Origin of the sequence: Streptomyces sp. ASQP_92, from assembly GCF_025399895.1 — a bacterium.
GTDB lineage: Bacteria > Actinomycetota > Actinomycetes > Streptomycetales > Streptomycetaceae > Streptomyces.
This window is the reverse complement of record NZ_JAODUA010000011.1, coordinates 171,107-228,777: the sequence shown is the minus strand read 5'-3', so window position 1 is coordinate 228,777 and position 57,671 is coordinate 171,107. Positions and strand designations below refer to the sequence as shown.

The following is a 57,671-nucleotide window of genomic DNA, read 5'->3' as shown; positions in this document are numbered from 1 at the left end:
CATGGAGTAGATCCCTCAGGCGGTCATGCCCACTGGAACTTTTCGGCCAGACAGCGGTGATCCGCTTCCCGAACCGGCCAACGGCTGAGCACAGTCCTCACATAACCCGCCGTACACGGCAGGCGAGTTCAAGAGGAATCTCGTGAACCCATGCGTGACGGTGCTCTTTCGCCCGTCGTCGTGACCGCAGGAGCCTGCCCTTGTGTGCGCGGCTGTCCCGCTTTACCTCGGCACTACAGGAAGTTGCGATGGTCGACAACACCGGCACCGCTGAAATAACCGACACATTGGCGAAGTCCCGCAGCGAAGCGGAAACGCGAGCGAGCAACCGCGCCATCGTGGAGCAGTACATGAACACCCGCGGGCAGGACCGCCTGCGCCGGCACCTTCTGTTCACCGAGGACGGCACCGGCGGTCTCTGGACGACCGAGACCGGAGAGCCGATCGTCATCACGGGCCGGGACCGACTGGGTGACCACGGCCAATGGTCACTCAAGTGCTTCCCCGACTGGGTCTGGACGAACATCGAGATCTTCGACACGCAGGACCCCAACCGGTTCTGGGTGGAATGCGACGGCGAGGGAACGATCCGCTTCGCTGACTACCCCGACGGCCACTACCGCAACCACTTCCTGCACTCCTTCCTGTTCGAGAACGGGAAGATCAAGAGCCAGCGCGAGTTCATGAACCCCTGCCAGCAGTTCAGGGCTCTGGGCATCGCCGTTCCTCAGGTCAAGCGGGCCGACATACCGACCTGAACGCCTTTCGCCGGGCGTCTTCCTATCAATCAATGGAGAAGGTCGTATGGGAAACACCCTCGCCGACATCGAGAGGGCCGGGGCGCGGCACCAGCCCGAATGGGACAATCCGCCCCAGGTCGAGCTCGTCCGAGCGATACTGTCGTCCGTCACACCGCTGGTGACCCCGGCCCAGGTGGAGAAGCTCAGCTCCCACCTGGCCCGCGTCGCCACCGGCGAGATGCAGGTGCTGAAGGCCGGGGACTGTGCGGAGGACCCGGCCGAGTGCACGGCCGCGCACATCCAGGGCAAGGCCGGGCTCATCGATCTGCTCGCCCAGAACCTGGAGACCGCCACCGGCAAGCGGACGCTGCGGGTCGGGCGTATCGCGGGGCAGTTCTCCAAGCCCCGATCCAGCCGGTTCGAAAAGCTCGGTGACGCCGAACTGCCGTCATTTTTCGGGCACATGATCAACGGGCCGGAGCCCACCCAGGAGAGCAGGCGCCCCGATCCCCTGCGCATGCTCACGGGCTACATGGCCGCGAGAGAGATCATGATGCAGCTCGGCTGGGTCGGGCCGGCGCCCCGGCTCGACGCGTCCGCCGTCTGGACCAGCCATGAAGCGCTGCTCCTGGACTACGAGGTATCGATGCTCCGCGAGCTCGACGGCGGTCGGCGCTGGCTCAGCTCCACCCACTGGCCGTGGATCGGCGAGCGGACCCGGCAGATCGACGGCCCGCACGTCGCCCTGCTCGCCCAGGTGATCAACCCGGTCGCCTGCAAGGTCGGCCCGTCCATGACCCCCGGCGAGATCGTCGAGCTGTGCGACCGGCTGGACCCGGAGCGGGAGCCGGGCCGGCTCTCACTCATCGTGCGCATGGGCGCCGACCTCGTCGCCGACAGGCTGCCCCGGCTCGTCGAGGCCGTGCGGTCGGCCGGGCACCCGGTGATCTGGCTCAGCGACCCGATGCACGGGAACACCGATTCCGCGCCCGACGGCACCAAATACCGGCTCGTGGGCAACGTCGCCCGGGAAGTCCGCGGCTTCCGGCGGGTCCTGGACCTGGCGGGGGTTCCGGCCGGGGGGCTCCATCTGGAGGCGACCCCCGACGACGTGACCGAGTGCGTGGTGGACACGGCCGAGCTGGGCTCGGGCCCCGTCACCAGCCTGTGTGACCCGCGACTCAACACCCGCCAGGCCATCGACGTGGTCTCGGCGTGGTCCGGGTATTGAGATTCCTAGAAGGGGAGCCCTGTCATGACGGGAATACCGCCGATCACGCCCTACAGCCTGCCGCCGAGGTATGCGCTGCCCGAAAACGCCGTGCGCTGGACCGTCCACCCGGATCGGGCCGTGCTCCTCATCCACGACATGCAGCGCTACTTCCTCAATCCCTTCGAGGAAGGCATGCGCGGTGAACTGGTGCGCACCATCGCCGATCTCAAGAAGCGCTGCGGTGCGCTGGGTGTGCCGGTGGCCTACACCGCCCAGCCCGGCAGCATGACGGACGAACAGCGCGGGCTCCTGAAGGACTTCTGGGGCCCCGGCATGCGCACCGACGAGACCGAACGCGCGGTCGTGCCCGAACTCGAACCCGACGCGGACGACTGGATGAGCACCAAGTGGCGCTACAGCGCGTTCTTCAAGTCGGAACTGATGCGGCGTATGCGTGCGTTGAAGCGTGACCAGTTGATCGTGTGCGGCGTCTACGCGCACATCGGTGTGCTGTCGACCGCGCTGGACGCGTTCTCCAACGACATCCAGCCCTTCCTGGTCGCCGACGCGCTCGGCGACTTCTCCGAAGTCCACCACCGGCTGACCCTCGAATACGCGGCAAGGTCCTGCGCCATGGTGGTCACCTCCGAGGACGTGCTCGCATGAGTGACCTCCTGCGGCAGGTTCTCGCCCTGGAACTGCCCGCCTTCGCGATCATCCACCGCCCCGAGAGCGGCTCCCCCGGCACGCTGGACGTCCTGAGCGGGCCGGTGACCGAGTACAAGTCCCTCGACGACATCCCGGTGGCCGACGACCGCACCCCGGGTCCCTCGCTCGACACGCTGGTGCTCGTCCCCTACCGGCAACTGGCCGACCGCGGCTTCGCCGCACGGGACGACGCCACGCCCCTGCTCGGGATGAGCCTCACCGCTCGCGACTCGGTGCCGGTCACCGAAGCGCTTGCCCGCTTTCCGCAGGTCCCGACGGAGGTGAGCGACGGACACTTCGACGTGGACGACGCCGCCTACGCGCAGATGGTGCGCCAGATCGTCACCGAGGAGATCGGTACCGGCGAGGGCGCCAACTTCGTGATGAAGCGCTCGTTCGTCGCGGACATCGGCGACTACTCCTTGACCAGCGCCCTGTCGTTCTTCCGGCGTCTGCTGGAGCGCGAGGAGCGGGCCTACTGGACCTTCATCATCCACACCGGCCGCAACACGCTCGTCGGTGCGACACCGGAGCGCCACATCTCGCTCGCCGGCGGCTCGGCCGTGATGAACCCGATCAGCGGCACCTACCGGTATCCGTCCGGTGGTCCCACCTTGCAGGGGGTGATGGAGTTCCTCGCCGACACCAAGGAGACCGACGAGCTCTACATGGTCCTCGACGAGGAACTGAAGATGATGGCCCGGCTCTGCGACGACGGGGGCCGTGTCCACGGGCCGTACCTGAAGGAAATGGCCCGCCTGGCGCACACCGAGTACCTGATCGAGGGCACGACCAGCCGCGATGTGCGGGAGGTCCTGCACGAGACGATGTTCGCCCCGACGGTCACCGGAAGCCCCCTGGAGAGCGCCGCCAGGGTCATCTGGCGCAACGAGCCGAACGGACGCGGCTACTACAGCGGGGTCGCCGCGCTGATCGGACGGGACGCGGGCGGACGGCAGACGCTCGACTCGGCGATCCTGATCCGGACGGCCGACATCGATCCCGGCGGCCGGATGAACATCTCGGTGGGGGCCACTCTGGTGCGCCACTCCGACCCGATGGCCGAGGTCGCCGAGACCCGCATCAAGCTGGCGACCCTGCTCAACGCGCTCAAGTCGGACCAGCACTCCGGCTATGCGGCCAACCCCGAGGTCCTCGCCGCCCTGGATCGCCGCAACGAGCGGATCGCGAGCTTCTGGCTCCGCGACAAGGGCGACCGCCCGCCGGCCGGGGCCCTGCTGGGCGGCGCGAAGGCCCTGGTCGTGGACGCGGAAGACACCTTCACCGCGATGCTCGACCAGCAGCTGCGCTCCCTGGGTCTTTCCGTGGAGGTCCGCCGCTTCGACGAGCCGTACGACGTGTCGGCCTACGACCTCACGGTCTTCGGCCCCGGTCCGGGAGATCCCCGGATGACCTCCCACCCCAAGATCGCCAAGCTGCGGCAGTCCGTCGACACCGCCCTGGCGAGCAACCGGCCGATGCTGGCCGTGTGCCTGAGCCATCAGGTGCTCAGCATGCGGCTCGGCTTCGACCTGCAACGCCGCGAGGTACCCAACCAGGGTGTCCAGCGCGAGATCGACCTGTTCGGCCTGCGCGAACGCGTCGGCTTCTACAACACGTTCGCCGCGCACAGCGCGGTGAGCAAGCGAAACGTCGAGGGGATCGGTGTGGTCGAGGTGAGCCGGGACGAGCAGACCGGCGAGGTGAACGCGCTCCGCGGGCCCGGCTTCGCCTCGGTTCAGTTCCACGCCGAGTCGGTGCTCACCGTCGACGGCCCGCGCATCATCAGCGAGGCGATACAGGGGGTGCTCGGTCGATGAGAGTGGATGTCGTCTGGTGGGACCTGGCCAGGTCCCACCAGACCATCGAATCCCTGGAGCAGGATCTCCGCGACGGCTCCGTCGAGCCGTGGCGCGAGGTCAGGGGACTGCACCTGAAGCTGTGGATCGCCGACCGTGAACGCGGCCGCTGGGGCGCGGTGATGTGGTGGGACTCGGACATTCCGGCCGATCAGCCGCTGCCCCCCAACCGGGCGGCCGAGCTGATCGGGTACGCGCCCGACCACCGCACCAGCTTCGATGTCGCAGCCGTGGCCGAGGGGATCGACTCGCTCGGCCTTGCCTTCTCCGCCGGACCCTCGGTATCGGCACAAACCACGGAGCGCCGATGACGCACCACTACATGGTCGTGGACGCCTTCGCCCGCGAGCCGCTGCTGGGCAATCCCGTCGCCGTCTTCTTCGACAGCGAGGATCTGACCGGCGAGACGATGCAACGCATCGCGAAGGAGATGAACCTCTCCGAGGTCACCTTCGTGCTGCCGGCCCAGCAGGGCGGCGACGCACGCATCAGGATCTTCACCCCGGTGAACGAACTGCCCTTCGCCGGGCACCCGATGCTCGGCACCGCCTTCGCGCTCGGCCGCTCCTGGGAACGCGACAGTCTGCGGCTGGAGACCGCGATGGGGGTCATCCCCTTCGAGCTCGGTACCCGCGACGGCTCCGCGTGGGTGCGGATGGAGCAGCCGGTTCCCACCTCGAAGCCCTACGACCTCGCCCCGGAACTCCTGGCCGCACTCGGGGTCGAGTCGTCGACGGCCCCGGTCGAGATCTACCGCAACGGGCCGCGTCACGTCTTCGTGGGGCTCAGCGACGTTGACGCGCTGTCCGCCCTCCACCCGGACCACCGCGCCCTCTCGCACTTCCCCGACATGGCCGCCAACTGCTTCGCCGAGGCGGACGGTGGCTGGCGGACGCGGATGTTCTCCCCCGCCTACGGCGTGGTCGAGGACGCGGCGACCGGTTCGGCCGCCGGGCCTCTCGCCATCCACCTGGCCCGACACGGGTTCGCCGAGTACGGGCAGGAGATCACCATTACCCAGGGCGTGGAAATGGGACGCGCGTCGGTGATGCGGGCGACCGCCGAAGGCGTCGGCGAGTCGGTCCGCTCGGTCCACGTCGGCGGGCACGCCGCCCTGGTGGCCGAGGGGACGCTCCATGTCTAGGGGCGCGCCCGCGGTGGAGGCGAGTGGATTTGAGTCCCTCAGCGGGAAGGTCGACCTCCCCTTCCCCGAGTACGACAAGCCGCCGGCGGAGCCGCTCCAGCTGGTGCGCGACTGGCTCGCCCAGGCACGGGACAGCGGAGTCCGTGAGCCCACCGCGATGGCGCTGGCCACTGCCGACTCCCGCGGCCGCGCCTCCAACCGGACGATCGCCATCATCGAGGTCACCGACCTCGGTCTGGTGTTCACCAGCCACAGCTGTAGCCAGAAGGGACGCGAAATCGCCGCCACGGGGTGGGCGTCGGGCTTGCTGTACTGGAGGGAGACCGGTCAGCAGATCATCCTCTCCGGCCCCGCCGTGCCGCTGTCCGAAGCCGAGTCGGACGCCCTGTGGTCCGCCCGGGCGATCCCGTTGCACGCCATGTCGACGGTCACCGAACAGAGCGAGCCCCTTGAGGACGTCGAGGCTCTGCGCGCCAGGGCACGCCGCCTGGAACTGACCGGGGCGCCCCAGCCCCGGCCGGAGTTCTTCGTCGGCTACCGACTCCAGCCCGACGTCGTCGAGTTCTGGTCCGCGAGCTCGGACCGGCTGCACCGCAGGCTGCGCTACGACCGCGCCGCGCAGGAGTGGCGCACGAGCCGGCTGCAACCGTAGCCGCCGCTTCCGCCCGCTTCCTCTGCGGCGAACCCTCCTTGCGTCCACCGCCCTTCACCACGTCGGGGCACCGTCGCCGTGCCCCGACACACCCGACTCTTATGCATGAGGGAGAGACAATGCCTCATACCGCAGAACAGATCCTGGACCTTCCCTTCGACGTCCAGCCCGATCCCGACGAATACATACGCGCCGCCATGGAGTGGCACTTCAACCCCGAGACCGGCTGCGCCTTCTGGCTGGAGCGAGCCGCCACTCTCGGCTTCGATCCGCGAGCCGACGTCAAGACGTACGAGGACCTGCGGCTCTTCCCGAACGTGGCCTCGGAGCTGCGGGACGTCCGTGGCGAGGACCTGGTTCCCCGGGGATACCGGAACCCGTCCGACGTGATCGGGTTCTTCGAGAGCGGCGGTACCACCGGCGCCCCGAAGCGGGTCGTCCTGATGCGGGACTGGCGCGACCGCATGGTGAGTTGGAGCAATGCCAACCTCGACCGTCACGGTGTGCCGCGGGGAAAGAACTGGCTGGGCATCATCCCGACCGGGCCGCACGTCGTGGGCACCCTGTTCCGACGGCACGCCGTGACGCATGGCCGCCACGGCTTCACGATCGACCTCGACCCGCGCTGGGTGAAGCGGCTCATCGCCGGCGGCCAGTTCGGCCAGGTCGACGCCTACGCCCAGCACCTCATCGACCAGGCCGCCGACGTCCTGCGCACGCAGGACATCGGCCTGCTCACCATCACCCCGCCGCTGCTTGAACGGCTGTCCAGGGACGAGAAGTTGGCGGCCCTGGTCAACGAGCGGGTGAAGTGCATCAGGTGGGGCGGCACACAGATGGACGCCGACACCCGGCACCTCTTCAAGACCGAGGTGTTCCCCGATGTCGCGCTGTGCGGCGAGTACGGAAGCACGATGATCATCGGGGTCGCGGGCGAGCGCGCCGGGATCTCCGTCGACGACCCGTGCGTCTTCGACTCGTTCTCCCCCTACGTGACCTTCACGGTCGTCGACCCGAAGAGCCTCGAGCCGGTGGCCTACGGAGAGCGGGGCCGGGTGCTGGTCAACCACGTCAGCAAGTCCTTCCTGCTGCCCAGCAACCTGGAGCGCGACCTCGCCACCCGGATTCCGCAGGTGAACGGCCTGGTCGGGGACTCGGTCGCCGACATCGGCACGGTCGCGGTGTTCGACGACGAGAACGTCATCGAAGGGGTCTACTGATGATCGACCTGCCCGCGCTCGGCGCAACGGGCTCCTACCGCTCCCGGAACATCCAGCAGGTCACCGATGTGGCGGGGACCACGCTCGCCGAACTGAGCCTGGTGCCCCCGCTGTTCGTCAACCGCACCATGGCGGCGCTGCGCCGGGGCGGCGGCATGCCCGCCGACGAACGGGCCGACGCGATGACCCGTGCGGCCGAGCTCTTCGCGACCGCGACGATCGACGGCCTGACCGTCGAGGCGTACCAGCACGCGGTCAGCAGAGTCGGCGGCGTCCCGATCTCCTCCGTCGTCACGGCGACCACGACGGTCGCCGAGCGGGTGGCGAAGGCTCATGCGAGCGTCCAGTACGCCCGCCCACGGGGAGCGGTCGACACCTGGCGCGATCCGCTGACGCGGACCGGGCGTTCGGTGTGGACGCGGCGCGGAGACGTGTTCGCCGTGCACGCCGCGGGCAACCACCCCGGCACCCACAGCATCTGGCCGGAGGCGCTGGCGCTGGGCTACCGCGTCGCGATCCGCCCGTCGAGCCGTGATCCCTTCACCCCGCACCGGCTGGTGACGGCGCTGCGGAGCGCGGGATTCGCCGACGATCAGGTGGCGCTCCTGCCCACCGACCACGCCGGTGCCGACGCCATTCTGCGCGGCGCCGACCTGGGGATGGTGTACGGCGGCGAGGAGGTGACCCGTAAGTACGGCGAGGCCACGACGGTGCTGCCGCAGGGTCCGGGCCGGTCGAAGATCCTCATCACGGCCGACGTGGACTGGCGCGACCACCTGGACGTGATCGTCGCGTCCGTGAGCGGTCACGGCGGGACGGGATGCGTGAACACGACGGCGATCTTCGTGGAGGGCGACCCGACTCCGCTCGCCGAGGCCGTCGCGGCACGGCTGTCCGCCGCGATGCCCCTGCCTCCCGAGGACGACAAGGCCGTACTCCCCGTACAGCCGCTCGCCGTCGCCAGGGCGATCGAGACGCACCTGCTGAAGAAGGCCGCGGGCACCCGGGCCTGGCTCGGCGGCGACGGCATCGTGGGCGAACTCGGCGACGGGAGCGCCGCGTTGATGCCCGCCGTCCACCAACTCGACGATCCCCGCGCCCCGCAGGCAGCGGTGGAACTTCCGTTCCCCTGCGTGTGGATCGCGCCCTGGACGCGCGAGGCCGGTACGGACCCGCTGAAGAACACGCTCGTACTCAACGCGATGACCCACGACGACCAGCTCGTCGACCGCCTTCTCGACGAGCCGACCATCAGCAACGTGTACGCGGGAAGCCTGCCCACCTACTGGATGGATCCCTCGGTCCCGCACGACGGCTACCTGGCCGACTTCCTCATGCGGAACAAGGGCGTCATCCGGAACGGGCTCCCCGTGCCGGCCGGCCGACCCTGACAGCGGTTCCGGCGACGCTCACGTCCGACGCTCACATCCGTGCCGTGAGCGCGGGTGCGACGTCGCCCGGGACGGCTCGCCATCGGGATGCGCCCTCCCCCTCCCACGCATCGAAAGGGTCCTACCTTGTCCCACTCCGTCGAACCGTCCGACGTCCTGATCGTCGGCGGCGGGTCGGCAGGCGCCGTGCTCGCCGCGCGCCTGAGCGAGAACCCCGACCGGCGCGTCGTGCTGCTGGAGGCCGGCCCCGACTACGGCCCCACCCGGTTCCCCGAATCTCTGCTCGACGCCAACCGCATCGCCGATCTCGATCACGACTGGGGATACATCTCACGGGGCGGGCACCTGAGCCCCGAGGTCGCGGCCCTGCGCGGCAAAGTGATCGGCGGGAGTTCCGCCGTCAACGCCGGCGCCGCCCTGCGCGCCCGCGCCCGCGACTTCGACCGCTGGGTCGAGAGCGGGCTGGACGACTGGAGCTTCGCCGACGTCCTGCCGTACTTCCGCGACCTGGAGAACACCCCCACCGGCGAGGACGAGTTCCATGGCCGAAGCGGGCCGATGCCCGTCCGTCAACTGGCCGACTCCCAGCTGACCCCCGCGCACCGCGGGTTCATCGACGCCGCGGTCGCCCTGGGCCACAAGCGGATCGCCGACTTCAACGGTGCCGAGCAGCGCGGTGTCGGAGCCTTCGCGGTCAACGTCCTCGACGGAGTCCGGCAGAACACCGCACTGGTCTACCTCACCCCCGAGGTGCGGGCCCGTCCGAACCTCACCGTGCACGGCGGCGTCACCGTCGACCGGGTCCTGTTCCGCGGCACCAGCGCGACGGGCGTGCTCACCGCCGACGGAACCGCGCACCACGCCGACGAGGTGATCCTCTCCGGCGGCACCTACGGAAGCGCGGCGATCCTGCTGCGCTCCGGCATCGGCCCCGCCGGCGAACTGGCGCCGCTCGGCATCGAGCCCCTCGCCGACCTCCCCGTCGGACAACACCTCCAGGACCATCCCTTCTGCCCCGCGGTGTACGCGCTCGCCCCGGGGCAGGCGGAGATGACTCCGGCCCTCGGTGCGCTGCTGTGGACCGCCTCCAGCGAGGCCGCCGACGGTGAACTCGACCTGAACGTCGTCGCCGTGCACCCCAACGGGGCCCCGTTCATGCCGCCCGGCGGTGTCATAGCCCTGTCCACGGCTCTCGTACTCCCCGACGCGCAGGGCACAGTGCGCCTCACCGACCGCGATCCACTGTCCCAGCCGTTGATCGACCACAACTACCTCGGCACCGAACGCGACCGCCGGCGCATGCTCGAAGGCGTACGGATCGCCCGTGATCTGGCCCGCGACCCGGCCCTCGCGCCGTCACTCGCCGGGCTCCTGATGCCACGCGAACTGCCGGACGAGGACGAGCAGTTGACGCGGGTGATCGAGTCCGGCCTCTCCATCTACGGCCACCCCACCTCCACCGCCCCCATGGGTACCGCCGACTCGCCTCGGGCCGTCGTCGACTCGCGCGGAGCCGTGCACGGACTCGACGCCCTGCGCGTCGTGGACGCGTCGATCATTCCGTACGTGCCGTCCAGCGTCACCAACCTCACGACGATCATGCTCGCCGAACGCATCGCCCACCTCGTCTACGCCCACTGATCACTCCAGGCTGCCGAGAGGCCGTCCACTCGCCTTGATTGTTCGTGAACCCCTCGAATTCCTCACGAATAATCAAGGGGATGGGGATTTCAGCGGGGAGTTCACCTGGAGAGCGCGGTGGGGGCGCGGCGACCGCCGCTGTCCGAAAGGTGCGGCGGTACGGCACATTTCACGCAGCGCCAGCCGTGTCATCAAACCTCTGGTGGAGGAAACAAGGCTCACACTACGGATCTACGTGATCTACGTGATCTACGGGAGCCGGGGGTGCGATTCCCCCCGGGCAACCCGCCCTTTCGCACGCTGCCGAAACCCTGAACTCGTCGACCGACGGGAGCTTCGAACCCGCGCCGCGCCGAATTGCTATGCCGGCGGCTGCTGTGCGCTTTGCAGGAAAGGACTACAGGTTTTCAGGGTCCTCTGAACAGGACTTGTTTCGAGCATGCGGATGGAGTCCAACGCGCTGAGACCATGGGCCAGATAGTCATGCAGTTCACTGGGAGTCCTGCACAGGACGAGGGCCACCAGGTTGGTCGGGCCGGTAGTGGAGGCCAGGAAGGCGATTTCCCTGTGTTGCATCAGGGTGCTCGCCACTTCATTCAGGTGCGAGGGGGCGACCGACATCCACAACAGGGCCTGCGTGGTGACGCCGTACACCTCCGCACTGATCTCGACGTCGAAAGTGAGCATGCCACTGGCCTGTAATGCGGCGACTCGACGCGTGATGGTCGACGAGGACTGGCCGGTCTCGGCGGCGAGATCGGTGTAGCTGATGCGGCCGTTGCGCTGCAAGGCGGCCAGCAGGTGCCAGTCCCCCTGCGGCAGGGACGCGCGGAACTTGGGCTCGTCGGCGACGTCAGGCGAGTCGAGCGTTCGGCGCAGCTGTTCCTGCTGCCCGTCGGTGAGAGCGGTGGTGTGACCCTGCCATGCGGTGGGACCGCCCAGATAGGTATGCAGCAGACGGTGCGCCGATACCTCGGCGATGCTGGCGACACGAGGGATCTCGCGGAACAAAAGGGTGTGGTGCGCCGCGGAGTTCATGACGAAGCATATTTCGGTTCCCCCGGACATAAGCCGCACCCAGGCGGTGTCGTCCCGCCGGGCCAGGCTCTGCGCGACATTCTGCGCGGTGTTCGGGCTGGCCGTGAGCCGCAGAATCCACTTCCCGCCCGACGGTTGCCTCGGGTTCACCACCCCGACAACGCGTAGCGACAACTCGCTGCTCAGCCGCCCGTAACGACGGGCGACCGTTTGCGTGGAGACGCCCAGAACCTCGGCGATCCGGCTGAACGGCGCCCGCCCGTCGATACGGAGGGCATGAATAATGCGGTGGTCCAATTCATCGACTGCGGGGACCGTTGGCTCAGAAAAATCGCCCACTGGCCGTCTAGGGGCAGGCAAGGTTTGCGGCACCAGTTTCCCTCGGGTAGCATGGGACAGGACCTCGTCAATGAGACTTGGGTGTCGACGACGGCGTTTAGCATCACCAGAGCTCCGCGAGCTCCGTTTGATGGTGATGGTCAGCCAGTTCTTGTGATCGATTGATCGTTTACGCTCTGCCGGACTTGGCGCGCGGGCATGGAGTCGGCAATCGCGGTTTAAGAAGTGGCCGTTCCGTGACGCCGACAACATGTCGACCTCGGACGCGGGGCGCAACGATCTGATGGCTCGTCAACAGCGGCGCTGGTTCACCAAATACCGCCACCATCCCCTGAATGACACCATTGAGGAAATGTGCCGTCAGGCCCGCACAACACGCCCGCCTGAGACCCCCTCCGCCCTGAACGACATGGCCTTCCAAGCGGTCAAAGCCGATCAATTCGGCGATATCGCATGCAGCCGCTGCCACCACACCAGCCCCCCGACCAGTTTCCTGAACCCCTACGGACCATGAGCATCGCCACGAAGTGGTGACGCCAGGTCAAGTGGGCCTCGCCAGGGTCCTGACTCTTCGCCAGGGCTCGGACGGCGGAATCCACTAGGTTCAATCTTCGGGCGAGTGTACATGTTCAGGCCCTTCCTGGGTATGGCGGTTCACCGCAGTGGGCGTGTCCCGGGACCCCGTCGATCGGGCCAAAGATCCCCGGCGGCACCTGCGTAGTTGGCTGTGTGAGACCTGTGAAGGCCGTCAACCTGCGTGTGCCGAACCCTTCATGATGGTCCGTCAGTTCTCTGGCGGACCATTTCGGCTGTCTGGGCTGGTAGTTGCCGTGCCGGAGGTCCGACTGCGGCGCCGGTCGGAGGCCGGATTGCGCAACTCCGATTGGGGGCATCCCGTGGGAGTTTGGGTTCCGGCGCCGGTCGGGCGCGTCCAGGCCGAGCCCCGGCAGCCAGGCCGGCGGGCCGGCCGCGAGCTGGGCCCCCTCCGGCCAGGGTCGGCTCTGGGACGCTTTGCGCCGGGGCAGGCGGGGGAGGTCGGCGGTGCGCGGCATCCGGATCCGGCCATCGGCCTTCGGTTCCCGGTCCGGCTTCTCGGTCCTGCTTCCCGGTCCGGCTTCTCGGTCCGGCTTCCCGGGCTCGCTTCCCGGGCTCGCTTCCCGGGCTCGCTTCCCGGGCTCGCTTCTCGGGTCCTGGCTCCCGGCGTCCGGCACGCCGTCGCGCGCGGAGCCGCCTGGCGCGTTCGGTCGTGCGCGTCCAGGCGGTGGCGGGGCAAGGGGGGGGACGGCCTCGTGGTGCGCGTCGGGGGTCCTGCGCCCGGCGGCCCCGAGACACCCTCGGGGCGATGGCCGTCCCGGCCGAGCAGGACAGCCACCGCCGGGTCAGGTACCGCGCATCGACCAACGCCCGTACCTCAGACGGCCCTTGGACGCCCACACCCCTACGTAGCCGCCCCCACACGTGCCCCGGCGGTGAGCAACTGGCCATACGCGCAGCCGAGTTCAGCCTGCACCCCTACTGGGCCACCGGCACGACCGCAGATGTTTCCGGGCGAATCCAGAGGTCGAATTCCGGGGTCAAAAGCGACTCACGGGGAAAGGATTTCGCACTCCTTGATGACCAGCACGGTTCCGTCCTCGCTGAAGACCCGGCATTCCCCCCTGACGGTGACGTTGACGCCCAGGGGGACGCTTCGTACGAGCCGGAACGACTCCTTGATCCGGTGGTCGAACGGCAGCACGAAGATGGCGAGGTGGGGGCCGCCGGGGACGTCCGACACGTCCACCACCGGCGTACCGTATTGGCTTTCACCCGTGCGGATCGAGACTCCCTCAAGAGTGAGGTATTTGCCGTAGTAGGCACGCTCGGCGGCGGCGCGGTCCGCGGTGAATTCATCGTGCAGGTCTCGAATTTTCATGGGTAGCCGCCTTCTCTAGGGTTGCATGATCATGCTGGTCTTAATCGAGTTGCCGTTGACCGGTGCTCCGCGCCTGAGCCCTTCGAATGGTTGGCCTGCTTGGTTGGCCTGCTTGGTTGGCCTGCTTGCGGAGGTCGTCCGCTGTCCTGCTCCAAGTGAAGGGGTGGACAAGGGCGTTCCGGCCGTCGGTGTGCGTGCGGAGCTTGGCGTCGAGGTCTTCGACCGAAGTGTCGGTACCGCGGTAGGGGGCTTGTCGTTCGGCGACGGAGAACCCGCTTGCGAAATTCGTTGAGGAATGATTCAACCGCCCCCACTCGCCGCGGCCATCCTCACCCAACACCCCCGCCGCCGCAGGACGATTCGCCCCAGCCACATCGTCCCGGATCCCGAAGCGGCAAACAAGTATCGGACCCGTACGGGGTGACCCGTTCATCGGCGACGCTCCCCGAACCGACCCGGAGGAAGGGGACCGGTCTCGGCCACCCGGACTGCCGACCGCGGGTCATCCGAGAGCATTTCGGATCGCCGTTGCGGAAGGGGCACGCGGACGACGGTGCCGAAGGGGCGGGCCCGGCCCGAGAGGCGACGCGCCGGAAGGAGGAGGCCTTGATGCCTGGGCGCCGGGCATACCTGACACGCGTAGCCCGCCTGGCCCGCATGGCCCCGGTCCGGGCCGGGCCGGGCCGGACCGGACCGGACCGGACCGGACCGAGACCAGAACTGAGACCGATCACACAGGGTGGCCGCGCAAGACGCCGACGGGCGAGATCCCGAACAAAGCAAAAGCCCCAGGTCACGGCGAGTGAGTCCTGGGGCTTCTACAGAGCCGCCTTCGGGATTCGAACCCGAGACCTACGCATTACGAGTGCGTTGCTCTGGCCAACTGAGCTAAGGCGGCACCGCCCTGCGCACCATGGTGCGAGCAGCAGCGTCGCCAAGTCTACACAGTTTCTGGAGTGGTCCCGACCATGGTCGGGGTGGGGGCCGCGAGGGCTACGAGCAGCGCTTTCCCTTGGCCGGCGGGGTGCCGTCGAGGAGATAGGTGTTGATCGCGGTGTCGATGCAGTCACTGCCGCGGCCGTACGCGGTGTGGCCGTCGCCCTCGTAGGTGAGGAGGGTGCCGGAGGAGAGCTGGGCGGCGAGTGACTGGGCCCACTTGTAAGGCGTCGCGGGGTCGCGGGTGGTGCCGACCACCAGGATCGGGGCGGCGCCCTTGGCCTCGATGCGGTGCGGGGCTCCCGTGGCCTTGACCGGCCAGTACGCGCAATTGAGGCTGGACCAGGCGAAGCCGTCGCCGAACACCGGCGAGGCCTGTTCGAAGCCGGGCAGCGCCGCCGTCACCTCGGTGGGGCCGGTGAAGGACGGCGGCAGGTCCAGGCAGTTCACGGCGGCGTTGGCGAACATCAAATTCGCGTACTTGCCGCTCGCGTCCCGCTCGTAGTACGAGTCCGCCAGCGTCAGCAGGCCCGCGCCGTCGCCGCTCATCGCGCGGGACAGGGCGGTGCGCAGTTCGGGCCACGCGCTCTCGTCGTACATCGCGGCGATCACTCCCGTGGTGGCGAGGGCCTCGCCGAGCGGGCGGCTCTGACCGGTGGGGATGGGCTTGGCATCCGTGGTCTTGAAGAACTTCCGCAGCCGGTCCGACGCGTCCGCGACGGAGTCGGCGCCCAGCGGGCAGTCCTTCTGCTTGATGCAGTTCGCGGCGAAGGACTGGAAGGCGGTCTCGAAGCCCGCGGTCTGGTCGCGGTTCATGTTCAGGGACGACAGGGCCGGGTCCATCGCGCCGTCGAGGACGAGCCGCCCGGTGCGGGACGGGAAGAGCTCGGCGTACGTCGCCCCGAGGAACGTGCCGTACGAGGCGCCTACGTAGTACAGCTTGCTGTCGCCGAGGACCGCCCTGAGCACGTCCATGTCACGGGCCGCCTCGACGGTGGAGACATGCGGCAGGACCTTGCCCGACTTGGCCTCGCAGCCCTTCGCGAAATCCTTGAACGCCTGGGCCAGCGCCGCCTGTTCGGCCGCGTCGTCGGGGGTCTGGTCGACCTGCGTGTACGCGTCCATCTGCTTGCCCGTCAGGCATTCGACGGGTTCGCTGCGCGCCACCCCGCGCGGGTCCACAGCCACCATGTCGTAGCGCGCCCGCACCGGTGCGGGGTACCCGATGCCCGCGTACGACTGGAGGTAGCCGACCGCCGAGCCGCCCGGCCCGCCCGGGTTGACCTGGAGCGATCCGATCCGCTTGCCCGGCCCGGTCGCCTTGACCCGGGCCACGGCCAGGTTGATCGAGGGGCCGGCGGGTTTCGCGTAGTCGAGCGGCGCCTTCATCGTGGCGCACTCGAACTTGGCCACACCGCACGCCCGCCAGCTCAGCTTCTGCGTGTAGTACGGAGCGAGGGCCTCGGACGACGGGGTGTCTCCCGGGCCAGCCTTCGTGGCGTCGTGCGCGGAGGCGGTCGCGGACGTGGACGAACTGCCCGACGAGCAGCCGGAGATGAGCAGGCCGGCCGTCGCGGCGGCGATGGCTGAAGTACGGAGCAGGCGCCTTGAGTCCATCTGCGGAGCGTATCCGGCCGGTGACGCGATGTACGTGGTGCGCGGCGGTGCGGCTCGTACGGGTGATCCGGTCAACCTCGGCCGCCTGCCCCTGACAGTTCCGGGGTTGTCGAGCCACCGCCGACGCGGCCACCGGCGCTCGGCCTGCTCGCCCCCGTGCCTCCTGTCCCCCGTCCCCCTTCGTCCCGCCTCAGCCCGCTCGTAGGGCCAGCGTCATCGACTCCACCGCGAGCAGCGGGGCCACATTGCGGTCCAGGGCCTCGCGGCAGGCCAGGATCGACTCGATCCGGCGCAGGGTTCGCTCGGGCCCGGATGCCCGGGCGACCCGCTCCACCGCGTCCCGTACGTCCTCGTTGGCGATGGGCACCCTGGTGCGCAGTTGCAGGGCGAGGACATCGCGGTAGAAGCCCGTCAGCTCGCTCAGGGCCAGGTCCAGGCTGTCGCGCTGCGTGCGGGTCTTGCGGCGCTTCTGCTTGTCCTCCAGCTCCTTCATCACTCCGGCGGTACCGCGCGGCATGCGGCCTCCGGCGACGCCTCCCATCGCGGCCTTGAGCTCCTCCGTCTCCTTGACGTCGACCTCTTCGGCCATCTGCTTGGCGTCCTCGGCGGCGGTGTCGACGAGCTCCTGCGCGGCCTTGAGGCAGCCGCCCACGTCGTCCACGCGCAGCGGCACCTTCAGGACCGCGGCCCGCCGGGCCCGGGCGGCCGAGTCGGTGGCCAGGCGGCGGGCCCGGCCGATGTGGCCCTGGGTTGCGCGAGCCGCCGCGTAGGCGACCTCGGGCTCGACGCCGTCGCGACGGATCAGCACGTCGGCGACCGCCTCGACCGGCGGGGTGCGCAGGGTGAGGTGGCGGCAGCGGGACTTGATGGTGGGGAGCACGTCCTCCAGGGACGGCGCGCACAGCAGCCACACCGTACGGGGGGCGGGCTCCTCCACGGCCTTGAGGACGGCGTTGGCCGCCTGCTCGGTGAACCGGTCGGCGTCTTCGATGATGATGACCTGCCAGCGGCCGCCGGACGGCGACATCTGGGCGCCCCGCACGAGTTCCCGGGTCTGCTTGACGCCCACGGTGAGGCCCTCGGTCGTGATCACCGTGACATCGGCGTGCGTACCGATCAGCGCCGTATGGCAGCCGTCGCAGAAACCGCAGCCCGGCGCGCCGCCCAGCGCGCGGTCCGGGCTGACGCACTGGAGGGCCGCCGCGAACGCCCGGGCCGCGGTGGGACCGCCCGAGCCGGGGGGGCCGGTGAACAGCCAGGCGTGCGTCATCTTCGACGCCTCGGGGCGCGGCTCGCCGGCACGCTCGGCGGTGACCAGCGCATCGGCATCCCGGGCGGCGGCAGCCAGCTGCTCCTGCAACCGATCCTGGCCCACCAGGTCGTCCCAAACGGCCATCTACTGCCCCTCCGTCCCCTCATCGATCCGGTCGCTGCTGCGCCCCATTGTGCGCCACCCCACTGACAACGGACGTCGGCGGGCAAATCCCCCGCAGGTCGGGGTGGGTCGCCGGCAAGTGCCCGTGCGGTCGGCGGCAACCGCACGCCCTGCGGCACTGCAACTCTAGAAAATCCCGGGCCCCGAAACGATCGTGCTGGCACGCAATTCCATCTGCGTACCAGCACGAGTACCCCTGGGGGGCCACCACGAGTTTCCGGGGGTCAGCGCTTGCGGCGGCCGCCCCGGGGGGTGTCGTCCTCGTCGTCGTGCGAGCCGAGGAGTTCGTCGGCCAGCGTCGGCAGGTCGTCCAGCGGGGTCTCCTCCGCCCAGTCCGAGCGTCGGCGCGACCGCTCCTGGCCCGTCGCCGGGTCGATCTGGGGCAGTTCGCGGGTGCGCTCGTTGCCCCCGTCCACGGAACCGCCCGGGCCGCGCTCGTCGCGGAAGAGGCCCGGCGGCACGCGGTCCGAGGGATCGGCGCCGCGTACCGGAGGCAGGACCGCCGTCTCGTCGGCGGCCCGCGCCTCGCGCCCCGCGTCGTGTCCCGCGTCGGGCACCGACGGCAGAACCGTCGTCTCCTCGGCGTCGGAGGCCCGCCCGGCCCGCGCATCCGGTTCGGGCACCGGAACCGGCTGGGTGATCTCGTTGGGCTCGGCCACCGGGACCTGCTGGGTCACTTCGTTCGGGCTGACCACCGGGGTCGGAACGGTGATCTCCGACTCCGAGACGTCAGCGGCGCCGGAGGAACCCGCGAGCCTGTCCGTGGGTTCCGGGCGGTCCGACCGCCCGGAACGGGCCGACGGCTCGGCCCGCCCGGATCGAGCCGCACCAGCGGCCCCGGACGCCCCGCCCGAGCCGGTCGCGCGCGAGGGACCGGACGTCCCGGCCGCACCCACCGCCCCGGCCGCGTTCGCGGCGGCCGCACCGGCCTGCTTGGCTGCCGCCTCCTCGGCGGCGGCAGCGGCCGCGGCCTCCGCGAGCCGGCGGGCCTGCTCGGCGCGCAGCAAGGCCTCCTCGGCCTTGCGCTGCTTCTCCAGGCGGCGCGCCTCCGCCTCGGCCCGCAGCCGGGACTCCTCCTCCGCCTGCTTGCGCAGGCGTTCCTGCTCGGCCGCGCGCGCCTTCTCCTCGGCCTCGCGCCGGACCCGCTCCTCCTCGGCGAGCCGCCTGGCCTCCTCGGCCCGTCGCCGGGCCTCCTCCGCCTGGCGCTCCTCCTCGCGGCGGCGCGCCTCTTCGAGCTCGCGCCGCTTGCGCTCTTCCTCCTCGGCACGGAGCTTGGCGAGCTGTTCCTGGCGCTCGCGCTCCAGGCGCTCCTCCTCGGCCTTGCGCGCGGCCTCTTCCTCCGCGCGCTTCCTGGCCTCTTCCTCGGCCTTCCTGCGCGCCTCCTCCTGGGCCCTGACCTCGGCCTCGGAGAGCGGCAGCATCTGGTCGAGCCGGTGGCGTACGACGGTGGTGACGGCCTCCGGCTCCTGGCCCGCGTCGACCACCAGGTAGCGCCCGGGGTCGGCGGCGGCCAGCGTGAGGAACCCGGACCTGACCCGCCCGTGGAACTCCGGCGGCTCCGACTCGAGCCGGTCCGGCGCCTCCGTAAAGCGCTCGCGGGCCGTTTCGGGCGAAACATCGAGCAGAACGGTCAGATGCGGTACGAGTCCGCCCGTCGCCCACCGGTTGATGCGGGCAATTTCGGTCGGAGACAGATCACGACCGGCCCCCTGGTAGGCCACGGACGAGTCGATGTAGCGGTCCGAGATGACGATCGCGCCGCGTTCCAGAGCGGGCCGCACCAGCGAGTCGACGTGCTCGGCGCGGTCGGCCGCGTACAGCAGCGCCTCGGCGCGGTTGGACAGGCCGGCCGAGGACACGTCCAGCAGGATCGACCGCAGCCGCTTGCCCACCGGTGTGGCGCCGGGCTCTCGCGTGACGACGACCTCGTGGCCCTTGGCGCGGATCCATTCGGCGAGCGCCTCGGCCTGCGTGGACTTGCCGGCCCCGTCGCCGCCCTCAAGGGCGATGAAGAAGCCGGTGGCGGCCGGTGCCTGCACGGGGTCGGCGCCCCGCACCGCGTCGGCCAGGTCGCGCCGCAGGGGCACTCCCTGGCGGTCGTCGGCCTTGGCGAGCACCACGGCGGCCAGGGGCAGCAGGAGCGCGCCGACCAGCATCAGGGTGAATCCGGCGCCGCCGTGCGCGAACACGAACGATCCCGACTCGACCCGGTGGCTGCCGATGGCCGCGGCGAGCAGGGGCGCGACGATGGCGCCGAGCCCTATCGCGACCCGTACGACCGCCTGGAGGTGCTCGGCGGTGCGGGCCCTGCGGTATTCCTCGGTCTCCTGGTCGATCAGGACGTGCCCGGTGTTGGCGGCGACACCGGCGCAGACGCCCGCGACGAGCGCGATGAACAGCACGGTCGCGAGGTCCGGCACGAGGCCGAGGGCGAGCAGCGCGATGCCGGTGACGGCGATCGCCAGAGAGAGCAGACGGCGCCGGGACAGCACCGGAAGGATCTTGGCGGCGGTACGGATGCCGAGCACCGTGCCACCGGTCAGAGCGAGGACGAGAAGCGCCAACGCGGCCGGGCCACCGCCCAGGTCCACGGCGTGCAGCACGGCGACGGAGGCGGCCGCGGCGATGGCGGCGGCGACCGACGCGCAGGCGAGCACCAGCAGCGGGACCGCTCCGGTGCGGCCCGTGTCGGGGCCGTTGCCGCTGCGGGGCCTGCGCAGGCCCTCCAGCGGCGAACGCGCGCGCGGCGTCTGGGTGCCCGGCAGTTCGAGCAGCGCGACCACGGAGATCGACGCGGCGAAGAGGCCGGCGGCGAGGTACGAGCCCAGCGCGGCCTGGTGGAGCTTGAACCAGTCGATGCCGGTTCCCAGCAGGTTGCTGATGAGGGCCGCGACGAGCAACGCGGCCGCGCCCAGCGGGATCGCGACGAAGGTCGTCCGCAGCGAGAGCCTGCGCAGGGCGCCGAGGTGGTCCGGCAGCGGCCGGACGGCGGCGCCTTCCAAAGGAGGCGCGGGCAGCAGCGCGGGGGCGGCGCTGTCCTTGGCGACCGTCCAGAACCGTTCGGCGACACCCGCCAGGAAAGCGGTGATCAGGATCAGGAGCAGTGCGTGGCGCGGGGTCCAGTCGATCCACAGGGGGGCGACGATCAGCAGCGCGGCCCGTACGCCGTCGGCGCCGACCATCGTCCAGCGCCGGTCGAGCGGGCCGCCCGGCGCGGTGAGCGCGGAGACCGGGCCGAGCAGCGCGGCGCCGAAGAGCACCGTCGCGAACGCCCGGGCGGCGAGCACCGCGGCGACGGCGAACGCGGCGCCCCGGTATCCACCCCCGAACGACTGCTGCTCCACGGCGGCTTGCAACGCCAGCAGCAGCGTGACGAGTACGGCGAGGGCGTCGCCGATCCCGCCGACGAGTTGGGCGCTCCACAATCGTCGCAGTGGCGGGATGCGCAGCAGGGCGCGTACGGCGCGCTCTCGTGAGTCTGCGGTCAGGGCGTCGGAGGTGGGGTGCACGTCCGTGGGGGTACCCACTGCTCCTTGGGAGCTTGGGGGATGCTCGGCTCCTCGCGTCATCCGCCCAGCCTATCCGGAGCGTGCCGGTCCTTGAGGGGGTGCCCGAACATATGGGCGGACCACGTGACTCGGGCTCCACCGGGGCTCGACGCGAAACGGGGGGCCGGGGGCAGCTGCCCCGACCCCCCGCCCACCATCGGTCCAGCCCGCGGTCTACTCCGCGGCCGTGGCCTTCTTGGCCGCGGTCTTCTTCGCGGGTGCCTTCTTCGCGGCGGCCGTCTTGGACGCCGTCGTCGTCTTCTTCGCCGCCGTCTTCTTGGCGGGTGCCTTCTTCGCGGTGGCCTTCTTGGCCGGGGCCTTCTTCGCCGTCTTCTTGGCCGGTCCCTTGGCGCGCTTCTCGGCGAGCAGCTCGAAGCCCCGCTCCGGGGTGATCTCCTCGACGCTGTCGCCGGTCCTGAGCGTCGCGTTGGTCTCGCCGTCGGTGACGTACGGGCCGAAGCGGCCGTCCTTCACCACGACCGGCTTCTCGCTGACCGGGTCGACACCGAGCTCCTTGAGCGGCGGCTTGGCGGCGGCGCGGCCACGCTGCTTGGGCTGGGCGTAGATCGCCAGCGCCTCGTCGAGCGTGATCGAGAAGAGCTGGTCCTCGGTCTCCAGGGAGCGCGAGTCGGTGCCCTTCTTCAGATACGGCCCGTAGCGGCCGTTCTGCGCGGTGATCTCGACACCCTCGGCGTCGACGCCGACCACGCGGGGCAGCGACATCAGCTTGAGGGCGTCGTCCAGAGTGACCGTGTCCAGGGCCATCGACTTGAAGAGCGAGGCGGTGCGCGGCTTGACCGCGTTCTTGCCGGTCTTCGGGGTGCCCTCGGGCAGGATCTCGGTGACGTACGGGCCGTAGCGACCGTCCTTGGCGACGATCTGGTTGCCGCTCACCGGATCCGCGCCCAGCTCGAAGTCGCCGCTCGGCTTGGCGAGCAGTTCCTCCGCGTACTCGACCGTCAGCTCGTCGGGCGCCAGGTCGTCCTGGACGTCCGCGCGCTGGTGGCCCTCGGAGTCCTTCTCGCCGCGCTCGACGTACGGGCCGTAGCGGCCGACGCGCAGGACGATTCCCTCGCCGACCGGGAACGAGGAGATCTCGCGGGCGTCGATCGCGCCGAGGTCGGTGACGAGCTCCTTGAGCCCGCCCAGGTGGTCCCCGTCGCCGTTGCCGGCGGCGGAGGCGGTACCGGCCGTCGCCGCGTCGCCCTCGCCGAAGTAGAAACGCTTCAGCCACGGCACCGACTGGGCCTCGCCCCGCGCGATGCGGTCGAGGTCGTCCTCCATCTTGGCGGTGAAGTCGTAGTCGACGAGCCGGCCGAAGTGCTTCTCCAGGAGGTTGACCACGGCGAAGCTCAGGAACGACGGGACGAGCGCCGTGCCCTTCTTGAACACATACCCGCGGTCCAGGATCGTGCCGATGATCGAGGCGTACGTCGAGGGACGCCCGATCTCGCGCTCTTCCAGCTCCTTGACCAGCGAGGCCTCGGTGTAGCGGGCCGGCGGCTTGGTCGCGTGGCCGTCCACCGAGATCTCCTCGGACGACAGGGCGTCGCCCTCGGTCACCTGCGGCAGTCGGCGCTCACGGTCGTCGAGCTCGGCGTTCGGGTCGTCGGCGCCTTCGACATAGGCCTTCATGAAGCCGTGGAAGGTGATCGTCTTGCCGGACGCGGTGAACTCGGCCTGGCGGCCGTCACTCGCCCGGCCCGCGATCTTCACGGTCACCGAGTTGCCGACCGCGTCCTTCATCTGGGAGGCGACGGTCCGCTTCCAGATCAGCTCGTAGAGCCGGAACTGGTCGCCGGTCAGGCCGGTCTCGGCGGGAGTGCGGAAACGATCACCCGAAGGACGGATCGCCTCGTGCGCCTCCTGCGCGTTCTTGACCTTCCCCGCGTAGGTGCGGGGCTTGTCCGGCAGGTAGTTGGCGCCGTACAGCTGCGTCACCTGCGCCCGGGCGGCCGAGATGGCCGTGTCGGACAGCGTCGTGGAGTCCGTACGCATATAGGTGATGAAGCCGTTCTCGTACAGCTTCTGGGCGACCTGCATGGTCGCCTTGGCGCCGAAGCCCAGCTTGCGCGAGGCCTCCTGCTGAAGCGTGGTCGTACGGAACGGGGCGTACGGCGAGCGGCGGTAGGGCTTGGACTCCACCGAGCGCACCGCGAAGGAGGAGTCGGCGAGAGCGGCGGCCAGGGACCGCGCGTTCGCCTCGTCCAGGTGCAGGACGTCACTCTTGAGTTGTCCGTCGGGGCCGAAGTCACGGCCCTGCGCGACGCGCCGGCCGTCGACCGTGTTCAGCCGTGCCACCAGCGTGGACGGGTCGGAGGCGTCGCCCGTCCGACCGGTGGAGAACGTGCCGGTCAGGTCCCAGTACTCAGCAGAACGAAACGCGATGCGTTCGCGTTCCCGCTCCACGACGAGACGGGTGGCCACCGACTGGACGCGCCCGGCGGACAGCCGCGGCATGACCTTCTTCCACAGGACCGGCGAGACCTCGTAGCCGTAGAGGCGGTCGAGGATGCGCCGGGTCTCCTGGGCGTCGACCATGCGCTGGTTGAGCTCGCGCGGGTTGGCGACGGCATCCCGGATGGCGTCCTTGGTGATCTCGTGGAAGACCATCCGGTGGACCGGGACCTTGGGCTTCAGGACTTCCTGCAAGTGCCACGCGATGGCTTCGCCCTCGCGGTCCTCATCGGTGGCGAGGAAGAGTTCGTCGGACTCGGCCAGAAGCTCCTTGAGCTTCTTGACCTGGGCCTTCTTGTCGGCGTTGACGACATAGATCGGCTGGAAGTCGTGTTCGACATCCACGCCGAGCCGGCGCACCTCGCCGGTGTACTTGTCGGGCACCTCGGCGGCGCCGTTCGGCAGGTCGCGGATGTGCCCGACGCTCGCCTCGACGACATAACCGGGGCCGAGGTAGCCCTTGATCGTCTTCGCCTTGGCAGGAGACTCGACGATGACGAGTCGGCGGCCGCCCTTTGCGGTCTCGCTGGTCGGGGACAACTTCGCTCTTCTCTCCGGTCGGCACTCGGGTGTCAGTACGTGACGCTGCGGAGTGTGACGGTACAACCCGCCCCCGTGTCAAACAGCAAAAGGCCGCAGCGGCCACTCGAACGGTAACCCGACTTACCGCGATCCTGCCGCCCGGACCGTCCCGAAGCCTTCCGAAAAGCGTTTCATCCCCTTTCGGGCTAGATCCGGGCGAAGCACCAGACGCCGAGCAAAAGGAATGCCACACCGGAGAGGCTCGCGAGCACCGCCGCCGGAACCGGCGAGGCGCCGTGGGCGACCGGGATGCGGCGGCACACACAGGACGCCGTCCACAGCAGCAGAGCGCCTCCGAACAGCACGAACACCGCCCCCGCGAAGACGGCCGGCCCCGTCTCGGTCCCTCCCAGTGCGTTCATGAACACGATCCTGGACACCGCACGCCACCCCCGGGCAGAACCCGGGCCGCATCGCGGCGAACGCCGGGTGAACGGTCACCCGATCATGCACATTTCAGCCAGATCCCCCTTCCCAGCGGGCCCGGGCCCGGCGTGCCCCCGGACCCGGACCCCGGGCCCGGACCGGGGGCCCGAATGTCCGTGCCCCCGCCGGGACTTCGTCCTCACCCAGTCCGTCGGGCGGCCAACTTCCCTCCCCGACGCCCTCCCATTCGTGCCCCCTACTCGGCCACCGGCTCCAGGAAGCCCTGCTCCACCAGGAGTCGGATGGATTCGGGGGTGCGGTCGCGCAGCAGTACCGGGTCCTCGTCGATCAACTGGGCGATCGCGTCCAGGATCCGGCCCGCCGACAGCTCGCCGTCGCAGACGCCGGCGAAACCGGCGCCCACCGTGTCGACCTTGGTGGCCCGGCGCATGCCTCGGTTCTGACGGAGCACCACATGCTCCGGGTCGTCGGCGCCCGGCAGCCCCACCTGCTCCTGCACGACCTCTTCGGCGAGGCGGAACCGGTCGGCGAGCAGCGCCGCGTCATCGTGGCGGCGCAGATAGTCCTGCCGCTCGAAGTACGCCCGCACGGTGTCGCCGAGCGGCTGCTCGACCGGGTGCGGCCACTCCTCCGCCACGATGGACGGCCGGTCGCTGTCGGTGCGGCGCAGGGTGATCCAACCGAAGCCGACCGCCTTCGTCTTGCGCGCCTCGAACTCGTCCAGCCATGCCTCATAGCGCTCCGCGTAGCGCGCCGGGTCGCTCTGGTGGTCCCCGGCGTCGCGCAGCCACAACTCGGCGTACTGGGTGATGTCCTGGACCTCGCGCTGCACGATCCAGGCGTCGCAGCCGCGCGGGACCCAGGAGCGCAGCCGGTCCTGCCACTCCTCGCCCTCGACGTGCTGCCAGTTGGCCAGGAACTGGGCGTATCCGCCGGGGTTGAGCCGCTCACCCGCCTGCTGAACGAGCGTGCGGCACAGATCGTCCCCGCCCATCCCGCCGTCGCGGTAGGTCAGCCGGGCGCCGGGCGAGATCACGAAGGGCGGGTTGGAGACGATGAGGTCGTAGGTCTCCTCGCCGACCGGCTCGTACAGCGAGCCCGTCCGCAGCTCGGCCTCCGGCGCGCCCGACACGGCGAGGGTGAGCCGGGTGAAGTCGAGGGCGCGCGGGTTCAGGTCGGTGGCGGTGACCCTGGTCGCGTGCTGTGCGGCGTGCAACGCCTGGATGCCGGAGCCGGTGCCGAGGTCGAGGGCCGAGCCCGCGGGCACCCGGACCGTGAGGCCGGCCAGCGTCGTGGAGGCGCCTCCGACGCCGAGCACCATGGCCTCGTCCCGCCCGCTCGCCCCGCCGGCGCCGCCCACCGCGCAGCCCAGGTCGGAGACGATGAACCAGTCCTGCCCCTCGGGACCGCCGTAGGGCCGGACGTCGACCGTGGCCCGCACCTCGTCGCCCGCTCGGACCACCCAGCCGTCCGCGAGGGCCTCGTCGAGCGGCAGGGCCGCGCGGGCGCTCTCGTACCCGACGGGCCGCTGGAGCAGGAAGAGCCGCACCAGGGTGTCGAGCGGGGTCCGCCCGCGGGTGGCGCGCAGGGCGGGGACGGTCTCGCTGCGGGCCAGCGCCGCGTACGCGGGGGCGCCGAGCAGGTCGAGCAGGCCGTCGGCGGTGAAGGCGGCGGCGAGCAGGGCGTCGCGCAGGCGGGCTGCGTGACCGGGCGCGGGAAGACTGGTCGTACTCACCCCGCCATTGTCGCCGCTGCCTCTGACAATCCCCCTCACGGCCGCGGCCCGGCCCCCACGAGGGAGCCGGGCCGCGGTCGATGGCGCGCGGAGGTTACGACTTGGCGCTCTGCGCGGCCGAGGGCGACGCGGAACCGGAAGGCGAGGCGGAACCCGAGGGCGAGGCGGAACCCGAGGGCGAGGCCGACTTGTCGGCCGGCGCGCCCGCACCCGAGCCCGAGGGCGCGGGGGAAGAGGGCGTCTGCTTCTGGCAGCCGGGCTGCTTCTGCATGGCCTTGCCGACGTCGCCGGACTCCAGCTTCTTCAGGGACGCGTCACCCGTCGAGCTGATCTTGCCGAGCTCGGTCGCGATGTCCTCCAGGCCCTTGGCGAACGCCGCCTGGTCCCCGGCGTTGAGCGCGTCGACCTTCTTCTTGAGGTTCCCGTACGCCACGGAGGAGGCGTTCAGCTCCTTGACGGCCTCCTGCTGGGTGGTGGCGCCGTCCTTGACCGGCGGAGCACCGGCCTTGTCGACGGCTGCGCCCAGCGCCTTGTAGGCGTCCGAGATCTGCTGGAAGGCGGCCGAGTCGGTCTTCTGCACCTCGGCCGGCTTGCTGTCGTCTCGCGTCTGCGCCTGGATCGCGGCGTTGGCGTCGGTGATCTTCTTGAACTGGGGCTGGGCCGTGTTGCAGAAGGTCTTCGCCCAATCGTCGACCTTCTTGCTGGAGTCGTCGCTGCAGCCCGACAGCGTCAGGATCAGTACCGCACCGCCGGACAGTGCGGCCGCAAGCTTCTTGTTCACCGGTTTGGTCCCTTCCAAGGCTCTCGGCCCCGGAACATACACGCCAAGTGGGCGACAATCGCTTGCCGTCCGTGTGATCTGCCCCCTATTGCAGCCATTTGCACCAAGCGAAACGGGCGGACGGTGTGTCAAACCCCACCGCCCGCCCGCCCTTTGGTTGTTGACGGTTACGAAACCACCGCCGGGTCCGCCGGCTTCGCCACCCGCTCGTTGGTGCCTTCGTCACCCACGGCCACGCTGCGCCGCTTCGACACGTACACCGCGCCGATGATGACCAGGATCGCGAGCCCCGCCACGATCCCGCGGACGGCCGGGTTCGCGTCGTCGCCGTAGCTGAACTTGACGATGGCCGGCGCGATCAGGAGCGCCACCAGGTTCATCACCTTGAGCAGCGGGTTGATCGCGGGGCCCGCCGTGTCCTTGAAGGGGTCGCCGACGGTGTCGCCGATGACGGTGGCGGCATGGGCGTCACTGCCCTTGCCGCCGAAGTGGCCGTCCTCGACCAGCTTCTTGGCGTTGTCCCAAGCACCGCCCGAGTTGGCGAGGAACACCGCCATCAGGGTCCCGGTGCCGATCGCACCGGCCAGGTACGAGCCGAGCGCGCCGACGCCGAGCGTGAAGCCGACCGCGATGGGCGCGAGCACCGCGAGCAGGCCGGGGGTGGCCAGTTCGCGCAGCGCGTCCTTCGTACAGATGTCGACGACTCGCCCGTATTCCGGCTGCTCGGTGTAGTCCATGATCCCGGGGTGTTCGCGGAACTGCCGCCGCACCTCGAAGACCACGGCCCCCGCGGAGCGGGACACGGCGTTGATCGCGAGCCCCGAGAAGAGGAACACGACCGCCGCGCCCAGCATCAGCCCGACCAGGTTGTTGGGCTGTGAGATGTCCATGCTCAAGGTCAGTTCGCCGGCCTTGGCGTGGACGTCGTTGACGGCCGTCCCGATGGCGTCCTTGAAGGAGCCGTAGAGCGCCGAGGCCGCGAGGACGGCCGTGGCGATGGCGATGCCCTTGGTGATGGCCTTGGTGGTGTTGCCCACGGCGTCCAGGTCGGTGAGCACCTGGGCGCCCGCTCCCGTGACGTCGCCGGACATCTCCGCGATGCCCTGGGCGTTGTCGGAGACCGGGCCGAAGGTGTCCATGGCGACGATCACGCCGACGGTGGTCAGCAGGCCGGTGCCGGCCAGGGCCACCGCGAACAGCGCGAGCATGACCGAGGTACCGCCGAGCAGGAAGGCCCCGTACACGCCGAGACCGATCAACAGGGCGGTGTAGACGGCCGATTCGAGGCCGATGGAGATACCGGCCAGGACGACGGTGGCGGCCCCGGTGAGCGAGGACCTGCCGATGTCCTTGACGGGGCGCCGGGTCGTCTCGGTGAAGTACCCCGTCAGCTGCTGGATCAGCGCCGCGAGGACGATGCCGATGGCGACGGCGACCAGAGCGAGGATCCGCGGGTTGCCGTCATGCGTCTTGATCACCTCGTCCGTGACGCCGTTCAACTGGGCGTAGGTGGACGGCAGATAGACGAAGACCGCGACGGCCACCATGGCCAGCGAGATCACCGCCGAGATGAAGAAGCCGCGGTTGATGGCCGACATTCCGCTGCGGTCGGCGCGCCGCGGGGCGACCGCGAAGATACCGATCATCGCGGTGACCACGCCGATCGCCGGGACGATCAGCGGGAAGGCGAGGCCCGAGTCGCCGAACGCCGCCTTGCCGAGGATCAGCGCCGCGACCAGGGTCACGGCGTAGGACTCGAACAGGTCGGCTGCCATGCCGGCGCAGTCGCCGACGTTGTCGCCCACGTTGTCCGCGATGGTGGCGGCGTTGCGCGGGTCGTCCTCGGGGATGCCCTGCTCGACCTTGCCGACCAGGTCGGCGCCGACGTCGGCGGCCTTGGTGAAGATGCCGCCGCCGACACGCATGAACATCGCGATCAGCGCGGCCCCGAGCCCGAAGCCCTCCAGGACCTTGGGCGCGTCGGCCGCGTACACGAGCACGACGACGGAGGCACCGAGCAGGCCGAGGCCCACCGTGAACATGCCGACGACGCCACCCGTGCGGAAAGCGATCTTCATCGCCTTGTGGGAGACCGTGGTGAGATCTTTTTGGGGTTCGCCTTCGGCGGGAGTCGCCTCTCGGGCGGCCGCCGCGACACGCACATTCGCGCGCACGGCGAGACGCATCCCGACGTATCCCGTCGTCGCCGAGAAGACGGCGCCGATCAGGAAGAACACGGAACGGCCTACGCGCTGCGACCAGTTGTCGGACGGCAGCAGGAACAGCAGGAAGAACACCACGACGGCAAAGATGCCGAGGGTGCGAAGCTGCCGGGTCAGATAGGCATTGGCGCCTTCCTGTACGGCTGCCGCGATCTTCTTCATCGAATCGGTGCCCTCGCCCGCGGCGAGGACCTGGCGCACCAGCAATTGCGCGACGATCAGGGCCGCCAGCGCGACAGCCGCGATGACGATCACGATCAGCCGGTTGCCGTCGGTCAGGACCGCGGCAGCCAGGGATGTGGGGTGGTCGAGTTCCGTTGGGTTGAAGAGCCCCGCCATTCGTCCTCCTTGACGCTCAGAGCTCAAGATGTGGACGGATTGTAGGTAGCGGGACACGATCAAAACAGGGCGCCGCAAATGGAATTGACCTTCGTTGGCTCATCAGAGAGAGATCCGGTCACGAAAGAGCCCCCGAAAGCGGTAATGGGGCAAAAGCATTGACGCGTGATCGACGATCTAGACGTGAGCCAGAAATTTTGGATCAAGAAATGAAAAAGGCCCTGCTCAGCAGGGCCCGTCTCAATATCAAAAAGAAGTGGATCAGGGAAGCGTCGTGGCCGGTGTGGTCGGCCAGGTCATCCGGATGACACCGCCGACGTCGCCGGAGGTGACCTCCACATCGTCCACAAGCCCGCTGATGACGGCGAGGCCCATTTCGTCCTCCGCGCCGTCATCGAGGTCGCCCTCGGGCGCCGAACCGCGCACGCCCGGCACCGCCGCGGCGCCGCCGCCCGAACCCGGCACCGCGTCACCGACCTCGATGGAGAACAGCTTCTCCTCCTCGGTCAGGACGACGTGAACGGGGGCATCGACGCCGTGCGAGCGGTGCAGCCCGACAGCACGGCTGCACGCCTCACCGACGGCGAGTCTGACCTCGTCGAGCACTGCCTCGTCGACCCCGGCCCGGCGCGCCACGGCGGCCGCCACGAGACGAGCCGTCCTGACGTGCTCGGGCTGGGCACTGAAACGGAGTTCAACGGTGGCCATTGGCGATCCCCCTCGAACGTACGGGCGAACATCTCAGGGGCCCCGGGCCACAGTGCCGCCCGGCGCCCCTGTCCTTCCTCCGGAGCCGTCGAAGGACGGCCGCCGTCAGTCGGTCGCGTTGACTGCCTCGTCGACCGAGCCGTGGATCGGGAACACCTTGGTGAGCCCCGTGATCCGGAAGATCTTCAAAATGCGCTCCTGGTTGCAGACCAGGCGCAACGAGCCCTCATGCGCGCGCACGCGCTTGAGCCCGCCGACAAGCACACCCAGGCCGGTGGAGTCGAGGAAGTCCACGCCCTCCATGTCGACAACCAGGTGGTAGCTGCCGTCGTTCACCAACTCGACCAACTGCTCGCGCAGCTTGGGCGCGGTATACACATCAATCTCGCCACCGACCTCGACGACCGTACGGTCGCCACCAGGGCCGGACACATTGCGAGTCGACAGGGACAGGTCCACGGATCCTCCAGCACCTTGCTATCGAGCGGCCGCCCCCTGAGTCTCCCCGGCGGAGCCAGAGAACGGATCGCCAGCCGCGATGGCATTCAATCACTTACCAGCAGCCATGCACGACGCCTTGGGACCATTGTCCGCTACGCCAGTGACACACTCGGTGCCGATGGCCAGGAATCACCGCCCCAGAACACCCGCCGACAGCACGGGTGAACGACCCGACCCCGGCACGGTCCTCGACCGGCTCGCCACGGGGGCAGGCCGGGCTGCGCGCATCACTCATACGGAGCACTTGCCCCCACGTGAGGGCCGTCATGCAGTCTGGCCGCACCTCATCCGTCCGGAAGTGATCAACGCCATCCAGGCCGCCGGCGTGGAGCATCCCTGGGCCCACCAGGCCACCGCCGCCGAGCACGCCCTGAACGGCGAGTCGGTGGTGATCGCCACCGGCACCGCATCCGGCAAGTCGCTGGCCTACCTGGCGCCCGTCCTCAGCACCCTCCTGGACGGCTCCGAGGCCCCGAACGGGCGCGGCGCGACCGCCCTCTACCTCGCCCCCACCAAGGCCCTCGCCGCCGACCAGCGCCGCTCCGTGAAGGCCCTCACGGCCCCGCTGGGCAACGCGATCCGGCCCGCCGTGTACGACGGCGACACCCCGGTCGAGGAACGCGAGTGGGTGCGCCAGTACGCCAACTACGTCCTCACCAATCCGGACATGCTGCACCTGGGCATCCTGCCCTCCCACCCCAGGTGGTCCTCCTTCCTGCGCTCCCTGCGCTATGTCGTCATCGACGAGTGCCACACCTACCGGGGCGTCTTCGGCTCCCATGTCGCCCAGGTCCTTCGGCGGCTGCGGCGCCTGTGCGCCCGCTACGGCGCCGACCCGGTCTTCCTGCTCGCCTCGGCCACGGCCGCCGAGCCGGCCGTCGCCGCGGGACGCCTGACCGGCCTGCCCGTCGTCGAGGTCGCCGACGACGCCTCCCCGCGCGGCGAACTGGTCTTCGCGCTGTGGGAGCCCCCGCTCACCGACCTGCCCGGCGAGAAGGGCGCCCCCGTGCGCCGCACCGCCATCGCCGAAACCGCCGACCTCCTCACCGATCTGGCCGTGCAGGGCGTCCGCACGGTCGCCTTCGTCCGCTCCCGGCGCGGCGCCGAGCTGATCTCGGTCATCGCCCAGGAGCGCCTTTACGAGGTCGACCGAACCCTCGCCCGGCGTGTCGCGGCCTACCGAGGGGGCTACCTGCCCGAGGAACGCCGAGCCCTGGAGCAGGCCCTGCACTCCGGCGAGCTCCTGGGGCTCGCCGCCACCACCGCCCTGGAACTCGGCATCGACGTCTCCGGCCTCGACGCCGTCCTGATCGCGGGCTACCCCGGCACCCGCGCCTCGCTGTGGCAGCAGGCCGGCCGGGCCGGTCGCTCGGGCGAGGGCGCCCTGGCCGTCCTGATCGCCCGCGACGACCCGCTGGACACCTACCTCGTCCACCACCCCGAGGCGCTGTTCCAGCAGCCCGTCGAGTCCACCGTGCTCGACCCGGACAATCCGTACGTCCTGGCTCCCCATCTCTGCGCGGCGGCCGCCGAACTCCCGCTCACCGAGGCCGACCTGGAACTGTTCGGGCCCGCGAGCCCCGACCTCATGCCGCAGCTGGAGCGGGCCGGGCTGCTCCGGCGCCGCAGCAACGGATGGTTCTGGACCCGCCGCGAGCGGGCCGCCGACCTCACCGACATCCGGGGCGGTGGCGGCCGCCCGGTCCAGGTCGTCGAGGCCTCGACGGGACGGCTGCTCGGCACGGTCGACGCGTCCGCCGCCCACACCGCCGTCCACGACGGCGCCGTCCACCTCCACCAGGGCCGTACGTACCTGGTGAAGCACCTGGACCTGGAGGACTCCGCCGCCCTCGTCGAAGAGGCCAGCCCGCCCTATTCGACCGTCGCCAGGGACACCACCTCCATCTCCATACTCGCCACCGACACCGAGATTCCGTGGGGAGCCGGCCGCCTCTGCTACGGCTCCGTCGAGGTCACCAACCAGGTCGTCTCCTTTCTGCGCCGCAAACTGATCACCGGGGAGGTGCTCGGCGAGACCAAACTCGATCTGCCGCCCCGCACCCTGCGCACCAAGGCCGTGTGGTGGACGGTCACCGAGGACCAGCTCGACGCCGCCCGCGTCAACCCGGAGATCCTCGGCGGCGCCCTGCACGCCGCCGAGCACGCCTCCATCGGGATGCTCCCGCTCTTCGCCACCTGCGACCGCTGGGACATCGGTGGCGTCTCCGTCCCGCTCCACCCGGACACCCTGCTGCCGACGGTCTTCGTGTACGACGGCAACCCGGGCGGCGCCGGATTCGCCGAGCGCGCCTTCCACACCGCGGCACGCTGGCTCACCGCGACCCGCGAGGCGATCGCGTCCTGCGAGTGCGAGGGCGGCTGCCCGTCCTGCATCCAGTCGCCCAAGTGCGGCAACGGCAACGACCCCCTGCACAAGCGGGGCGCCGTCCGCCTCCTCACGGAACTGCTGCGGGGAGTCCCGGCAGACCCGGAGGCGGCCCCGCCCGGGCCCTGACACTGGGCGCGTACGGGCCGAACCTCGCCCGCACCCGTACGTCCGCGATCTCCCCGGTCACTGAACAGCGCACCATCCGCGCCCCCTGGGCCGTGGCCACCTCTGCGGCCTTGGCACAGGCATCCGACGCGCCCCACAGGGCCCGGTCGGCCGCCGCGAGGGCGGCCAGGTCGGCGGCCCCGCCGGCCCGGTGCCGGGCCGCCACCGCCTGGCCGAGGCACAGCACCGCGGCGAAGACCGCGCACATCGTGGCGGCGGTGAGCGCCACCAGCACGGTGGCGGAGCCGCGATCGCCACAACTGGCCGCGTTTACGGACCAGTTCAGCCTCCATCGGGTCGGCGGGCGTCGGTTCGCGGGCCCCTGGGTCGGCATGCGTCGGTTCGACGCCCACCGTCCGGGCATCCAGCGGCTCGGGTTCCACCGGCGGATTGGCATGCCTCGGCTCGCTGCCCACCGGATTGGCGTGCGCCGGCTCGCCGCCCACCGGCGCGCAGCGCCTCCCTTCCGTCCCCTCACAGGGCCTCCCCCACCGTGTCCTCGGCCAGGGCCGCCGCTTCCGCGCTCAGTGTCAGGGCCAGGTGACGCGGGCCCGGGGTCGCGGACTCCACCCGGACCCGCCACAGCTCCCCGGCCCTCCGCACCGTGACCGTGGCCCCCTTCGGCGCCGCCGACCGGGCCGCCGCCATCGCGACGGACTCCGGCTCGGAGCGGGCCACCGCACGGGCCCCGGCCCTGGCCGCGTCCACACACCGGATCTCGGCGGAGGCAGCCATCAGCGCCCAGAGCAGCACCAGCGCGAACCCCACCAGGGCGGGGATCGCCACCGCCGTCTCGGCCGTCACGAAGCCCCGGTCGCGCCGCCACCGCGCGGCGCGCTCAGAACTGCACATCGAGCGCCTTGTTGATCAGCTGGGTCAGCGCCGTGACCACCCCGTCGCTGGTGACGACCTTGTACAGGATCGCGGCGAAGGCGCACGCGGCGAGTGTTCCCACGGCGTACTCGGACGTCGACATCCCGGCATCACCCCGGATCCTGCGCCGCAGCGCCAGCCTCCAGAGCCGCATCCGCCGCTTCGTTGCCTCCGCCGGTCGGTTCATGATCGCGTTCATGGCCTTCAACTCCCTTGATCGATACGTCTATTGAGTGATGTGCGAGTGAGTTATGTGCGAGTTGAGCGATATGCCCATTGCGGGGCGCGTGCATTGAAGGGCGCATACGTTGCGGGGCGCGCGTGGTGCGCCTGGCGCGTGCGTTGTGGGCCGCATGCGTTGCGGCATCGCGCGTTGCGGGCCGCATGCCTTGCTGGGCACCTGCTGGGCGTGGTGCGCATGGTGCGTGCGTTGCGGCCTCGCGCGTTGCAGGCCGCATACGTTGCGGGTCACCTGCTGGGCATGGTGCGCGTTGCGCCTGGCGCGTGCCTCTCTCAGCGTCTGAGCAACCCGCCCGCAAGCCCGATCACCACCGGGGCGACCCCCGCCGCCAGGAAGGCCGGCAGGAAGCAGAGGCCCAGGGGGCCGGTGATCAGTACGCCCGCGCGTCTGGCCCGCGCCGAGGCCTGTCGGGTTCGGTCGGCGCGACAGCGCTCGGCCACCCGTGCCACCGGGCCCGCCGCAGGGGCCCCGGACGAGGCGGCCCGCTCCAGGCAACGGGCCAGCTCCGACGCCCCCGGCAGCACCCCCAACCTCCCCCACGCGTCGGCCGGTTCGCCTCCCATGCGCAGCTCGGCCGCCACCTTGCCGAGCCGGGCTCCGACGGGCCCAGGAAGTGAGGCTCCGACCGCTCCCGCCGCCTCGCGCGGGTCGGCACCGGCCGCCAGGCAAGCGGCCAACAGGTCCGCTGCGAGGGGCAGTTCGCGTGCCGCGGCCCGCGCCGACTCGGCGCCGTCCCCCTGGGCCCGGCGTCGGCGCTCCCACGCCCGGGTCCCGTACGCCGCCGCCAGGCCGACCAGCACGCCCGCGACCCCGCCGACCAGCACGTAGCAGGCGGCCAGCGCTCCCAGCGGTGCGGCCCACGGCCTCGCCCGTGCCGCCCAGCGTGGGTTCCAGTGCCGACGCGAGGGCGGGGTCATCGCGTCAAGAGCCAGCAGCGCGGCCATCCGGCGCCGCACCCTGCGTTCCTCCCCGCGCCGTGCCACCGCCAGAGCCACCCACAGGGCAAAGGCGGCCGCCGCCACCACCGCCCCCAGCCTGTGGACGACGTCCGGCCCGAACTGGCTCATCGCCCCTCCCCCGTCCGTACGATCCGGGCGGCCCACCACACCCCGGCGGCCTCCAGGACCCCGGCCACCAGCAGGCATCCGAAGCCTGCGGCGCTGTGCAGCAGCACCCGCAGCGGGCCCGCGCCCATCGCCGTACCGAGGACCAGCCCCAGGGCCGGCAGGAGCGCGAGCAGCAGTACCGTGGTGCGCGGTCCGGCCAACTCCGAGCGCAGGGACTCCTGTTGCTCCCGCTCGGCCCGTAACGCGCCCTCCAGGCGCTCCAGCCCGGAGGCGAGCCCCGCCCCGCCGTCCACCGCGACCTGCCAGCACGCGGCGACCCCGGCGAGCCCCTCGGCGCCCGGCTCCTTGGCCGCCTCGCGCAGCGCGCCCGGCACATCGCCGCCGAACGTCGCGGCCGCGACCACCGGCGCCGTCGCGGCGCCCAACGCCGTCGTGTCCCGGGCGGCCAGGATCAGCGCCCGGCCGGGCTGGCGGCCCGCCCGCAGCTCTCCGGCCACCGCGGCACACCAGGTGATCACCTCGTCGGCCCGCCGCGCCCTGGCCCGCTCACGCTCCCGGGCACGGAGTCTCCGTCCCACCAGCGGCACCGCGACGGCCCCGGCGACAAACGGAAGCACCGACCCGCCCAGGACGGCGAGCACCAGCCCCAGCGGCAGACACAGCCACTCCAGGCGCGGACGTGCCCGGCTCCGCGCCCGCTCGATCCACCGCCTCAGGGACGGCGTCCCGAACCCGGAGCCACCATGGGTAGTGGCTCCATCCCCGGCACCCGTGGCGCCCGCGAAGATCAGCCGGGCCCGCCGCAGCCCCTGGTCCTGGCCCGTCCACATCCATGCCGCGGCCCCGGCGCACATCGCCGCCCAGGCGGGCAGCCCCATCGGCAGACCCGTCACCACGCGCCCCCGATCAGTGCCCGCAGCCGCTCCCAGCCCGAGTCGCGCTCAAACCCCGCCTCGCCCCAGCGCAGCGCCGGCACCGTCCTGACCAGGCCCGCCGCATCGCGCTCCAGGACGCGCACCTCGGCGATCCGGCGCTGCCCCGCCCGGTCGCGTACGAGGTGGACCACCACCGACAGCGCGGCCGCCAACTGGCTGTGCAGCGCGGCCCGGTCGAGCCCGGCCGCCGTGCCCAGCGCTTCGAGACGGGCGGGCACGTCGGATGCCGAATTGGCATGAACCGTCCCTGAACCTCCCTCATGGCCCGTATTCAGAGCACCCAGCAGGTCGGTCACCTCTGCGCCCCGCACCTCGCCCACGACCAGGCGGTCCGGCCGCATACGCAGTGCCTGGCGCACCAGGTCCCGAAGGGTCACCAGACCCGCGCCCTCCTGGTTGGCGGGCCGCGATTCGAGGCGCACCACATGGGGATGGTCGGGCCTCAACTCGGCGGAGTCTTCAGCCAGTACGATCCGTTCCTCCTCTCCCACGAGGCCGAGCAAGGTGGAGAGGAGGGTGGTTTTGCCCGTGCCGGTGCCGCCGCTGACCAGGAACGACACCCGCGCTTCGATCAGCGCCCGCAGCAGCCCCTCCCCGCCCGGCGGCACCGTCCCGGCCGCGGCGAGTTCGGCCAGCGAGAACGCCCTGGGCCGCACCACCCGCAGCGAGAGACAGGCCGACCCGACGGCGACCGGGTCCAGTACGGCATGCATCCGGGTCCCGTCCGGCAGCCGGGCATCCACCCAGGGCCGGGCGTCATCGAGCCGGCGCCCCGCCACCGCCGCCAGACGCTGGGCCAGTCGGCGCACCGCCACCGCGTCGGCGAAGCGGACCCCGGTCAGTTCGAGCCCGCCGCCCCGGTCCACCCACACCCGGTCGGGCGCGGAGACCAGGACGTCCGTCACGTCGGGGTCGGCGAGCAGGGGTTCCAGCGGGCCCGTCCCCACCAGTTCACATCTCAACTCCTCTGCTCCGCCCAGCACTTCGGCGTCGCCGAGCAGCCTGCCCTGGGCACGCAGGGCCGCCGCGACCCTGGCCGGCGTGGGTTCGGCACCGCTCTCGGCCAGCCGTTGCCGTACGGCGTCGAGCAACGGCGCTCCGGCTCCTCGCGCAGGATCGCCGTCAGGTCGTCCGCCATCGCCCGGCGTCGCCGTACCGAGGGAAGGCCATCGCGCGTTCTGTGTCCCTCTCATGACAGCGCTCCCCCGGTGAGGCCGCCGGTCAGCGCCTGATCCCAGAAGGCCGTACAGAATCTGGCCAGGGGGCCACGCGGTGCGCTGCCCGGCGGGGCACCTGCCTCCTGGGCCTCCAACAATCCTGGCTCCACGGGCAGTTCACCGGCCAGCGGCAGTCCCAGGGCGTTGGCCACCCACTGTTCGTCGAGCCCGGACGCGTACGGGCCCCGCACCACCGCGCGCAGATCGCGCAGCACCATTCCGACCGAGGCGGCGACCCGATTGGCGGCGGCGACCGCGCGCAACTCGGCCGGGACCACCAGCAGGCCCAGGTCGAGCTGGGCGAGCGCCTCGACCACCGCGTCGTCGACACGGCGCGGCAGGTCCACGACGACCACCCCGCCCCGCCGCCGGGCCGCCGCGAGCACGGCGCGCATCGCCTCTGCCGGGATCACCACCGAGTCCCCGCGGTCCCAGCTCAACACCCTCAACTGGTGCAGCCACGGCAGGGATTCCTCCAGGGCGCCCCCGGCGACCCGCCCTCGCGAGGAGGCGAAATCCGGCCATCGTCGTCCGTCAGCTTGTTCGCCGCCGAGCAGCACATCGAGGCCACCGCCGAGCGGATCGCCGTCGATGAGCATGGTGCGCCTCCCGGCCCGCGCGGCGGTCACCGCGAGGGCGCAGGCCAGTGTCGAGGCGCCGGCCCCGCCGCGGCCGCCGACCACCCCGACCGTCAGGGCGGGGCGCCCCACTCCTTCGGCTGCGTCGGCGATCCGGTCGACGAGCCACGGCTCGGCGTCGGGCAGGCGCAGCACATGGTCCGCGCCGAGTTCGACCGCCGTCTGCCACACCCCGGGGTCGTCCTGGTCCCGGCCCACCAGGAGCACCCCACGCCTGCGGGCCACTCCGACCAGCCGGGGCGCCGCGTCGTCACCCACCAGGATCAGCGGCGCGCTCTCCCAGCCTCCCCGTCGTTCGGGCACGCCGTGGCACACCTCTGGTTCGGTGCCGGCGGCGGCACACAGCCGCAGCAGGTCGTCGAGGAGTTGCTCGTCCTCGGTCACGATCAGCGGTCCGCCGCGACGCCCTTCCGCGCCCTGCGGTCGGTCGGAAGCCATGACTCCGTCCACGTTTTCCGTCCCCTCTCCCTGCGATTCCCGCGTTCGCGTTCTTCGCGAACTGGAATCACCGTGGAGGCAGACCGGAAATGATGTGGATCTTGGTCGAAATCTGTGGACACCGGTGGCGTTGTGGATATCTCGTTCACCTATACCGGTGACTTCCGGAGCGCAGCGCATCCGTTACGGACAGTAACTATCTCCAGCCATGCGGAAGCCCAGCGCGCGAGGGCGGAGGAGGGGGGAGACGATCGGAACCGAGGGCCGAAAACGCATCCGGACATGCGACGACCCCCGCCGGGGGGGAGAGCGGGGGTCGTCCCCACGGTACGACTCGGGGGGGGAGGAGTCGGACCGGGTTAGCACGGTCGCGAACGATCCGTGACTTCCATGGTGTACCCGAGAGCCTTCTCAGGCAAACCCACGCGCCTCAGCTTACGCCGAATGGTGGGCGCCTATGCTCGGGCTTGTGGAAAACCACTCGTTGCCGCGTACCGCCGCCTTCTTCGACTTGGACAAGACAGTCATTGCCAAGTCGTCGACGCTGACCTTCAGCAAGTCCTTCTATCAAGGAGGACTGATCAACCGCCGCGCCGTACTGCGCACCGCGTACGCGCAGTTCGTATTCCTCGCGGGCGGCGCCGACCACGACCAGATGGAGGGGATGCGCGAGTATCTGTCCGCTCTGTGCAAGGGCTGGAACGTCCAGCAGGTCAAGGAGATCGTCGCCGAGACGCTGCACGACCTGATCGACCCGATCATCTACGACGAGGCCGCATCCCTCATCGAGGAGCACCACGCCGCCGGCCGTGACGTGGTCATCGTGTCGACCTCCGGCGCCGAGGTCGTCGAGCCGATCGGCGAACTCCTTGGCGCGGACCGGGTGGTGGCCACCAGAATGGTGGTCGGGGACGACGGCTGCTTCACGGGGGACGTGGAGTACTACGCCTATGGGCCGACGAAGGCCGAGGCCGTCAAGGAACTGGCCGCGTCCGAGGGGTACGACCTGGCGCGCTGCTACGCCTACAGCGATTCGGCGACCGATGTCCCGATGCTGGAGTCGGTCGGCCACCCCTACGCCGTCAATCCGGACCGCGCCCTGCGCCGCGAAGCGACCGCCAGACAATGGCCGATTCTCGTCTTCACCAAGCCGGTGCGCCTCAAGCAACGGCTGCCCGCGATCAAGATGCCGCCCCGGTCGGCGCTGGTGGCGGCGGCAGCGGTCGGCGCAGCCGCCGCGACCGCGGGCCTCGTCTGGTACGCCAGCCGTCGACGGGACGCCGCCTCTGCGTGAGACGGGCCTCAAACCCGCTCGACGTGCGCGTCTGGAAGAAACACGGGAAAACAGACGTCCGTTTCATCCCTGTTTGAAGCTAAAAGTAAAGAACTGTGGTCAGGGGTTTCGCTTCTCGCCGTTCGGGAGTAGAAAGGACTCAACGGCCCGCGAGACCTGGGACATCCGAGAGGATCACCTTCTACGCAATAAAGGCCCCACGGACCGAGCATGAACATCGAGCACCCACGCGACGTCGACCCGTCGATTACGGGCCAGCCGCACCAGGTGAACGGGCAGAGAATCCCGGCCTGATGGGCATCATTCGAGGACGCTTGGTAACCCGGTGGACATGCCAGCGGCGGTATCGGACATCGATACCGCCGCAACCCTTTTCCCGCGAAATGCCGAGCCGCGCGCTCGGATCGGGTCCGCTGACACGCGCGCTCGGGTTGGGTCCGCCGACCCGCGCGTTCGGATCCGGTCCGCCTACGCGGCGCCGCGCTGAAGCGCCTCGCACACCGCCGTCGATTCGCGCACACCGAGCTCGACGGCCTTGCCGCAGTGGGTGATCCACGCCGCCATGCCCTGGGGAGTCCCCGAGACATACCCGTCGAGCGCCGCCGCGTAGGCCGCCCGCCCGAGCTCCGCGTGACCGACCTCGGAGGGGCAGATCGCCTTCGGGTCGAGACCGCTGCCGAGCAGCACGATCCGCTCCGCCGTACGCGCGATGAGCCCGTTGTACGAGGTGAAGGGCCGCAGCGCGAGCAGCTCCCCGTGCACGATGGCGGCGGTCACCAGGGCCGGAGCGGAACTGCCCGCGATGATCAGCTGCGAGAGCCCTTCGAGGCGGCCCGCGACCTCGTCCGCATCGGGCAGCGGAACCTCGATGAGGGGCTCGTCCACCGCCTCGCCGCTCCCCCGCGGCCGGCCGACCGCCCCATCGGCGTCCGCCGCCGCGACCAGGTGCAGCCGGGCGAGCACCCGCAGGGGCGACTGCCGCCAGATGGACAGGAGTTGACCCGCCTCCGCGGTGAGCCGCAGGGCCGCGCCGACCGTGCGCGCCTCGGCCTCACTGCCGAAGTCGGTGCGCCGCCGCACCTCTTCGAGTGCCCAGTCCGCACCGGACAGGGCCGCGCTGCCACGCGCTCCGCGCAGCGCCGCTTCCGAGGTGATCTCGTTGCTGCGGCGCCGCATCACACGGTGCCCGTAGACCCGGTCCACGGCCTTGCGCACGGAGTCCACGGCATCCGGGACGCCTGGCAGCCCGCCCAGGGCGACAAGAGGGTCAGCGGCGTTCGTACTCATAAGTAGCGAGGCTACGCGTCCGCAAGCCCCGCCCCACCTTCGAGTGGTCTTCTTCACTCGCCTCGCATACTTGACGTCACCATGCGATTACCGTTGGTGAACATGAAGATCGCTTTCGTGGGGAAGGGCGGCAGCGGCAAGACCACGCTGTCCTCGCTCTTCATCCGTCACCTCACCGCCAACGAGGCCGCCGTCATCGCGGTCGACGCCGACATCAACCAGCACCTCGGAGCCGCCCTCGGGCTCGACGAGGAGGAGGCCGCCGCGCTGCCCGCGATGGGCGCGCACCTCCCGCTCATCAAGGAGTACCTGCGCGGCACCAACCCCCGGATCGCCTCGACGGAAACCATGATCAAGACGACCCCGCCGGGTCACGGCTCGCGGCTGCTCAGGGTGCGCGAGGCGAACCCGGTGTACGAGGCCTGCGCGCGCCGGGTGGTGCTCGACGACGGGGACATCCGGCTGATGGCGACCGGCCCGTTCACCGACTCCGACCTCGGGGTGGCCTGCTACCACTCGAAGGTCGGCGCGGTCGAACTGTGCCTGAACCACCTGGTGGACGGCGTGGACGAGTACGTCGTCGTCGACATGACGGCGGGCTCGGACTCGTTCGCCTCCGGCATGTTCACGCGCTTCGACATGACGTTCCTGGTGGCCGAGCCCACCCGCAAGGGCGTCTCGGTCTACCGCCAGTACAAGGAGTACGCCCGGGACTACGGGGTCGCGCTCAAGGTCGTCGGCAACAAGGTCCAGGGCCAGGACGACGTGGACTTCCTCCGTGCCGAGGTCGGCGACGACCTCCTGGTCACGGTGGGCCACTCCGACTGGGTGCGCGCCATGGAGAAGGGCCGCCCGCCCCGCTTCGAGCTCCTGGAGGCCGACAACCGCCTGGCTCTCCAGGCGTTGCAGAACGCGGCGGACGATTCGTACGGGAACCGGGATTGGGACCGCTACACGCGGCAGATGGTGCACTTCCATCTGAAGAACGCGGAGAGCTGGGGCAATGCGAAGACCGGGGCCGACCTGGCGGCGCAGGTCGACCCGGACTTCGTACTGAACGAACGGCTTCTCGACGAGGTCAGTGAGCCGCAGCCTGCCTGACGGCCGGCTCCGCGGGCTTCAGCGGGGCGACGGGCTTCGCCGGAGCCGCGGGCTGGGCGGCCTCCAGGGCTGCCCAGCCGCCCTTCGGCGCCTCGCCCACCTTCAGTGAGTGGAACTTGGCGAGCACGGCCGGGTCCTGGGCGTCCAGCCAGTCGGCGAGCTGGCGGAACGAGACACAGTGGACGTCGCGCTTCACACAGACCGTCCTGATCGTCTCCTCGACGGCACGCATATAGGCGCCACCGTTCCAGGACTCGAAGTGGTTGCCGACGATCAGCGGGGCCCGGTTGCCGTCGTAGGAGCGGCCGAAGGCCTGGAGGAGGCCGTCGCGCATCTGGTTGCCCCAGTATTCGTGCTGATCGGCGTCACCGGTCATCGCGTTGGACTGGTTCATGTAGAAGTTGTAGTCCATGGACAGCGTCTCGAAGCCCCGGCCCGGAACGGGTACGAGCTGCATCGACAGGTCCCAGACGCCGTTGTCGTTCTTCTTCGGCCACACCTGGTCGTTGACGGCGCTGGTGTCGTACCGGAAGCCGAGTTGGCCCGCGGCCGCGACGAAGTTCTTGCGGCCCTCCAGGCACGGCGTGCGGCCGCCGATGAGTTCCTTGTCGTAGTCGAACGGGAGCGGCGCCTCGGCCTTCAGGCCCGAGTTCGTCTTCCAGTTCTTCACGAAGGACTTGGCCTGCGCGATCTCGCTCTTCCACTCGTCCACCGACCAGGTGCCGACGCCGCCGTCGGGCCCGCAGTAGTGGCCGTTGAAGTGGGTGCCGATCTCATTGCCCTCCTTCCAGGCGGCGCGCATCTGCGTGACGGTGTCCTTGATCCCCTTGAGGTCGTTGAAGCCGATGTCCGAGGTGCCCGCGGAGTGCTTGGGCGCGGTGTAGAGCTTGGCCTTCGCCTCCGGGAGCATGTACACGCCGCTGAGGAAGTACGTCATGGTCGCGTTGGACTCCTTGGCGACCTGACGGAAGTGCGAGAACAGCTTCTGGCTGTCCTCGCCGGCGCCGTCCCAGGAGAACACCACGAACTGGGGCGGGCGCTCCCCCGGTTTCAGCTTCTGGGCCTTGAGCAGGTGCGGCTGGAGCCCGGTGTACGCGGTCGAGCCGTCCCCGATGAGATGCGGGGCGATGTCGGGGACCGCGCCCTTCTTGCCGACGGGGCCGGCCTGCTTGTCGGGGGCGGGGCCGGAGGAGCAGCCCGCCGCTCCGACGGCCAGGACCGCGGCGATGACACCGACAGCGATCTTCTTGGTGGCGTGCGTGGCGGCGATCATCCGCCCACCTCTTCCTTGCGGTTAGTCCGTTGAATGCCGTCACGGCGCCGCAAAAGTCGCACGGGGACCAAAGGACACCGGCACGACAAGCCGCACTAAAAGCTGCCTATTCACCCTTGAGGGTGAATCGTTGCCCTATTTGCTCTAAATGAGAAGTACGCCGCTTTACTCTGCATTACGATTCGTTTACCGAGAGTTGAGAATCCCGCCGCTGCACTGCCGTGACCCACGGCCGCGACCCCTCGTTCCGCGACCGCGCTGCCCCGGAGGAGACGGGAACCATGCCTGCTTGCGTACCCACTCGCGCCCAGCCACCAGCTCAACCGCCCCGCGCACGGCGATCCCACCGGCCCCCTCACGGGGACGGCTCCGGGCGCCGCTTCCAGATCAAGGGCGCCGATCTGTCGTCGTCCATCACCGTCTTCCTGCTCGCCGTCCCGATGTCGCTCGGCCTCGCCGTCGCCATCGACGCCCCCCTGGAGGCCAGCCTCATCGCCGCCGGCGTCGGCGGCATCGTCGCCGGACTGCTCGGCGGCTCACCGCTGCTGGTCAGCGGACCCTCCGCCGGGCTGACCGTGGTGTCCGCCGAGATGATCCAGAGCTACGGCTGGCGCACCACCTGCGCCATCACCGTGTGCGCGGGTCTGCTCCAAGTCGCCCTGGGCTCCCTGAAGACGGCGCGTTCCGCCCTCGCGGTCAGCCCCGCCATCGTGCACGGCACCCTCGCCGGTATCGGGGCCGCCATCGCGCTCGCCCAACTCCATATCGTCCTCGGCGGCTCCCCGCAGAGCTCGGCCGTCGCCAATGCCCTCGCGCTGCCGGGGCAGTTGGCGCACGTGGGCCCCGCCGCACCGCTCATCGGCGCGCTGACGCTGGCCGTGCTCCTGCTGTGGCCCCGCCTTCCCGGGCGGATCGGGAAGGCGCTGCGCCGCATCCCCGCCGCGCTGGCCTGTGTGGTGCTGGCCACCGGCGTCGCCGCGTTCGCCGCCCCGGGGATCGCCCGGGTCGACCTGCCCTCCTGGGGCGCGCATGTGCTGCCCGAGATGCCGCACGGCCCGGTGCTCGGGCTGATCACCGCGGTGCTCACCGTGACGCTGGTCGCGAGCCTGGAGTCGCTGCTCTCCGCGGTCGCCGTCGACCGGCTCGCGGCGGAGCGGCCGGGCAGCACCGTCCCGCGCGCCGACCTCGACCGGGAACTGCGTGGCCAGGGCATCGCCAACGCCGTCTCCGGGCTGCTCGGCGGCATGCCGATCTCCGGGGGCGCGGTGCGCGGCAGCGCCAACGTCCGCGCCGGCGCGACCGGTCGGGCCTCGACGGTGCTGCACGGGATCTGGGTGCTGCTCGCGGCCGGGCTGCTCGTCCCGGTCCTGGAGTGGATCCCGCTGGCCGCGCTGGCCGCACTGGTGATGATGGTCGGCATCCAGATGGTCAACTTCGCGCACATTCGTAACGTCCACGAACACCGCGAGTTCCTGGTTTATGTCGCGGCCGTCGGCGGAGTGCTCGTGTTCGGGGTGCTGCAAGGCGTCGTCCTCGGGATCGCGGTGGCCGTGGCCGTCGCGCTCCACCGCCTCGCCCGCACCCGGATCGTCACCCAGGAGGAGGCCGACGGCACCCATCTGGTGCGCATACGCGGCCAGTTGACGTTCCTCGCCGTGCCCCGGCTGACCCGGGCGCTCACCCATGTCCCCCAAGGAGCGGACGCGATCGTGGAGTTGGACGGATCATTCATGGACCACGCCGCCTTCGAGGCGCTGAAGGGCTGGCAGGACGCGCACCAGGCGCGCGGCGGCACGGTACGGATCACCGGCCGTGCCGGAGGCAGGATCGCCGAGCCCGCCTCCCCCGCCCAGAGCTGCTGCCGCCCCTGGACGCCATGGCGCAACCACCACTGCCACGACCAGCCCCCGCAGCGCACCCACGGTCATCAACTGGCCAGCGGGCTCAGCTCGTTCCAGCGCTACACCGCGCCCCTGGTACGGGAGGAACTGGCCCGCCTCGCCCGCGAGGGCCAGCGCCCGCAGCAGCTCTTCATCACGTGTGCGGACTCCCGCCTGGTCACCAGCATGATCACCTCCAGTGGCCCGGGCGATCTGTTCACCGTGCGCAACATCGGCAACCTGGTGCCGCCGCCGGGCGCGGAGGGCGCGGACGACTCGGTGGCGGCGGCCATCGAGTACGCCGTGGACATCCTCCAGGTGCAGTCGATCACGGTCTGCGGGCACTCCGGATGCGGCGCGATGCAGGCGCTGCTCAACGCCAAGCCCGAGGCGCCGATGACGCCGTTGCGCCGCTGGCTGCGGCACGGCGCCCCGAGCATCGAGCGGATGGCGAGCCGACGGCACGCCTGGGCCCGCATCGCGGGACGGCTGCCGGCCGACGCGGTGGAACAGCTGTGTCTGACCAATGTCGTCCAGCAGTTGGAGCATCTGCGCCGTCATGAGTCGGTGGCGCGCGCGCTCGCGGCCGGCACTCTGGCTCTGCACGGCATGTACTTCCATGTCGGCGAGGCGCAGGCCTATCTACTGGCCGGGGACGACCACGAGGAGGTCTTCGAGGGCGTCGGCGTCAACCTCCTGGAGGACACGCACGCCTGAACCCGGACCGCCTCCCCCGCACGTGACGGCCTCTCCCACCTCGGGAGAGGCCGTCGGCGCGCCCTGCCGATGACCAGGAGCCCCTACAGGTCTAAACCAATTTCCTGGAGACTCTTGTCACCCGGCGCCTGGACTGATGAGCTAGGGCCCGGGACACATACGCACAGAGGACGCCCTGGGAAAGGGAGATGTCGTGAGCAACGAAAGCCTGGCCAACCTGCTCAAGGAGGAGCGGCGGTTCGCGCCGCCCTCCGAGCTGGCCGCGAATGCCAACGTGACCGCGGAGGCGTACGAGCGGGCCGAGGCGGACAGGCTGGGCTTCTGGGCCGAGCAGGCCCGGCGCCTGACCTGGGCCACCGAGCCGACCGAGACCCTTGACTGGTCGAACCCGCCCTTCGCGAAGTGGTTCGCCGACGGCAAGCTGAACGTCGCGTACAACTGCGTCGACCGCCATGTCGAGGCCGGCAACGGCGACCGGGTCGCCATCCACTTCGAGGGCGAGCCCGGCGACAGCCGCTCGCTGACCTATGCCGAGCTCAAGGACGAGGTGTCAAGGGCCGCCAACGCCCTGACGGAGCTGGGTGTCCAGGCCGGCGACCGCGTCGCGGTGTACCTGCCGATGATCCCGGAGGCGGCCGTCGCGATGCTCGCCTGCGCCCGTATCGGCGCCGCGCACTCCGTGGTCTTCGGCGGCTTCTCGGCCGACGCCGTCGCCTCCCGCATCCAGGACGCCGACGCCAAGCTGGTCATCACCGCCGACGGCGGTTACCGGCGCGGCAAGCCGTCCGCCCTGAAGCCCGCGATCGACGAGGCCGTCGCCAAGTGTCCCCAGGTCGAGCATGTGTTGGTGGTCCGTCGCACGGGCCAGGACACCGCGTTCACCGAAGGCCGCGATGTGTGGTGGGACGACATTGTCGCCCGTCAGTCGGTGGAGCACACGCCCACTGCCTTCGACGCCGAGCACCCGCTGTTCATCCTGTACACGTCCGGCACCACGGGTAAGCCCAAGGGCATCCTGCACACCTCCGGCGGCTACCTCACCCAGGCGGCGTACACCCACCACGCGGTGTTCGACCTGAAGCCGGAGAGCGACGTCTACTGGTGCACCGCCGACATCGGCTGGGTCACCGGGCACTCCTACATCGTCTACGGGCCGCTCGCCAACGGCGCGACCCAGGTCATGTACGAGGGCACCCCGGACACCCCGCACCAGGGGCGGTTCTGGGAGATCGTGCAGAAGTACGGCGTGACCATCCTCTACACCGCGCCGACCGCGATCCGTACGTTCATGAAGTGGGGCGACGACATCCCCGCCAAGTTCGACCTGAGCAGTCTGCGGGTCCTGGGTTCGGTCGGTGAGCCGATCAACCCGGAGGCGTGGATGTGGTACCGCAAGCACATCGGCGCCGACACCTGCCCGATCGTGGACACCTGGTGGCAGACCGAGACGGGCGCGATGATGATCTCGCCGCTGCCCGGTGTCACCGAGACCAAGCCGGGTTCGGCCCAGCGCGCGCTGCCCGGCATCTCCGCGACCGTGGTGGACGACGAGGCCCGCGAGGTGCCCGACGGCGGGGGCGGCTACCTCGTCCTGACCGAGCCGTGGCCCTCCATGCTGCGCACCATCTGGGGTGACGACCAGCGCTTCATCGACACCTACTGGTCCCGCTTCGAGGGTCGCTACTTCGCCGGCGACGGTGCCAAGAAGGACGACGACGGCGACATCTGGCTGCTCGGCCGAGTCGACGACGTCATGCTCGTGTCCGGCCACAACATCTCGACCACCGAGGTCGAGTCGGCGCTCGTCTCGCACCCCTCGGTCGCCGAGGCCGCCGTGGTCGGCGCCGCCGACGAGACGACCGGACAGGCCATCGTGGCCTTCGTGATCCTGCGCGGCAGCGCCGCCGAGACGGAGACCCTGGTCGAGGAGTTGCGGGCGCACGTCGGTTCGGCGCTCGGCCCGATCGCCAAGCCCAAGCGCGTCCTGCCGGTCGCGGAACTCCCCAAGACCCGCTCGGGCAAGATCATGCGACGGCTCCTCCGGGACGTCGCCGAGAACCGTGAGCTGGGTGACGTCACGACGCTGACCGACTCCTCGGTCATGGCGCTGATCCAGACCCAGCTGCCCAGCGCCTCCAGCGAGGACTGAGCGGAGCGAACATCTGACGAAGGGCCCGGCCGGGAGTGCGGCCGGGCCCTTCGCGTGCACCCTCACGCGCGCCTCGTGCCGGGTATGCCCCTAAAGTGATGATCACCGGATCAACCCCGCCGCATGCGCCGCTCCGTAAAGTTAGGTAAAGTAAGGAAAGCGTCAATGACGCGACAAGAAGGTCAGGTGCGCCGGGAAGTCTGGTCGGCAACGTGCTCAGTCATGCCCGCCGAACCGACCGGAGGTCGCCCCCGTGGCCACACCCACCCCCACCAAGTCCACGTTCCTGCGGCGCCTCTCGCTGCCCGAGCGCACGTACCTGGCCGAGGCCCTGCGCGCCGAGACCGTAGGCGGCGTCCTGCTTCTCGTGGCCGCGATCGCCGCCCTCATCTGGGCGAACACCCTGGGCGCCAGTTATGAGTCGGTGCGCGGCTTCCACGTGGGAATCGGCTCCCTGGGGCTCGATCTGTCGATCCAGCACTGGGCGGCCGACGGGCTGCTCGCGGTCTTCTTCTTTGTCGCCGGCATCGAGCTCAAACGTGAACTCGTCGCCGGAGAACTGCGCGACCCCAAGGCCGCGGCACTGCCCGTGATCGCGGCCCTGTGCGGCATGGCCGTCCCCGCACTCGTCTACGCGCTGGTCAACGTTTTCGGCAGCGGATCCCTTGACGGCTGGGCCGTACCGACCGCTACGGACATCGCGTTCGCTCTGGCCGTGCTCGCGGTCATCGGCACCTCGCTGCCGTCCGCCCTGCGCGCCTTCCTGCTGACCCTGGCCGTGGTCGACGACCTCTTCGCCATCCTGATCATCGCGGTCTTCTTCACCAGCGACCTCGACTTCGTCGCCCTCGGCGGCGCCGCCGTCGGGCTCGTGGTCTTCTGGCTGCTGCTCAGGAAGGGCGTACGGGGCTGGTACATCTACATCCCCCTCGCGCTCGTCAACTGGGGGCTGATGTACAACAGCGGCGTCCACGCCACCATCGCGGGCGTCGCCATGGGCCTGATGCTCCGCTGCCACCGCACCGAGGGCGAGGACCACTCCCCCGGCGAACACATCGAGCACCTGGTGCGGCCCATCTCGGCCGGCCTCGCGGTACCCCTGTTCGCCCTGTTCTCGGCCGGCGTGGGCATCAGCGGCAGCACCCTGGCCGATGTCTTCACCCGGCCCGAGACGCTGGGCGTGGTCCTCGGCCTGGTCGTCGGCAAGGCCATCGGCATCTTCGGCGGCACCTGGCTCGCCGCCCGCTTCACCCGGGCCGAACTCAACGACGACCTCGCCTGGCCCGACGTCTTCGCCGTCGCCTCGCTCGCCGGCATCGGCTTCACCGTCTCGCTGCTCATCGGCGAACTCGCCTTCGACGGGCAGGACCGGCTGACGGACGAGGTCAAGGCGGCCGTGCTCGTCGGCTCCCTGACCGCCGCGGTCCTGGCCTCCGTCCTGCTCAAGATGCGGGTGCGCAAGTACAAGGCGCTCGTGGAGGACGAGGAGCGCGACGACGACCAGGACGGCATCCCCGACATGTACGAACTCGACAAGCCGGAGTACCACCTGCGCATGGCCGTGATCTACGAGAACAAGGCCGCCGAGCACCGCAGGCTGGCGCAACTGGCGGGGGCGGGGCGCGACGACGGCGACAGTCCGGCATGATCTGACAACGGACCTGTTGGACTTGTTCGACCCCGTCGGTATCCGAGAAGAGATGAGGGAGTCAGCGATGAGCGACCCCAGCCACAACGCCGGCAGCGCCGAGCGCAGCCTCGGCCAGCTGGTTGCCTCCGCGACCGCCGAGATGTCCGCCCTGGTGCACGACGAGATCGCGCTGGCCAAGGCCGAGCTGCGGCAGGACGTCAAGCGCGGGGCGATCGGTGGCATCGCCATCAGTACGGCGGGTGTGCTCGCGCTGTTCTCACTGCCGGTGCTGAGCTTCGCCGCCGCGTACGGCATCCACAACCTGGGGCTCGGGCTCGCCTGGTCGTTCCTCATCGTCGGTGGCGCGTTCCTGCTGCTCGCGGCGCTGCTCGGGGTGCTCGCCATCACCAAGTTCAAGAAGGTCAAGCCGCCGGAGAAGTCGATCGCGTCGGCCAAGGCGACGGCCGCGACCTTGCAGGGCGTCAAGCCCCACCCGCGTCCGGCCACCGTAGAGGTCACGGTCACCGACACCGGCGCCACTGTGGCACGCTCGTCTGCATGACCGCACCCGAGCCCGGTACCGGAAGCCCTGGCGGCACCGGAAGCCCCGTCCGTATCGATGGTCCCTGGACCCATAGGGACGTCGCGGCCAATGGTGCGCGCTTCCATATCGCCGAACTCGGCGACGGGCCACTGGTATTGCTGCTCCATGGCTTTCCGCAGTTCTGGTGGACCTGGCGCCATCAGCTGACCGCGCTGGCCGACGCAGGCTTCCGCGCTGTCGCGATGGACCTGCGGGGCGTGGGCGGCAGCGACCGCACCCCGCGCGGCTACGACCCGGCCAACCTCGCGCTGGACATCACCGGCGTCGTACGGTCCCTGGGCGAGCCCGACGCGGCGCTCGTCGGACACGACCTGGGCGGCTACCTGGCGTGGACGGCGGCCGTGATGCGCCCCAAGGTGGTGCGCCGGCTCGTCGTGTCGTCGATGCCCCACCCGCGCCGCTGGCGCTCGGCGATGCTCGGCGACCTCAAGCAGACCTCCGCCGGGTCCTACGTCTGGGGCTTCCAGCGGCCGTGGCTGCCGGAGCGTCAGCTGGCCGCGGACGACGGGGCGTTGGTCGGCCGGCTGGTCCGTGACTGGTCGGGCCCCCGCCAGCCCGAGGACGAGGCCGTGGAGACCTATCGGCGTGCCATGTGCATCCCGTCCACGGCACACTGCTCCATCGAGCCGTACCGGTGGATGGTGCGGTCGATGGCGCGGCCCGACGGCATCCAGTTCAACCGCAGGATGAAGCGGCCGGTCCAGGTTCCGACGCTCCATCTGCACGGCTCGCTCGACCCGGTGATGCGGACCCGCAGCGCGGCCGGCTCCGGCCAGTACGTCGAAGCCCCTTACCGCTGGCGGCTGTTCGACGGTCTGGGGCACTTCCCGCACGAGGAGGACCCCACCGCCTTCTCGGCCGAACTGGTCAACTGGCTGCGGGATCCGGAGCCCGATCGCTGAGTTTCGGTGACCTGGGGGGAACTACTGTCCTACGAACGGCCAAATGCCCGGCGCATAGGCCAATTGGCCCCCTCCGAAGCGGTTACCGACCATGGGCCCCGGGCAAACGTCGGGGTATGGGCTGGACGCACGACTACGGTGACGCAGCACGCAACCGCCGAACGGCCGCAGGGCCGGTCTCGTACGAGAGGGGCGGCCCGCAGGGGCAGGGGCTGCAACACCCCTCCCCGGATTCCCAGGAGGTGGGTATTCCGCGCATCCTGCGGCGCCGGGCCCGCTGGGTCTCGGCCCGGCTGCGGCATACGCGTACCTAGTCGGCCCTGAGGTAGCCGAGGCCCGGGTGGGCGCCCCGGTAGCCGTCCAGAAGCCTTCGGGCGACATGGACGGAGTCGACGAGCGGATGCAGGGCGAAAGCCTTCACCGCCGCTCGCGCCGACCCGCTCCCGGCCGCCTCCAGGACACACCGCTCGACCGCCTTCACCGTGCTGACCAGGCCTGCCTCATGGCCCGTCAACTGCGAGACGGGCAGCGGGCGAGGGCCTGCCGCGTCGACGCGGCAGGGAATCTCGATGACGGCCTTCTCGTCGAGCGCACGCAGGGACGTTCCGTTGCGCACGTTCAGGACGAGCGTCGCCGGCTCGTCCCGCGCGATCGCCCTCATCAGGGCGAGCGCCACGTTCTCGTACCCGCCGGACTCCATGTCGTCGGCGTGGCGCTCGCCGCCGCCCGAGGCCTTGCGGTTCGCCGACATGTACGTGGCCTCGCGCTCGGCCCGGGTGCGGTCCCAGGCCGCCCACACCGAGGCCTCCGGCACGGAGTCCGTCGAGGCGTAGAAGCCGGCCTGCTGATCCCTGAGGAAGGCGCCGCGGGTCTGCTCGGCCCGCTGATAGGCGGCCACCGCCTCGCGGTTGAAGTAGTAGTAGTGCAGATACTCGTTCGGCACGGAACCCAGCGTGCGCAGCCAGTCGGCGCCGAACAGCTTGCCCTCCTCGAAGCAGGTCAGCAGCGTGTCGTCCGCGAACAGGCGCGGCAGCACGTTCTCCTCGCCCACGTACATGCCGTGCAGCCAGCCCAGGTGGTTGAGGCCCGCGTAGTCCAGGCGCACCGTGGCCGGGTCGAGGCCGATCGTGCGGGCGACTCGCCGTGCCAGGCCCACCGGCGAGTCGCAGATGCCCACCACGCGGTCGCCCAGGTGCTCGGCCATCGCCTCGGTGACCAGGCCCGCCGGATTGGTGAAGTTGATGACCCAGGCGTCCGGGGCGAGCACCTTCACCCGGCGGGCGATCTCGACGGCCACCGGCACGGTGCGCAGCCCATAGGCGATGCCACCCGCCCCGACCGTCTCCTGCCCCAGGACTCCCTCGTCGAGCGCGATCCGTTCGTCGGCGGCCCGACCCTCCAGGCCGCCCACGCGGATGGCCGAGAACACGAAATCCGCGCCGCGCAACGCCTCGTCGAGGTCGGTGGTGGTGCGCACCCGGGGCGCGTCGTCGATCCCGTACGCCCGCTCGGCAAGGACCCGGCCGATGGCGTGCAGCCGGGCCGCGTCCACGTCGTACAGGACCACCTCGGTGACCCGCCCGGGCGCGCGGTCGCCCAGCAGGGCGCCGTAGACGAGCGGGACGCGGAAGCCGCCGCCGCCGAGGATCGTCAGTCGCATCGGAGCCTTCTCGTCGAGGAAGTCGGTCGGTCAGGGGGTCATAGGGCGCACTGCTGGCTGTCGACCTGCTGAACGGCCGTACGGCCCTGCTGAATGTCGGCCTGGATCTCGTCGGCGGTCAGCGCGTAGCCCGTGTCCGGGTCGTCCAGCGACTTCGCGAAGACCACTCCGTACACCTTGCCCTCAGGAGTCAGCAGCGGGCCGCCCGAATTGCCGGGACGGACCGTCGTGTACAGCGAATAGACGTCACGGCGGACCGTGCCGCGGTGGTAGATGTCGGGGCCCTTGGCGCTGATCCGGCCGCGGATGCGGGCCGCGCGGACGTCATAGGGGTGGTCCTCCGGGAAGCCCGCGACGATCGCGCCGTTGCCGGTGCGGGCGTCGGTAGAGCTGAACTGGAGCGGGGGCGCCTTCAGGTCCGGCACGTCCAGGACCGCGATGTCGCGCCGCCAGTCGTAGAGCACGACCTTCGCGTCGTACGTACGCCCCTGACCGCCTATCTGGATGGTCGGCTCGTCCACTCCGCCCACCACATGGGCGTTGGTCATCACGCGGCGGTCGGCGAAGACGAATCCGGTGCCTTCCAGACGCTTTCCACAACTGGGGGCCATGCCGACGACCTTGACGATGGACTTCTTGGCGGCGACCGCGACCGGACTGCCGGCGAGCTTGGGATCGGGCGCCTGGACCTCGTTGATCGACTCGTTCGAGAACGGCGAGAAGACCTGCGGGAACCCGTTCTGCGCGAGGACCGAGGAGAAGTCGCTGAACCACGTCGACGCCTGTTGGGGCATCACGTCCGAGACCCCGAGCAGGATCTTGGAGTTGCGGACCTGCTTCCCCAGCGTCGGCAGGGCGGTCCCGGCGAGCAGCAGACCGATCAGCCACGCGACGAGCAGCATGGCGACGACGTTCACCAGGGCGCCACCCGTGGCGTCCAGGGCCCGGGCGGGCGACCACGTGATGTGCCGGCGCAGCTTGTTGCCCAGGTGGGTGGTGAAAGCCTGGCCCACGGAGGCGCAGACGATCACGACGACGACCGCGACGATGGCCGCTGTCGTCGAGACCTGGGACTCGTTGGTCACCTGGTCCCAGATCAGCGGGAGCAGGTACACGGCGATGAGGCCACCACCGAGGAACCCGATCACCGACAGGATGCCGACGACGAAGCCCTGGCGGTAGCCGACGATCGCGAACCATACGGCGGCGACCAGCAACAGGATGTCCAGCACGTTCACGGGCCCCAGCCTGTCACGCGTGCCAGTCGAGCGGCACCCGCTTGGCCCGGTCCCACGGCCGCTCCCACCCGGCGTAGTGCACGATCCGGTCGATCACACCTGCCGTGAACCCCCAGACCAGCGCCGATTCGACCAGGAATGCCGGGCCTGCGTGGCCCCGCGGGTGCACGGCGGTGGCGCGATTCGCGGGATCCGTGAGATCCGCCACGGGCACGGTGAAGACGCGCGCCGTCTCGCCGCTATCGACCGCCCGCACCGGCGTGGGCTCGCGCCACCAGCCGAGCACGGGCGTCACGACGAAGCCGCTCACCGGGATGTAGAGCCGGGGCAGCACGCCGAAGATCTGGACGCCTGCCGGGTCGAGCCCGGTCTCCTCCTCCGCCTCGCGCAGCGCGGCCCGCAGCGGCCCCGTGGTGGCCGGATCGCCGTCCTCCGGATCGAGGGCACCCCCCGGAAAGGAGGGCTGTCCGCCGTGCGACCGCAGCTGGCTCGCCCGCTCCATGAGGAGCAGCTCGGGGCCGCGCGGGCCCTCGCCGAAGAGGACGAGCACGGCGGACTGCCGCCCGTCGCCGCTCTCCGGCGGCAGGAACCGGCTCATCTGCTCGGGCGCGACGGACTCGGCCGCCCGGGCGACCGGCACCAGCCACTCGGGCAGCCCGTCACTACTGACGACAAGCCCACGCCCGCCGGGTCCCGCAGCGCCCCCGACATCGAAGGCCCGGCTGTGTTCGGCGTGTCCTGACGAGGGGGGCGGGGAGGGCGAGGGCTCAGCCAGGTGCGGAGCGGGTTCCGGGGGTGAGGACTGGGTGGGTGAGGGCGGGGTGGGGTCTGGCTCGGCGGTCTGGGCGTCGGTTCTGGTGGTCTCCCCGGCCCGCTCCGAGGGCAGGGCGTGGCCGGGGCCGCCGACACGGTCGCTCAGCGCGCCGGTACGGCCGAGGCCCGCCTCCACACGGCCCGGCCGGCCCGACCGGCCCGCGCTGCCCTGATCGGCCTCCACACGGCCGGAGCGGCCGTCTGCGGCGCCTCGATCGGCTCCCGTACGGCCGACGGCCTGACCGCCCGTGCGGCCAAGACCGTCGACACCGCTGAGGTCACCGTCGTACGTCTCGCTCGTGTGCGTCATCTGCACCCCCGTCGTTCATCGTCCACAACGCCTGTGACGGTCGCTTTCGTTCCGGTCGGCGCCGGCGTCCGTCTTCCGGGTGACGTCAGCCGGCTCCCAGCGGCGGTGCGGGCAGCCCGGGGTAGTCCGGTGGCGGGCTCAGCCGCTGGCCGGGCAGCCCGCCCTTCTCGTACTTGAGGAGCTTGCGCGCCTTCTCGGGGTCGGTCTCGCCCTCGCCGTAGGACGGGCAGAGCGGCGCGATCGGACAGGCGCCGCAGGCGGGCTTGCGGGCGTGGCAGATGCGGCGGCCATGGAAGACGACGCGGTGCGAGAGCATCGTCCACTCGCTCTTGGGGAAGATCGCGCACACTTCCGCCTCGACCTTCTCGGGGTCTTCCTGCTCGGTCCACTTGAACCGTCGCACAAGCCGCCCGAAGTGGGTGTCGACCGTGATGCCCGGGACGCCAAACGCGTTGCCCAACACGACATTTGCCGTCTTGCGCCCCACGCCCGGCAGCTTGACGAGATCCTCCAGACGACCCGGCACCTCACCGCCGAACTCGTCCCGGAGCGCGGTGGCAAGGCCCATGATCGACTTGGTCTTGGCCCGGAAGAACCCGGTGGGCCGGATGATCTCCTCCACGTCCTCGGGGTTCGCCGCGGCGAGGTCCTCGGGGGTCGGGTACGCGGCGAACAGGCCCGGCGTCGTCTGGTTGACCCGGAGGTCGGTGGTCTGCGCGGAGAGCACCGTCGCGACGAGCAACTCGAACGGGTTGCGGAAGTCCAGCTCGGGATGGGCGTACGGATACACATCGGCGAGTTCGCGATTGATCCGGCGGGCCCGGCGGACCATCGCGAGATGCGACTCGGGCTTGCCCCCGACGGGCTGCCCGGCGGGCGCGCCCCCGCCTTCCGTCTCGGCGCCCCCCACCCCCTTCGCCTTCGCCCCCGCCTTGGTGGCGGCGGACTTCACGGTCCCGGCTTTCTTGGCGGCGGGCTTCACTGCGACGGCCTTCCTGGTCGCGGGCTTCACTGCGACAACTTCCTTGTTCGCGGGTTCCACCACGTCAGCCGTCCTAACGCCTGCCCCCGGCTTCTTCCGGGCGGCCTTCTTGACACCGACGTTCTGAGGGGCGGCCTTCTTGGCGCCGGCAGCCCGAGGGGCGGCGTTCTGAGGGGCGTCCGTCTTGGCGTCGGCAGTCGGAGGCCCGGCCTTCTCAGAGGCAGCCGCCTTCTTGGCGCCGGCAGTCCGAGGGTCGGCCTTCTGAGGGGCAGCCTTCTTCGCGCCGGCCTTCCTGGGGGCGGGCCCAGCGGTGGCGGCCTCAGCGGTCCGATCGACCGCCTTGCCGGCCCGCGCCGACGACGCGGCTGCGCCGGCCCGGGGAACCCTCTTCGCGGGCTCTTTCGGCTTGGACGCGGGCTGTTCGCCCACAGCGGAATCGTTCTCTGCGGACACTCTCCCAGCCCCCCTGGCCTGCGCTCTCACCGGCGAATTGGACACTCGGCCAGCCTAGAGCCCGACACCGACATCCGCCCCGGCCACCGCGAATCACGGCCCCAATCGGCCCCCTGACTCACGGTCCGGCACTCCAGTACGTCATCCTGTGATTGATCGCACTGTTTATACCGTCCGGCAAAATGGGGAGCTGGATCCCCTGAAACCGGTCACAAGGAGAGATTCGTGGACGACGTTCTGCGGCGCGCCCCGCTCTTCGCGGCGCTCGATGACGAGCAGGCCGCGGAGCTGCGCGCCTCGATGAGTG

46 protein-coding genes and 1 tRNA gene (1 of these 47 cut by a window edge) are annotated in these 57,671 nt (G+C 70.4%); 21 read left to right on the top strand and 26 right to left on the bottom strand.

Annotation, left to right across the window (positions count from 1 at the left end):
• The first annotated feature begins 248 nt into the window (after window positions 1-248).
• From N4G70_RS23325 to N4G70_RS23280, 10 genes are all read left to right on the top strand, one after another.
• Window positions 249-758 (top strand): phenazine biosynthesis protein, encoded by a 510-nt coding sequence (locus N4G70_RS23325; RefSeq protein WP_261714637.1) that lies wholly within the window; start codon window positions 249-251, stop codon window positions 756-758.
• Between the two features lie 46 nt (window positions 759-804).
• Window positions 805-1,971, top strand: coding sequence for a 3-deoxy-7-phosphoheptulonate synthase (locus tag N4G70_RS23320; RefSeq protein ID WP_261714636.1), 1,167 nt, complete (start codon window positions 805-807; stop codon window positions 1,969-1,971).
• A 24-nt stretch (window positions 1,972-1,995) separates the two neighbouring features.
• Complete coding sequence (locus tag N4G70_RS23315; RefSeq protein WP_261714635.1) at window positions 1,996-2,619, top strand: isochorismatase family protein; 624 nt, start codon at window positions 1,996-1,998, stop codon at window positions 2,617-2,619.
• The gene (locus tag N4G70_RS23310; RefSeq protein ID WP_261714634.1) at window positions 2,616-4,481 is read left to right on the top strand and encodes an anthranilate synthase family protein; all 1,866 of its coding nucleotides are present in this window, start codon (window positions 2,616-2,618) and stop codon (window positions 4,479-4,481) included. The genes N4G70_RS23315 and N4G70_RS23310 overlap by 4 nt, the downstream gene beginning before the upstream one ends.
• Window positions 4,478-4,831, top strand: a complete 354-nt coding sequence (locus N4G70_RS23305; RefSeq protein ID WP_261714633.1) for a hypothetical protein — start codon at window positions 4,478-4,480, stop codon at window positions 4,829-4,831. Before N4G70_RS23310 ends, N4G70_RS23305 begins: the two co-directional genes overlap by 4 nt.
• The gene (locus N4G70_RS23300; RefSeq protein WP_261714632.1) at window positions 4,828-5,664 is read left to right on the top strand and encodes a PhzF family phenazine biosynthesis protein; all 837 of its coding nucleotides are present in this window, start codon (window positions 4,828-4,830) and stop codon (window positions 5,662-5,664) included. The genes N4G70_RS23305 and N4G70_RS23300 overlap by 4 nt, the downstream gene beginning before the upstream one ends.
• Window positions 5,657-6,316, top strand: a complete 660-nt coding sequence (gene phzG, locus N4G70_RS23295; RefSeq protein WP_261714631.1) for a phenazine biosynthesis FMN-dependent oxidase PhzG — start codon at window positions 5,657-5,659, stop codon at window positions 6,314-6,316. The genes N4G70_RS23300 and phzG overlap by 8 nt, the downstream gene beginning before the upstream one ends.
• 119 nt (window positions 6,317-6,435) lie before the next feature.
• Complete coding sequence (locus tag N4G70_RS23290) at window positions 6,436-7,536, top strand: phenazine antibiotic biosynthesis protein (RefSeq protein WP_261714630.1); 1,101 nt, start codon at window positions 6,436-6,438, stop codon at window positions 7,534-7,536.
• Entirely contained in the window at window positions 7,536-8,927 is a 1,392-nt protein-coding gene (locus tag N4G70_RS23285; RefSeq protein ID WP_261714629.1) for an aldehyde dehydrogenase family protein, read from the top strand. Before N4G70_RS23290 ends, N4G70_RS23285 begins: the two co-directional genes overlap by 1 nt.
• Window positions 8,928-9,053: 126 nt before the next feature.
• The gene (locus tag N4G70_RS23280) at window positions 9,054-10,568 is read left to right on the top strand and encodes a GMC family oxidoreductase (protein WP_261714628.1); all 1,515 of its coding nucleotides are present in this window, start codon (window positions 9,054-9,056) and stop codon (window positions 10,566-10,568) included.
• A gap of 360 nt (window positions 10,569-10,928) precedes the next feature.
• On the opposite strand, the gene N4G70_RS23275 is transcribed toward N4G70_RS23280, so the two are convergent.
• Window positions 10,929-11,903: an Lrp/AsnC family transcriptional regulator gene (locus N4G70_RS23275; RefSeq protein WP_261714627.1), complete on the bottom strand. Its 975-nt coding sequence runs from the start codon at window positions 11,901-11,903 to the stop codon at window positions 10,929-10,931.
• 292 nt (window positions 11,904-12,195) lie between these two features.
• Between N4G70_RS23275 and N4G70_RS23270 the strand changes: the two genes are divergently transcribed.
• Window positions 12,196-12,459: a hypothetical protein gene (locus N4G70_RS23270; protein ID WP_261714626.1), complete on the top strand. Its 264-nt coding sequence runs from the start codon at window positions 12,196-12,198 to the stop codon at window positions 12,457-12,459.
• Window positions 12,460-13,530: 1,071 nt separating this feature from the next.
• Here the strand turns inward: N4G70_RS23270 and N4G70_RS23265 are convergent.
• From N4G70_RS23265 to N4G70_RS23210, 12 genes are all read right to left on the bottom strand, one after another.
• The gene (locus N4G70_RS23265) at window positions 13,531-13,860 is read right to left on the bottom strand and encodes an OB-fold putative lipoprotein (protein ID WP_261714625.1); all 330 of its coding nucleotides are present in this window, start codon (window positions 13,858-13,860) and stop codon (window positions 13,531-13,533) included.
• Between the two features lie 824 nt (window positions 13,861-14,684).
• Window positions 14,685-14,758: transfer RNA gene (locus tag N4G70_RS23260), tRNA-Thr, on the bottom strand.
• Window positions 14,759-14,853: 95 nt separating this feature from the next.
• Window positions 14,854-16,413, bottom strand: a complete 1,560-nt coding sequence (locus N4G70_RS23255) for an alpha/beta hydrolase (RefSeq protein WP_261714624.1) — start codon at window positions 16,411-16,413, stop codon at window positions 14,854-14,856.
• A gap of 190 nt (window positions 16,414-16,603) precedes the next feature.
• The gene (locus tag N4G70_RS23250) at window positions 16,604-17,809 is read right to left on the bottom strand and encodes a DNA polymerase III subunit delta' (RefSeq protein WP_261714623.1); all 1,206 of its coding nucleotides are present in this window, start codon (window positions 17,807-17,809) and stop codon (window positions 16,604-16,606) included.
• A 263-nt stretch (window positions 17,810-18,072) separates the two neighbouring features.
• Entirely contained in the window at window positions 18,073-21,417 is a 3,345-nt protein-coding gene (gene tmk / locus N4G70_RS23245; protein ID WP_261714622.1) for a dTMP kinase, read from the bottom strand.
• Between the two features lie 153 nt (window positions 21,418-21,570).
• Complete coding sequence (gene topA, locus N4G70_RS23240; RefSeq protein WP_261714621.1) at window positions 21,571-24,393, bottom strand: type I DNA topoisomerase; 2,823 nt, start codon at window positions 24,391-24,393, stop codon at window positions 21,571-21,573.
• Between the two features lie 188 nt (window positions 24,394-24,581).
• Window positions 24,582-24,797, bottom strand: coding sequence for a hypothetical protein (locus N4G70_RS23235; protein ID WP_261714620.1), 216 nt, complete (start codon window positions 24,795-24,797; stop codon window positions 24,582-24,584).
• Window positions 24,798-25,057: 260 nt separating this feature from the next.
• Window positions 25,058-26,557, bottom strand: coding sequence for a class I SAM-dependent methyltransferase (locus N4G70_RS23230; protein WP_261714619.1), 1,500 nt, complete (start codon window positions 26,555-26,557; stop codon window positions 25,058-25,060).
• Between the two features lie 94 nt (window positions 26,558-26,651).
• Window positions 26,652-27,338, bottom strand: a complete 687-nt coding sequence (locus tag N4G70_RS23225; protein WP_261714618.1) for a small secreted protein — start codon at window positions 27,336-27,338, stop codon at window positions 26,652-26,654.
• A 167-nt stretch (window positions 27,339-27,505) separates the two neighbouring features.
• Window positions 27,506-29,899 (bottom strand): sodium-translocating pyrophosphatase, encoded by a 2,394-nt coding sequence (locus tag N4G70_RS23220; protein ID WP_261714617.1) that lies wholly within the window; start codon window positions 29,897-29,899, stop codon window positions 27,506-27,508.
• A gap of 261 nt (window positions 29,900-30,160) precedes the next feature.
• Entirely contained in the window at window positions 30,161-30,607 is a 447-nt protein-coding gene (locus tag N4G70_RS23215) for an ATP-binding protein (RefSeq protein WP_261714616.1), read from the bottom strand.
• Window positions 30,608-30,712: 105 nt separating this feature from the next.
• Window positions 30,713-31,066: an STAS domain-containing protein gene (locus N4G70_RS23210; RefSeq protein WP_053728100.1), complete on the bottom strand. Its 354-nt coding sequence runs from the start codon at window positions 31,064-31,066 to the stop codon at window positions 30,713-30,715.
• A gap of 79 nt (window positions 31,067-31,145) precedes the next feature.
• Between N4G70_RS23210 and N4G70_RS23205 the strand changes: the two genes are divergently transcribed.
• Window positions 31,146-33,623: a DEAD/DEAH box helicase gene (locus tag N4G70_RS23205; protein WP_261714615.1), complete on the top strand. Its 2,478-nt coding sequence runs from the start codon at window positions 31,146-31,148 to the stop codon at window positions 33,621-33,623.
• On the opposite strand, the gene N4G70_RS23200 is transcribed toward N4G70_RS23205, so the two are convergent.
• From N4G70_RS23200 to ssd, 7 genes are all read right to left on the bottom strand, one after another.
• Window positions 33,565-33,996, bottom strand: coding sequence for an Rv3654c family TadE-like protein (locus N4G70_RS23200; protein ID WP_399036513.1), 432 nt, complete (start codon window positions 33,994-33,996; stop codon window positions 33,565-33,567). The two genes, N4G70_RS23205 and N4G70_RS23200, sit on opposite strands and share 59 nt — an antisense overlap.
• A 140-nt stretch (window positions 33,997-34,136) precedes the next feature.
• Window positions 34,137-34,514 carry a TadE family type IV pilus minor pilin gene (locus N4G70_RS23195; RefSeq protein WP_261714613.1) on the bottom strand — a complete coding sequence of 126 codons (378 nt, stop codon included), beginning with the start codon at window positions 34,512-34,514 and terminating at the stop codon, window positions 34,137-34,139.
• A complete protein-coding gene (locus N4G70_RS23190; RefSeq protein WP_388723234.1) occupies window positions 34,501-34,722 on the bottom strand; it encodes a DUF4244 domain-containing protein in 222 nt (73 codons plus the stop codon). The genes N4G70_RS23195 and N4G70_RS23190 overlap by 14 nt, the downstream gene beginning before the upstream one ends.
• A 326-nt stretch (window positions 34,723-35,048) precedes the next feature.
• On the bottom strand, window positions 35,049-35,843 hold the full coding sequence (locus tag N4G70_RS23185; RefSeq protein ID WP_261714612.1) for a type II secretion system F family protein: 795 nt from the start codon (window positions 35,841-35,843) through the stop codon (window positions 35,049-35,051).
• Entirely contained in the window at window positions 35,840-36,721 is an 882-nt protein-coding gene (locus N4G70_RS23180) for a type II secretion system F family protein (protein WP_261714673.1), read from the bottom strand. The genes N4G70_RS23185 and N4G70_RS23180 overlap by 4 nt, the downstream gene beginning before the upstream one ends.
• 11 nt (window positions 36,722-36,732) lie before the next feature.
• Window positions 36,733-37,971: a TadA family conjugal transfer-associated ATPase gene (locus tag N4G70_RS23175; protein WP_261714611.1), complete on the bottom strand. Its 1,239-nt coding sequence runs from the start codon at window positions 37,969-37,971 to the stop codon at window positions 36,733-36,735.
• The gene (ssd, locus tag N4G70_RS23170; RefSeq protein ID WP_261714610.1) at window positions 37,968-39,071 is read right to left on the bottom strand and encodes a septum site-determining protein Ssd; all 1,104 of its coding nucleotides are present in this window, start codon (window positions 39,069-39,071) and stop codon (window positions 37,968-37,970) included. The genes N4G70_RS23175 and ssd overlap by 4 nt, the downstream gene beginning before the upstream one ends.
• A gap of 457 nt (window positions 39,072-39,528) precedes the next feature.
• On the opposite strand from ssd, the gene N4G70_RS23165 reads away from it, so the two are divergent.
• A complete protein-coding gene (locus N4G70_RS23165) occupies window positions 39,529-40,365 on the top strand; it encodes an HAD family phosphatase (RefSeq protein WP_261714609.1) in 837 nt (278 codons plus the stop codon).
• A gap of 468 nt (window positions 40,366-40,833) precedes the next feature.
• Here the strand turns inward: N4G70_RS23165 and N4G70_RS23160 are convergent, their stop codons facing one another.
• Entirely contained in the window at window positions 40,834-41,652 is an 819-nt protein-coding gene (locus N4G70_RS23160; protein WP_261714608.1) for an oxidoreductase, read from the bottom strand.
• Window positions 41,653-41,754: 102 nt separating this feature from the next.
• Between N4G70_RS23160 and N4G70_RS23155 the strand changes: the two genes are divergently transcribed.
• Window positions 41,755-42,753, top strand: coding sequence for an ATP-binding protein (locus N4G70_RS23155; RefSeq protein ID WP_261714607.1), 999 nt, complete (start codon window positions 41,755-41,757; stop codon window positions 42,751-42,753).
• Here N4G70_RS23155 and N4G70_RS23150 read toward each other — a convergent pair.
• Window positions 42,731-44,026, bottom strand: a complete 1,296-nt coding sequence (locus tag N4G70_RS23150) for a hypothetical protein (protein WP_261714606.1) — start codon at window positions 44,024-44,026, stop codon at window positions 42,731-42,733. The two genes, N4G70_RS23155 and N4G70_RS23150, sit on opposite strands and share 23 nt — an antisense overlap.
• Before the next feature lie 281 nt (window positions 44,027-44,307).
• Between N4G70_RS23150 and N4G70_RS23145 the strand changes: the two genes are divergently transcribed.
• The 6 genes from N4G70_RS23145 to N4G70_RS23120 all read left to right on the top strand — a co-directional run bounded on the left by N4G70_RS23145 (window position 44,308) and on the right by N4G70_RS23120 (window position 52,222).
• Window positions 44,308-46,623 (top strand): bifunctional SulP family inorganic anion transporter/carbonic anhydrase, encoded by a 2,316-nt coding sequence (locus tag N4G70_RS23145; protein WP_261714605.1) that lies wholly within the window; start codon window positions 44,308-44,310, stop codon window positions 46,621-46,623.
• A 193-nt stretch (window positions 46,624-46,816) separates the two neighbouring features.
• Entirely contained in the window at window positions 46,817-48,772 is a 1,956-nt protein-coding gene (gene acs / locus N4G70_RS23140) for an acetate--CoA ligase (RefSeq protein ID WP_261714604.1), read from the top strand.
• Window positions 48,773-49,025: 253 nt separating this feature from the next.
• Window positions 49,026-50,420, top strand: coding sequence for a Na+/H+ antiporter NhaA (gene nhaA / locus N4G70_RS23135; protein WP_261714603.1), 1,395 nt, complete (start codon window positions 49,026-49,028; stop codon window positions 50,418-50,420).
• Between the two features lie 67 nt (window positions 50,421-50,487).
• A complete protein-coding gene (locus N4G70_RS23130) occupies window positions 50,488-50,964 on the top strand; it encodes a phage holin family protein (RefSeq protein WP_261714602.1) in 477 nt (158 codons plus the stop codon).
• On the top strand, window positions 50,961-51,908 hold the full coding sequence (locus tag N4G70_RS23125; RefSeq protein ID WP_261714601.1) for an alpha/beta fold hydrolase: 948 nt from the start codon (window positions 50,961-50,963) through the stop codon (window positions 51,906-51,908). The genes N4G70_RS23130 and N4G70_RS23125 overlap by 4 nt, the downstream gene beginning before the upstream one ends.
• A gap of 116 nt (window positions 51,909-52,024) precedes the next feature.
• Entirely contained in the window at window positions 52,025-52,222 is a 198-nt protein-coding gene (locus N4G70_RS23120) for a hypothetical protein (RefSeq protein WP_261714600.1), read from the top strand.
• Here N4G70_RS23120 and N4G70_RS23115 read toward each other — a convergent pair.
• From N4G70_RS23115 to nth, 4 genes are all read right to left on the bottom strand, one after another.
• On the bottom strand, window positions 52,219-53,568 hold the full coding sequence (locus N4G70_RS23115) for a 6-phospho-beta-glucosidase (RefSeq protein WP_261714599.1): 1,350 nt from the start codon (window positions 53,566-53,568) through the stop codon (window positions 52,219-52,221). The two genes, N4G70_RS23120 and N4G70_RS23115, sit on opposite strands and share 4 nt — an antisense overlap.
• Before the next feature lie 38 nt (window positions 53,569-53,606).
• Window positions 53,607-54,806, bottom strand: coding sequence for a MarP family serine protease (locus N4G70_RS23110; protein ID WP_261714598.1), 1,200 nt, complete (start codon window positions 54,804-54,806; stop codon window positions 53,607-53,609).
• A 13-nt stretch (window positions 54,807-54,819) separates the two neighbouring features.
• On the bottom strand, window positions 54,820-55,461 hold the full coding sequence (locus tag N4G70_RS23105; RefSeq protein WP_261714672.1) for a CoA pyrophosphatase: 642 nt from the start codon (window positions 55,459-55,461) through the stop codon (window positions 54,820-54,822).
• A gap of 553 nt (window positions 55,462-56,014) precedes the next feature.
• Window positions 56,015-56,839: an endonuclease III gene (gene nth / locus N4G70_RS23100; protein WP_315904283.1), complete on the bottom strand. Its 825-nt coding sequence runs from the start codon at window positions 56,837-56,839 to the stop codon at window positions 56,015-56,017.
• 750 nt (window positions 56,840-57,589) lie between these two features.
• On the opposite strand from nth, the gene N4G70_RS23095 reads away from it, so the two are divergent.
• Window positions 57,590-57,671: the 5' end (the start) of a Crp/Fnr family transcriptional regulator gene (locus tag N4G70_RS23095; RefSeq protein ID WP_017947815.1), read on the top strand. Its footprint extends 593 nt past the window's final position; the window shows 82 of its 675 coding nt (coding positions 1-82); its start codon is at window positions 57,590-57,592; its stop codon lies beyond the right edge, outside the window.

Excerpts from the sequence above, each read along its gene's own strand:
- N4G70_RS23265 (WP_261714625.1), bottom strand. The coding sequence starts at position 13,860 with ATGAAAATTCGAGACCTGCACGATGAATTCACCGCGGACCGCGCCGCC.
- N4G70_RS23185 (WP_261714612.1), bottom strand. The coding sequence starts at position 35,843 with ATGAGCCAGTTCGGGCCGGACGTCGTCCACAGGCTGGGGGCGGTGGTG.
- N4G70_RS23180 (WP_261714673.1), bottom strand. The coding sequence starts at position 36,721 with ATGGGGCTGCCCGCCTGGGCGGCGATGTGCGCCGGGGCCGCGGCATGG.
- N4G70_RS23215 (WP_261714616.1), bottom strand. The coding sequence starts at position 30,607 with ATGGCCACCGTTGAACTCCGTTTCAGTGCCCAGCCCGAGCACGTCAGG.
- N4G70_RS23150 (WP_261714606.1), bottom strand. The coding sequence starts at position 44,026 with ATGATCGCCGCCACGCACGCCACCAAGAAGATCGCTGTCGGTGTCATC.
- N4G70_RS23130 (WP_261714602.1), top strand. The coding sequence starts at position 50,488 with ATGAGCGACCCCAGCCACAACGCCGGCAGCGCCGAGCGCAGCCTCGGC.
- N4G70_RS23305 (WP_261714633.1), top strand. The coding sequence starts at position 4,478 with ATGAGAGTGGATGTCGTCTGGTGGGACCTGGCCAGGTCCCACCAGACC.
- N4G70_RS23155 (WP_261714607.1), top strand. The coding sequence starts at position 41,755 with ATGAAGATCGCTTTCGTGGGGAAGGGCGGCAGCGGCAAGACCACGCTG.
- N4G70_RS23270 (WP_261714626.1), top strand. The coding sequence starts at position 12,196 with ATGTCGACCTCGGACGCGGGGCGCAACGATCTGATGGCTCGTCAACAG.
- N4G70_RS23120 (WP_261714600.1), top strand. The coding sequence starts at position 52,025 with ATGGGCTGGACGCACGACTACGGTGACGCAGCACGCAACCGCCGAACG.
- N4G70_RS23115 (WP_261714599.1), bottom strand. The coding sequence starts at position 53,568 with ATGCGACTGACGATCCTCGGCGGCGGCGGCTTCCGCGTCCCGCTCGTC.
- phzG (WP_261714631.1), top strand. The coding sequence starts at position 5,657 with ATGTCTAGGGGCGCGCCCGCGGTGGAGGCGAGTGGATTTGAGTCCCTC.
- N4G70_RS23290 (WP_261714630.1), top strand. The coding sequence starts at position 6,436 with ATGCCTCATACCGCAGAACAGATCCTGGACCTTCCCTTCGACGTCCAG.
- N4G70_RS23165 (WP_261714609.1), top strand. The coding sequence starts at position 39,529 with ATGCTCGGGCTTGTGGAAAACCACTCGTTGCCGCGTACCGCCGCCTTC.
- N4G70_RS23320 (WP_261714636.1), top strand. The coding sequence starts at position 805 with ATGGGAAACACCCTCGCCGACATCGAGAGGGCCGGGGCGCGGCACCAG.
- N4G70_RS23220 (WP_261714617.1), bottom strand. The coding sequence starts at position 29,899 with ATGGCGGGGCTCTTCAACCCAACGGAACTCGACCACCCCACATCCCTG.
- N4G70_RS23145 (WP_261714605.1), top strand. The coding sequence starts at position 44,308 with ATGCCTGCTTGCGTACCCACTCGCGCCCAGCCACCAGCTCAACCGCCC.
- N4G70_RS23315 (WP_261714635.1), top strand. The coding sequence starts at position 1,996 with ATGACGGGAATACCGCCGATCACGCCCTACAGCCTGCCGCCGAGGTAT.
- N4G70_RS23325 (WP_261714637.1), top strand. The coding sequence starts at position 249 with ATGGTCGACAACACCGGCACCGCTGAAATAACCGACACATTGGCGAAG.
- N4G70_RS23175 (WP_261714611.1), bottom strand. The coding sequence starts at position 37,971 with ATGAGAGGGACACAGAACGCGCGATGGCCTTCCCTCGGTACGGCGACG.
- N4G70_RS23200 (WP_399036513.1), bottom strand. The coding sequence starts at position 33,996 with ATGCCGACCCAGGGGCCCGCGAACCGACGCCCGCCGACCCGATGGAGG.
- N4G70_RS23205 (WP_261714615.1), top strand. The coding sequence starts at position 31,146 with ATGGCATTCAATCACTTACCAGCAGCCATGCACGACGCCTTGGGACCA.
- tmk (WP_261714622.1), bottom strand. The coding sequence starts at position 21,417 with ATGACGCGAGGAGCCGAGCATCCCCCAAGCTCCCAAGGAGCAGTGGGT.
- N4G70_RS23190 (WP_388723234.1), bottom strand. The coding sequence starts at position 34,722 with ATGAACCGACCGGCGGAGGCAACGAAGCGGCGGATGCGGCTCTGGAGG.
- N4G70_RS23310 (WP_261714634.1), top strand. The coding sequence starts at position 2,616 with ATGAGTGACCTCCTGCGGCAGGTTCTCGCCCTGGAACTGCCCGCCTTC.
- N4G70_RS23235 (WP_261714620.1), bottom strand. The coding sequence starts at position 24,797 with ATGAACGCACTGGGAGGGACCGAGACGGGGCCGGCCGTCTTCGCGGGG.
- N4G70_RS23285 (WP_261714629.1), top strand. The coding sequence starts at position 7,536 with ATGATCGACCTGCCCGCGCTCGGCGCAACGGGCTCCTACCGCTCCCGG.
- N4G70_RS23195 (WP_261714613.1), bottom strand. The coding sequence starts at position 34,514 with ATGTGCAGTTCTGAGCGCGCCGCGCGGTGGCGGCGCGACCGGGGCTTC.
- N4G70_RS23160 (WP_261714608.1), bottom strand. The coding sequence starts at position 41,652 with ATGAGTACGAACGCCGCTGACCCTCTTGTCGCCCTGGGCGGGCTGCCA.
- ssd (WP_261714610.1), bottom strand. The coding sequence starts at position 39,071 with ATGGCTTCCGACCGACCGCAGGGCGCGGAAGGGCGTCGCGGCGGACCG.
- N4G70_RS23250 (WP_261714623.1), bottom strand. The coding sequence starts at position 17,809 with ATGGCCGTTTGGGACGACCTGGTGGGCCAGGATCGGTTGCAGGAGCAG.
- N4G70_RS23125 (WP_261714601.1), top strand. The coding sequence starts at position 50,961 with ATGACCGCACCCGAGCCCGGTACCGGAAGCCCTGGCGGCACCGGAAGC.
- N4G70_RS23300 (WP_261714632.1), top strand. The coding sequence starts at position 4,828 with ATGACGCACCACTACATGGTCGTGGACGCCTTCGCCCGCGAGCCGCTG.
- N4G70_RS23255 (WP_261714624.1), bottom strand. The coding sequence starts at position 16,413 with ATGGACTCAAGGCGCCTGCTCCGTACTTCAGCCATCGCCGCCGCGACG.